The organism is Maribrevibacterium harenarium (assembly GCF_006385675.1).
Taxonomy (GTDB): domain Bacteria; phylum Pseudomonadota; class Gammaproteobacteria; order Pseudomonadales; family Marinomonadaceae; genus Marinomonas; species Marinomonas harenarium.
In genome coordinates this window covers 1-54,054 of record NZ_VFRR01000022.1, presented here as the reverse complement: position 1 = coordinate 54,054, position 54,054 = coordinate 1, and the positions used below count along the sequence as shown (strand labels likewise).

Genomic DNA, 54,054 nt, shown 5'->3' with positions numbered 1-54,054 from the left:
GCTACTCTCGAAGCGAAAGCAATCTAGGTCTGTAGCGCAATCAGAAGGCGCAGAATCTAAGATGGTGTCCCATACCTCGGGGGTAAGTGCCCGGCTGTAAGCTTGGAGCGCTCACAGCCGGGAACACTGTTCGCCCGGCGATATGGAATATTTTTCCATACAACTAGGAACGGTGAGCAAACTTTCGAAGACTACTTTAAGTATATTATTTCCCGTTCTTTGTCAGACTTGGATTTAGCCTACGAATTTAAAGGTAGCTATACTCGTATCACTTTATTTGACAAGTTCAGTTACCAACCCATCGGTGCGGGTTTGCCACTGGAGATTGCCGGCAAAATGTACAAAACCGATGTTAATGGTGCCATTTTGGTGGAGAGTCTAGCCATCAATGACGCTATTTTCGTTTCTTCCTATGAGAAAATATTCCTAGATAATTTCACTCTATTGTCTGACACTGGCAAAATCTATGTTGCGACCGAACCAGAAGGTGCGGAGGTGGAAATCTACGAAGGAGACGATCTAGTAGAAAACTTCGCGTCACCTAGCTATTTCAACGCTCGATACTTTGCCGACAGCACCAAGTACCGTATCAAAATCATTCCTGAAGGCGATTACTCTGAATACGAGACAACCGTTACCCTGAAACGAGGCTATGATGTCTTCGTTAACCAAGAGTTTGCCAAGAAAACCTACGGCTTTATGAATATCGAGCCAAAAACTGGCTTACTTGGCTCATCCACCTTAATCACCATTGAAGATGGGTACGGCAAACGCTTGGTTGACCGTTCACCAGAAGGGTTTCAAGGGGAAGCCGTTTCTGGTCGTTACACTGTGCGCGTGGAAGACGACTCTCTCGACGAAAAATACCAAGTCGTCGAAGACAGTTTTATCCTGCGCGAAGATCGCAAAATTGAACGGGAATATTTAGCTCCAATTGACCGGGAATACTCTCGAGGCGGTACAGGCTTTAACTGGGGATTCCGCTTTGGTCGAAACATCCAATCGGACACAACTGTCAACAACTTAGGTACAGATTTCACTGCCGCGGAATATAACAACTCAGTTAACAACAAGAGTCGCTATACAGATATAGATATTACTTCGACCTCTCTATCATTTTTTGGCGCCTTAGAAAAGTACACTACTAATCTCGTATTTGGTGTAGAGGCTGAATATTTAATTGGTGGAACCCAATCTACAGGATACTACTCAGGGGAATCGGAATTTACTCATTCTGGATTTGGTGGGGGAGTATACGCTGGTATTTATGATTACTGGTCAGATAATAGAGTTGCGTCCCTAATCGCGGGTTATAGCGCAATGACAGTAGAGTCTGACGACACTGTTCAATACCCGTACGAGGCTGATTTGAGCTCCGTGTTCGCAGAGGGTCGAATTTTTTTCGGTGAGACATTTGGATTATCTTTGAGATACTATCCAGAAATTGGCTCAGCAGCCCTAAGCTTCAATTTCTTAGGAGCAGATATCACTGAATCCTATAAATACCCTGCCTCTGTCGAAGCCCGTCAAGGTAAACATTACTAAGGAAAGCAAATTATGAAATTCGCACAAACATTAATCCTAGCTTCTGCTGTTACATTAGCCGCTTGTAGTAGCACCCCTGAAGTGACTGCTCCAGCAGCGCCAACTAAACCCACTTGTGGTCAGCAACTACGCATGGAATGGGCTCCTGAGTGGAAATGTGGCAATTATCCAGCGGGCTATGCCGTTGCTGCCGATGGTGAGGCTCAGCCTAACCCTGGCAATGACCGCGCTTTCCAAAAAGATATCGCCCTAGCCAACGCCCGTGATCGTATGGCGGCAGATATTGCCACCAAAGTAGAGCGCGCCATTGATACTTTTAAACGCAACACAGCAGTTGGCACGGACCAGCGCTATGGCCGAAATGAAGAAATTGTGTCCAATCAAATGTCTGTAGCTGTACTGAATAATAGCCACATGATCGATATGTTTATCGATGAACGTGATGTTTACCACGTTTTGGTTGGTATCAAGACGGAAGACTTCAAACAGCAGCTTGAACAAAACCTTTCCAAGTCAGACGCTGTAGACATGATCGCCGAGCATGATGAAGCAAAGAAGCAAATGCTACTTAAAAACATCACTGACGAACTGCTGAAAAACTAAGGGATTATTGTGCTTACAAGACGAGGCTTTCTCTATACTGGGGCAGCCTCTCTTGCCTTACCGACATGGATAAAAGCTGACGCATTGGCAGATTTTGATGCCTATCGTCAGCAAGTTGACGACCAGTTCAATACCCATGTACAGCAAGAGAGGGAACGTTTCGCGAATTACGCCAATACTGTACGGGATGCTTTCGCCAAGCGACAACAGGAAGTACGCGGTCTTTGGGGCGATGAGCAAATCGGCGATAAAACGACCCTAGTCGACTACAGCGACGATCTACAAACTCGTACTATTATTGATTATGAAAAACGTAGCATACGTGTTGAGACATTGGTTCGCGACAATTCCGATACGCCGCGCGCGCGCCTAGCTCAGGCTTTAGTGATTGCTTCCACATCGGATATTGAAGATTTCACCCAACGGGATCCTGTTGCCGCGATTCCTGGAGATAACTCAACACCACGCTCTCGCTCCAGCCGGAACTTAGCGGCGGGGGCATTGCTCGCACCAGAAACCCCTAACGATCAGGATGCAGTAATACAAACTCTGACACAAAAAGTTAGGAGCACCTCGGTTCAGACCCAGACCGCGGCGAATGGCCAGACGATTGCCGTCGTAGAGTTTGAAGTGGATAACCCACCTAAGCGCGGCAAAGAGTTTTTACCCTATGTGATGAAATACGCCCGCGAAGAACAGATCGAGCCGGCGTTGGCTCTGGCCATTATGGAAAACGAAAGCGCCTTTAACCCGATGGCGAAGTCCCATATTCCTGCCTTTGGGTTAATGCAAATCGTGCCGACCTCTGCTGGCCGAGATACCACCAAGAAACTCTATGGAGAAGAGCGCCTTCTCTCGGCAGCAAATTTGTACAATCCAGAAGAAAATATTCGTCATGGCTGTGCATATTTGAATATTTTGCAATATCGCTATTTACGCCAGATCGATGATCCGGTTTCCCAACGCTATTGCGTCATTAGTGCTTACAATACAGGCGCAGGCAATGTGGCGCGCGCTTTCACTGGTTCCACCAGCCCAGCACAAGCCGCTTCGGTGATCAACCGTATGCCATCGGATCAGGTCTACAACCGCTTACTTGCCAACCTTCCCTATGAAGAGACGCAAAACTATTTGCGTAAAGTGAATAAGTCCTATCTAAAATACAGCTAGCCTAGCTTTCACTCGTACAAGCTAGGCTAGCTGTATCAATTACACTAATTAGATACTTTCTGAGACGCTTGCTTTGCCTGCTGTTGAATATTTTCAAACTGGGCATCTAGCTCTCTTTGACGCTGCACTTCAGCCGCTTGGGCCTGTTCCGCTTTCATACGGGCAATATCTTCCTCGCTAGGGCCGCTAGCACAAGCCGCAAGAACGAGAGACAAGCCAATCAAAACCATTGCTTTCATAAGGTTTCTCCATTTACTAGAAGGTTAAACGTACACCAACTGATACACCGTTATCTAGGTTTTCCGCATCAAAGCTGTCATCCCAAATACCTTCACTGGTATATTGCCCATAAGTGGCAACATTTTGCGTAAGACGATAGCTTACCCCCAGACTGTAACCATATTCAGCAGTGGCATCGGTATCGGCTTCACTGGAAAGAAAAATGGGGCGCAAAATGATCCCAGCGTCGATATGCAGTTGCTCCCCAGAAATGGGCACCATCACACCAAACGACAACTCACCGCCAAAACGATCATAGTCAAACTTATCACTGGAAGTTAATGACAAACCAAATGAGCCAAATGTGCCGATTGCTTGCCCACCAAATCCTTGGGACACATAGTTAAATAGCTTCACACCGCCACCTACGATAGTAGTGTCATCGTAAGCCGTGTATTCGCCATAGTAACCAACAAAATCACTACCCGCTTTTTGGGTCAAATTAGCAGCTCTTACCATAACATCCACATGGTTACGGGAGCCCACATCTACTGCAGCCATAGCAGAATAATTAGGCTGTGCTAGAGTGCTCACTGCATTAGCGGCTTCATCGATGGGTGATGCGGCCCAAGCGCAGGTAACTGACGCTGCAACAGCGGGGAGGATAAAATACTTTGTCATCCTAAAACTCCTTGGTTCCATGACTAGAGCTCAGCAAAAAGCTCAGCCCCACAAAAAGAAAGGGGAATTGTACACTAATTCCCCTTTCTCAATAAAAGATCGAACTCACTTTTCCTGATCAGGCGCGCTCTTTTACGTAAGGCTTACCAATGGCTTTCGGGCCAACCGCCTTACCGATAAAACCAGCTAATAGCAGTACCGTCAGCACATAAGGTAACACCTCAATCGCCTGTACTGGAATTTCTCCGATCCCCGGCAAAGCCACCCCTTGCATACGCACAGCAACCGCATCGAGGAAACCAAACAACAGACAAGCCAGCAACACTGGAACCGGGCGCCACTTACCAAAGATTAGAGCCGCCAACGCCATGTAACCTTTACCCGCACTCATATCTTTCAAGAACCCTGCATTGTGGGCAGTCGATAAATAAGCCCCCGCAAGGCCACATAAAATGCCACAGATAATAACGGCACGATAACGCACAAAGGCTACCGAGATACCTGCCGTATCTACCGCATGGGGATTTTCCCCGACGGCACGCAAACGCAAACCAAAGCGAGTTTTGTACACGACCCAATAAGTGGCAGGAACAAATGCGAAAGCGAGATATACCAAGATGTTATGACCACTGATAAGCTCGCTGTAAATCAAACCCATCACCGGAACATCCGCTAGAGCATCGGCAAACGGCAGCGTAATCGAGGTGAAGCGACCGTCACCGGATAATGCGGGGGTCTGACCCCCAAGGTCAAACCAATCCAGACCTAATGTCACTGTCAAGCCTGCCACAATGGTATTAATCGCCACCCCAGACACAATATGATCGCCCCGGTGGGTAATACAGGCAAAGCCATGCACCAGCGCCAAAGCTACCGACGCGAGAATCGCGAACATCAGCCCAATCCAAGCGGAACCAAATACGGCCGCAGCAGCAGCAGCGGCAAAGGCCCCCGCTAGCATTTTGCCCTCTAAACCGATATCGACGATACCAGAGCGCTCGGAGAACAGTCCGGCCAATGCCGCTAAAATCAACGGCGTTGATACCCGCAAGGTGGCATCAAGAATCAAAATAATGGTTTCAAACATTGGTCTGCTCCTATGCCGTGACTGGACGAGTAAATAGTGCTTCGATCTTGCCTTTAAGCATATTTTCCAACGCCCCAGAGAACAGGATCACCAAACCTTGGATCACCACCACAATTTCAGGGGTGATAGAAGGCATCTCAAACGCCAGCTCGGCACCACCTTGGTATAAAGCCCCAAACAATATGGCAGCTAAAACGATACCAATCGGGTGATTGCGCCCCATCAGCGCCACTGCAATTCCGGCAAAACCGTAACCTGCGGTGAAATTAAGCAACAAGTGATGGTTCACTCCCATGATTTCGTTCACGCCAACAAAGCCAGCTAAACCACCAGAGATCAGCATTACCCAAATAGTTACCTTACTATTGTCGATACCTGCGTATTCTGCTGCTGTCGCATTGGTGCCCACGGTACGTAGCTGATAGCCCCAACGGGTATGCCAAATCAGCCCCCATACCAGTACACAGCAGACTAACGCTAATAGAAAGGTGAGGTTTAAAGGAGAGTCGCCAATATCAATGCCAAAAGGCTCGAAGAGCTCATAGAGATAGGGCATCCAGGCGTTTTCTTCAAAAATTCGGCTCGCTGGGGACATGCGTCCTTCCTCTTTGAGCCAATTCACCATCAAATACACCATCAAAGACGAGGCGATGAAGTTAAACATGATGGTAGTAATAACAATGTGGCTACCACGCTTCGCCTGCAAATAGGCTGGGATATAGGCCCAGGCCGCACCAAAAATAAAAGCTCCCAGAATCGCGAGGGGGGCAATCACCCAAAATGGCATAGAAGCATCGAGCCATAAACACAGCAGTCCCACACCGAGTCCACCAATATAGGCTTGCCCCTCCCCACCGATATTAAACAGGCCGGCTTTGAATGCCACAGACACCGCAAGACCAGTAAAAATCAGGTTGGTAGCGTAATACAAGGTATATCCAATACCTTCATCGTACCCGAACGCGCCGTAAACTAAGTAGCCTGCTGCTTCAATCGGGTTCTCTCCGATAGCTAGAATGACTAACGCCGAAACCACGAATGCCAATAGGATATTAATCAGCGGGATCAGCCCTACATTGACCCAAACCGGGACTTTCGCCTGACTCATACTGCCGCCCCCTCTTCATTCCAGGCATTTGCCATCATGAGACCTAAGGTTTGCTCATTGGCTTCGGCGCCACTGACTTCCCCGACGACCGCGCCATCAAACATCACCATAATCCGGTCACTCAGGGCCATGATTTCATCTAACTCCACCGATACCAATAGAATCGCTTTACCAGCATCTCTAAGTTTTACGATTTGTTCGTGAATATTTTCAATCGCGCCGATATCCACCCCTCGGGTCGGCTGACCAATCAAAAGCACGTCTGGGTTTTGCTCAACTTCTCGGGCAATAACGATTTTCTGCTGATTGCCCCCAGAGAAATTCGCCGTTTTAAGGTGAGGGTTAGGTGGGCGAACGTCCCAAGCAGCCATACGTTCTTCGCACTCAGCCAACATCGCTTTGCGATTCATCAAAATGGAACCGTTGTAATCAGGTCGGTCGTGATACCCCAGTATCGCCGCTTCATATGCCTCAAACCCCGTCACCAACCCCATTTTATGGCGATCTTCCGGCACATGGGCCATTTTCAATTCACGCATCTGAGCAGCATTACAAGGCGCACTCGCTGTTATAGTTCGCCCTGCAAACTGAATTTCGCCCGCCGACATTGGCGTAATACCGGATAGCACATTTAGCAACTCACTTTGTCCATTGCCGGACACCCCAGCAATGCCGACAATTTCACCGGCACGCAATTCTAAGCTCACGCGTTTTAAACGCTCTACACCTTGGCCGTCTACAAAGGTCAAGTCACTAGCTTTTAATACGGTTTCGCCAATTTTAGGCACATCTTTATCTACTTTTAGGCGAACTTTTTTACCAACCATCAACTCAGCAAGCTCTTCTTTACTGGTCTCTTTGGTAACCCGATGAGCCACCATTTGCCCTTGACGCATTACCGAGACATTATCGGTAGACGCCAAAATTTCACGCAGTTTGTGAGTGATCAGCATAACGGTCACACCCTGTTCTTTGAGGGCGTGTAGGATGCGGAATAAATGATCCGCCTCTTGGGGAGTCAGTACCCCGGTCGGTTCATCAAGAATCAAAATACGCGCACCACGATACAGTGCTTTGAGGATCTCCACCCGCTGTTGTAAACCAACCGGTAAATCCCCAACCACGGCATCCACATCCACTTCGAGGTTAAACTCTTGCTCTAGACGCTTCAGTTCTTTGCGGGCGCCAGCAACGCCATCTTTTAACAAGGCACCACCTTCAGCACCTAAGATGATGTTTTCTAAGACCGTGAAGGTATCCACCAACATAAAATGCTGATGCACCATGCCGATGCCGGCACGAATCGCGTCTTGGGAGTTGCGAATAGTCAGTGATTGACCATCCACTTCGATGGAACCTGTGTCGGCTTCGTAAAAGCCGTAAATAATACTCATGAGAGTGGACTTACCCGCCCCATTCTCTCCGATAATGCCATGCACGGTTCCCGCTGGAACCTGCAGATTGATATCCTTGTTCGCTTGAACGGATCCAAAGCGCTTCGAGATTCCCTTTAGCTCTATCGCGTAGGCGTGTGTGTCGTTGCTCATGTGTTCATCAGACATAAGGTTTAGATAAAAAAACAGCTGTTCGTCATGAAGACGAACAGCTGTCTACTTAGAATAGCTTAGTAGCTACAAGTGTTATCAGACATGTAGTCATGTACGCTGATTTCACCAGAGATGATTTTCGCTTTGATATCATCCATTTGTGCTTTCATAGCAGCGCTTACTAAGGATTGGTTATTGCTATCCAATGCCCAGTCGACACCACCATCGGCAAGACCAAGTACGGTAATACCTGGTTTCCAGGTACCATTTTGCGCTTGCTCGTAAACATTGTAGGCCGCTAGGTCTACTCGTTTCACCATGGATGTCAGCATGGTTCCTGGTTGGATATGGTTTTGGTTCGAGTCCACACCAATGGCTAGTTTGCCATCATCTTTGGCTGCTTGGTAAACCCCAAGACCGGTACCACCGGCAGCAGCGAAGATGACGTCAACGCCCCGTGAGAATTGACTTTTAGCAAGCTCTGTACCTTTCGTCGGGTTGCTCCAAGCGTCGGGAGTTGAACCAGTCATATTGGCAAGCACAGTGGCATCTTTCGAAACAAATTTCGCCCCTTGCTCGTAACCACATTCGAATTTACGAATCAGCGGGATATCCATGCCGCCAACAAAGCCGACTGCGTTGGTTTTAGAGGCCATTGCCGCCAAAGCACCCACTAGGAATGAACCTTCGTGCTCTTTAAAGAGTACAGATTGCACGTTTGGCAAGTCCACAACACTGTCGATGATCGCAAACTGAACGTCTGGGTATTTCTCAGCAACTTCTTGTACCGCATTGGTCATGGTGAAACCAACGGCGATGATCGGCGAGTAACCACGTTTCGCCAAACGCTCCATACCTTGCTTTACTTGCGCTTCATTTTTCGGCTCCACTTCACGCACTTGAATACCCGTGTCGTTAGTGAATTTGGTGATACCGTTAAACACGCCTTCGTTGAAGGATTTATCATTTTTACCCGCTTGGTCATACACGACAGCAGGCTGAATGTCGGCAGCATGAGCAGATGCCGCAGCGATCGCTAGTGCCGTGGCAGATACCAAAAATAAACCTTTCATGTGATCCCCTTTTATCATTGTAAAGATGTACCGCAAAGTTGGTCAGGCAATGCTGCCTAATCGGTCAAAAATAAACGGATTGTCATCATTAGGCAATCCCGATCCTTGATAATGCCCGATTATTTTAGTCTAGTTTTCGGATTTTCCCCGAAAATCTCTTCAAGCCGGTTAACAAATAACCTCGTACAGCCCCCTATTTGCTTTCTACTAGCGCTGACAGGTTCGGCAATACACAGTACTACGTTGCCCCTGTCGAATCTCGATCAACTCTTTGCCACAAACTCGACAATCTTGCCCACCGCGTCCATAGACAAATAAGGATTGCTTGAAATAGCCGGGCTTACCATCACCTCCTACGAAGTCCCTAAGAGTTGTACCACCCTGCTCAATGGAGCGCGCCAACACCGCTTTGATACACTCCACCAGCTTGTCATAGCGCTTTGCGCTAATTTGCCCGGCAGCACGAGTAGGTCGAATACCCGCTTGGAATAGGGCTTCATTTGCATAAATGTTGCCAACTCCCACCACTATTTTGCTATCCATAATAAACTGCTTCACCGCTTGCTTACGGCCTTGGGCTTTTTGGTGCAAGTAAGCGCTATCAAACGTATCTTCCAATGGCTCTGGCCCCAAATGGGAAAGCAACTCATGTTGCAGCCAATCACCCTCTGCCCACAGAAATGCACCGAAACGGCGCGGGTCGGTATAGCGCAGCACCAGCGTCTGGTCATTGAAATGAATATCTACATGATCATGGAACATGGGGGGTGTATCTTGGGCTACAAAATAGAGGCTACCACTCATCCCTAAATGAATAATCAAAGTCCCGTTGGCAATATGCAAACCAATGTACTTACCACGGCGCGAGATGGAACGAATCCGCTGTCCTGCTAGCAATTCCGGTAAAGCAGCTGGAATAGGCCAGCGCAACTTGGGCTGGCGAATCTCAACACGGGCAACAGTTTTATCAAGAATATGGGGCTCAATCCCCCGGCGGGTGGTTTCGACTTCGGGTAATTCTGGCACAGTGGTGCTCCTTTGAATTGAATTACCACTAAGTGTACGGCACAAAAAAACCGGCATAAAGCCGGTTTCTCTGTTCCATCGGAAGCAAAAATTATTTAATTTTCGCTTCTTTGTAGATCACGTGCTTACGAACAACAGGATCGTACTTTTTAAACTCCAATTTGTCTGGAGTGTTACGTTTATTCTTGTCAGTCGTGTAGAAGTGACCAGTACCAGCAGAAGATACTAGACGGATTAGGTCGCGAGCGCCTTTAGAAGCCATGATTCAGTCCCCTTATACTTGTTCGCCACGAGCACGCATTTCAGCAAGAACTGAATCGATGCCTTTTTTATCGATAATACGCATACCTTTAGAAGATACACGGATACGAACGTAACGGCTTTCACTTTCTACCCAAAAACGGTGCCAGTGAAGGTTAGGAAGAAAGCGACGTTTAGTATGACGCTTTGAGTGAGAAACGTTGTTACCTGTAATAGGACGTTTCCCGGTAACTTGACATACGCGAGACATAATTTAATACCTTATGCTATCCGAGAATTATTGGAAGTTTGCACTTCCTCAGGCGGAGCGTGGTTTCCAAAGAGCCTTATGAGCCAGTTAGTCCACAAAATCCCGTACCGAGGATATAGCGGCGCGCATTCTCCCACACTACCATCAAAACAGCAAACGCTTTGTCAAAAAATGAGCAATACGGCGCGCGGTAAGAGCGTGCACAACATATTAAATAAACACTGGTGGTACACTATACTACTAGTCATCTTCCATTTATGTACGGGGTCAATGGTATGGCAATGATTAAAAAGAGCATCACCGTCACCGATCAACAAGATCACTGGATCAAGTCTCAAATTGAGATGGGGTTCTACGGCAATGAAAGTGAAGTTTTCAGAGAATTGATTCGTGAGCGCCAATTACGTGAGCGGGCATCAACTCAAGCTCTTGAGGCTGTGCGAGAAAAGCTAGAGCAAGCAGAACAAAATGGTTTTTGTGAGCAAAGCCCCAGTGAAATTCTACAAGACATCAAAAATGGATTTGGAAAACATGCACATCAGGATCAGCAATGATGCCAAAATGGATTTGGCACGAATATATTGGCATGGTGTTGAACAATTCGGCGAACGCCAAGCAGAACAATACTACCAAACTCTAACTCAGCGTTTTTTCCATATAGCCGAGAATCCCTTCAGCTATCCAGCAGTTGATAATATTCGTGAAGGTTATCGGCGCAGCCCATGTGGCGTAGATAGTATCTATTATCGGGTCACTAACCACACCATCGAAATCATGCGTATTCTCGGGAAACAAGATACGCAACAGTTGTTGTCGACCTAGCTTCCCCGAAAACGCGTAATCACCTCACTACATCAACCCACGCTCTGCTAGGGAGAGTGGCACGCCGTCACCTACGATAAAATGGTCTAACAGACGGATATCCATCAGATCCAACGCTTTGCGGATGCGTTCGGTAATTTGAATATCTGCTTGGCTGGGCTCAGCGATACCACTAGGATGGTTGTGGGCGATAATTAGGGTGGCGGCGTTGTCTGCCAAGGCCGCTTTTACTACTTCCCTAGGATAAACCGCCGCCGCATCAATAGTGCCGTAGAACAACTCTTTATAACGGATCAGTCGGTGCTGGCTGTCGAGGAATAGCGCGGCGAATACTTCCCGTTGACTGTGGCGTAGTTGCGACGACAGGTAATGGCGCACGGCGTCGGCGCTACTAAATACTTGCTCACGCACGAGCTGTTCTTGCAAATGGCGTTTCGACATTTCCAACACCGCTTGTAGTTGGGTGTATTTGGCATCCCCTAAGCCAAAGCCTTGGCAGAACTCTTCTCGGGTAGCAGATAACAAGGCTCGCAGGCCGCCAAATTGATGCAATACGCGACGGGCTAACTCCACCGCACTCATGCCGTGGCTACCGGTACGCAGAAAAATCGCCAGCAGTTCTGCGTCACTTAGGGCAGCAGCACCTTTTTCGATTAACTTTTCGCGGGGACGCTCGGCACTAGGCCAATGTTTGATACTCATGTCTCACTCCTTGATTCATGGTAGGATTCGGGGCGTAATGTATTTTCAGCAGGCAAGTCTTATCCATGACTCGCTAATCAGATACTTTAAAAGATACGCTTTATGTCTAGCCTAAATCAAGCCCACATTGTTGTTGGTATTACCGGTGGTATTGCCGCTTATAAAACCATAGAACTGATTCGTCTACTCACCAAAGCTGGGGCTGAGGTGCAAGTTGTTCTGACTGACGGGGCCAAAGCCTTTGTTACTGAGATGACACTACAGGCCATTTCGGGCAAACCAGTACGCAGCACCTTGCTGGACCCGCAAGCGGAGTTGGGTATGGGGCATATCGAGCTAGCGAAATGGGCTGATCTGGTCGTGATTGCCCCAGCTTCGGCAGATTTTATCGCCCGTCATGCCAACGGCTTGGCTAATGACTTACTCAGCACCTTGTGCTTGGCCACAACAGCACTGCTATTGCTGGCGCCGGCCATGAATCAAGCCATGTGGCAACACCCTGCGACTCAAAGCAATATCAACCTATTGCAACAACGAGAAGTCAACTTCGTTGGCCCAGACGCTGGCGCTCAAGCCTGCGGTGACGTAGGCCCGGGGCGTATGAGCGAGCCAGACACTATATTCCAAGCGATAGAAGATTTATTAACACCAAAGACACACCATCTTGAAGGGCAACATTGGGTCATTACCGCAGGGCCAACCCAAGAAGCCATTGACCCGGTACGTTATATTAGTAATCACAGTTCGGGCAAAATGGGCTACGCCATTGCCGCAGCGGCAGCCCAGCACGGGGCGACCGTCACCTTGATCAGTGGACCCGTTGCGCTACCGGTGCCTGCCGGAGTTAAACGAGTATCGGTAAAAAGCGCGCAAGAGATGCTGTACGCCTGTCGCGTTGCCTGTGCCAATAACGCAGATGTATTCATTGGCGCTGCCGCTGTGGCTGACTTTCGTATGAAGGAAGTCGCCAATCAGAAAATGAAAAAGCAGCAAGATAGCAACGAGTTACAACTTACCTTAGTTAAAAATCCAGACATCATCGCCACCTTGGCCCAAGAAGGCGCTGCCAAATGCATGGTCGGCTTCGCCGCGGAAACCCAAGATGTGGTTGGCTATGCCAAGGACAAATTACAACGTAAAGGTTTAGATCTGATTATCGCTAATGATGTATCCCAAGCGGGTATCGGTTTTAATAGCGATCAAAATCAAGTCACTATCATTTCCGCTAGCGACCAGTGGACGTCCGAGCAGGCCAGCAAATCCACCATTGCTCAACGGATTATCGAACATATTCACCAATTCCAACTCACACAATCTACGAAAGACTAAGATCGAATAATATGAAACAGCCTATTCAATTAAAAATTTTAAACCCCAAAATCGGCCAGGAAATCCCGTTACCGGAATATGCCACTAGCGGTTCCGCTGGCTTGGATTTACGCGCTTGCATCGACACACCTATCACCTTGGAGCCAGGGCAAACTACGCTAATCCCGACTGGCATTGCCATCTACATTGCAGATCCCAATTTAGCGGCAACCATCTTGCCGCGTTCAGGGCTGGGTCACAAACACGGGATCGTACTAGGCAATTTGGTGGGGTTGATCGACTCGGATTACCAAGGGGAGCTAATGGTATCTTGTTGGAATCGAGGCCAAACTAGCTTCACTATCGAAGTAGGAGAGCGTATTGCCCAATTAGTCCTACTACCTGTGGTTCAAGCTGAGTTTGATATCGTGACTGACTTTACAGCTTCCGACCGGGGAACCGGTGGCTTCGGCTCTACCGGCACAAAATAACGTTCTGCCTTGGCTCCATTTGCGAGCACGCCAGATAATAACGCCCTAAGATGATCAAAGGGCGTTGCTATCTGCAACCTTTCAGATAAAAAACTTTACGTTTTCTAGGTTTTGTAACATGTTTTCCCTAGAGTAGAACCCCAGTTCACGCTATTATTTCACGTTGATAAGTGGTTGCTTACACTCTGGCTATTCGGCACTAGTCTTGCATCTGATTGTAAGCGTCAAATTTTTACCCTGTTTATTTTGCTGTCGCTCAAAGGAGTCTGTTTACCGTGGCCTATACCCGTCAATCTGCTTTGGATGTTGCCCAAGTATTAAGTGAATCATTGCCTTATATCCAGCGTTTTGCTGGCAAGACTTTGGTGATCAAATACGGCGGTAACGCGATGACTGATGAAGCTCTACAGGCTGGCTTCGCGCGGGATATTGTGTTGATGAAAGCAATTGGCATCAACCCCATTGTGGTACACGGCGGCGGCCCTCAAATCGGCGAAATGCTGCAAAAGCTCAGTATTGAATCTAAATTCATTAATGGCATGCGCGTTACCGACACTGCCACCATGGATGTAGTGGAAATGGTGCTAGGTGGTCAGGTTAATAAAGATATTGTGAACCTAATCAATCGGGCTGGCGGTAAAGCCATCGGCCTAACTGGTAAAGACAGCGGTTTCATTAAAGCTAAAAAGCTGTTTGTGAAACATCAAGCCGAAGGGGCTAGCGCACCCGAACAGGTCGATATTGGTCATGTAGGTGAAGTCGCAAGCGTAGATACTAGCGTGCTAAAGGTTCTAGAAAACAGCGATTTTATTCCGGTCATTGCGCCAATTGGCGTCGATGCTGAAGGTAACTCCTACAACATCAATGCAGACTTAGTAGCGGGTAAGGTAGCGGAAGCGGTTAATGCTGAGAAGCTTATGCTACTCACCAACATCTCTGGCGTGCAGGATAAGCAAGGCAATGTACTGACAGGTTTGAGTACTGCACAAGTAGATGCTTTGATTGCCGATGGTACGATTTACGGTGGCATGCTACCCAAAATCAGTTGTGCCCTGTCTGCGGTTAACGCCGGTGTAACAAGCGCCCACATTATTGATGGTCGTGTGCCACATGCTACTTTGTTGGAAATCTTTACCGACCAAGGTGTGGGTACGCTAATTACCAACCAAAACAACTAATCGGATTCGCGTCACGCAATAGCATCATTGGATAGTGATATGAGCAACAAGAAAAACGATCGTCGCACGGAAATTCTTCAGGCGTTAGCTGCCATGCTAGAAAGTAGCCCTGGTGCTCGTATCACGACAGCGGCATTGGCAAAACAAGTAGGTGTATCCGAAGCAGCGCTTTACCGCCACTTTCCTAGTAAAGCGAAGATGTTTGAGGGCCTGATCGAGTTTATTGAAGAATCTTTGTTCAGCCGCATCCATCGTATTGTTCAAGATGAAGATGATGTGACTACGCGGGTACAATTGATTATGACCTTGGCACTTGGGTTTGCGGAACAAAACCCCGGTATGTGTCGCCTGCTAACAGGAGACGCTTTAGCCGGTGAAACCGAGCGTTTGCGTTTACGCATTGCCCAGTTATTCGATCGTATCGAAACCCAATTGAAGCAAGTACTGCGAGAAGCTGATCTCAAGCAGTCGTTAAAACCCGCCATGGGCGTTGCTCCATGCGCAAATTTCTTAATGGCAATGATCGAAGGGAAAGTACGCCAGTATGTGCGTACCGAATACAAGGTCAAACCATTAGAACATTGGCAAGACCAGTGGCAAGCTATTGGTAGCCATTTGATGGTGAGTTATTAGAGAGAAAATGGTTAGTGAGCCAGCCTAGCTGCCCCACTAACATGGCAAAGTCGCTTAGTTAAACGCCAAACTCATCCCGGTAAGCTTTGACTGCTGCGAGGTGCTGAGCAAATTCCGGAGAGGATTGCTCTTCGAGGTAAGACATGATGTCGGTCAGGGAAACAATACTAATGACTGGCATTGCGAAATCGCGTTCAACCTCTTGAATCGCTGACAATTCGCCCTTACCTCGTTCTTGACGGTCTAGAGCAATAAGTACGCCGGCGGGAGCAGCGTTTGCTTGCTGAATGATCTCCATCACTTCACGGATTGCAGTACCGGCAGTGATAACGTCATCAATGATCATAACTTTGCCAGCCAGCGGTGCGCCGACTAACGAACCGCCTTCACCGTGATCTTTGGCTTCTTTACGGTTGAACACATATGGCGTGTCTAGTTGGTGTTGATCAAACAAAGCAACGGCTGTGGTAGTCGCTAAAGGAATTCCTTTGTATGCTGGGCCAAACAGCACATCGAACTCGACGTTGGCGTCAACCAAAGCTTGCGCATAAAAACGACCAAGCTTGGCTAGTGCTTGACCAGTATTGAACAAGCCAGCATTAAAGAAATATGGGCTTACACGCCCGGATTTAAGCGTGAACTCACCAAAACGCAATACGTTTTGGGAGATAGCAAATTCGATAAAGTCTCTTTGGTAAGGTTTCATGCCGACTCCAGAAAGATAGAAACAAATAATCAGACGCGTCTTTTCGATGTAGACCTAAGGTCAGGCATCTGAACAATGGCGCTAATATAACACATGGCTAGGAATTGTAGGGACCAGAAATGAAGGTCATCAGCCTTAATGTAAATGGTATTGAACAAGCTGCCGAACGCGGCTTCTTTGACTGGATGGTACGTCAAGACCCAGACGTGGTTTGTTTGCAAGACTTGCAAGTAGACGAACGCAGCTTGAATGACAGTGTGTATTTCCCTCCGGAATACAATGCGTACTTTTTTGATTCACTTAACAACCCAGATGAAGCGGGCGTGGCAATTTACTGTAAATCCATGCCAAAAGCGATTATGACCGGGATGGGCTTTGAAGAATGTGATTTTGAGGGACGCTATATCCAAGCGGACTTTGATAAGGTGAGTGTTGGTTCGTTCCTCACTCCCCACGGCTCCAATCACGAGCAGGTACTACAGGATCACAAGTACCGCTTTATGGAAGGCTTTAAAAATCATTTAATCAAAACCCGTCGCAAGCGCCGCGAGTTTATTTTTTGCGGTACGGCCAACGTAGCTCGCTCACCAATTGATGTCAGTAGCTGGTTCGTTAATCAACGCAACTCTGGTTTCTTACCAGAAGAACGCAAGTGGATTAACGAAATATTCAATGAGCTGGAATACGTTGATGCCTTCCGTCAGGTCAACAAGCAAGACAAGCAATACACTTGGTGGCCAGATTACGAGCGCGCTTGGAAACTAGATGAAGGCGGTCGTTTAGACTACCAGATCACCACCCCCGGTCTAAAACACGTGATTCAGGGTGGTAATGTCTATAAAGCGCAGCGATTCTCAGATCATGCGCCACTGATCATGGAATACGATATCTAGCTTTATTGGCTATCAATCAAAAATGCCGCTAACTTTTTGCTTAGCGGCATTTCCAATTCCCAATAGCAAAAGAACGTAAAGCTAATCCCCTATCGGCTCACACTGAATCGTTTGAGTGAGGGTGCGCAACTCTCCCGGAGCAAGGTGATAAGTGTGCTGTAAAGCGTTTGCCGCTTCGATACACACAAAGCTACGGTACTCGTCATCTTCTAAATCGGTACGCAACTTAGCGAGAGCTTCCCCAGGATTCCAAACTACGGTGGACTGACTACCTTCACTGGTAATCGTCATGGTACGTTTGAATACGGGGTCATGCAGCGTTACTTGCTGTGGCGCTTGATCGTAGACTCGATCCAAGGTGTCACAAGGCATAATCGCGCCCTGCTGCAGTTTAACTGCCCCACCATCAAACTTATCAACATAGGGGCAGCCCTCTAGTCCAGTAATGCGAGCTTTGGCGTTATCACCTATGTGCAAGTAAGTATGCAGTGCTTCCGAAATCATCATCGGCTCATCAGACAAATTCGCCGCTGCTAGTTGTACCGAACAGGTTTCACCCAAACGCATAATTTGTCTTAACTCAAATGCTTGGGGCACCATTTCTTCGATCAGCGGGTGATCTTTAGAGGCTAAACTCAGCACAATCTTCACATCACCGTTACTAAAGCGCCCCACTTCCGTCAATTGCCAACGAAAATAACGCGCCACACCATGGGCAGGCATATCTTCATCATCACTGTGGGCGCCAAACCAAGGCCAGCACACCGGCACACCGAAGTGACGGCGACCAAAACGGGACTGCCCACCGGGATTTTCTGACTGGAACAGCCAATCTTCTTGGCCGGACGGTTTAAAACTCACTAAATGACCGCCCCAAAGGGCAATGCGGGCAGTAAAACCAGGCTGATTGAGAACGATCTCGTCACAATCACGTAAATTGGCAGGCAGGATCTCTCCCCCTAAAGCATCCAACTCCTCGATTAGTTGGCTGTTCATTCATGGCTCCACTTTGCTTATCAAACCATCACATATTAATGCCCAACCGCGGGAATACAATAGTTTGCCGTGATGGTAGTCATTCATGCCAAATAATAATGCAAGTTTAGCGTTTAGGACTTACTAAGAACGCGTTTATAGGCTATAACGGCAACATCTAAGTCCCTAACGACAAAGACCTTCAACTAAGAGCACAACTCTTGGCAAATACGGATAACGTATGAAGGTATGTCGTCTATTGAGTTTGCACTATGACGAATTTCGAGCAAAAAATGATCATCGGTAACGCTGAGTGGTGTGCGTTTCCATCCTTAAATATTCCAGCTATCAAGGCCCGTGTGGACTCCGGAGCGAAGACCTCCTCCCTACATGCGGTCAATATCCAGACGTTTACACGCAAGGGGCAGCTTTGGGTAAATTTTGAGGTACACCCACTGCAAGACAACCGCAAAGTATTTGTACACTGTGAAGCGGAAGTGGTTGACCAGCGCATTATCAAGAGTTCATCCGGTGATCGGGAGAAACGCTATGTGATCTGCGTGCCAATTTTAGTCGGTGAACAGAGCTGGGACATTGAAGTTACCTTAACCGACCGAGATAGCATGGGCTTTCGTATGCTACTCGGCCGCGAGGCCATGAATGGTCGCGTTATCGTTGACCCGCAAATTCACTGCATCCTAGGTGATCGCCCCCGTGACACCCTAGCAGATTTGTATAAAGCTCCAGAAATTAAGGAAAGCGGTCTAAGAATCGGCCTGTTAGCCAGCAACCCTGAGTTGTACAGCAATCGTCGAATCATGGAGGCTGCCGAATCCAGAGGCCATGAAATCCAGTTCCTTAACGTCAAACACTGCTACATGAAACTAGATGGCACACGCCCGGAGATTCATTATCGCGGTGGTCGTGTCCTCAATGACCTTGATGCCGTCATTCCGCGTATTCGTCCAAATATGACTTTCTACGCTTGCACACTGCTACGTCAGTTCGAGTCTCTGGGCATATACTGCCTCAACAACTCTAATGCTATCGCCCAGTCTCGCGATAAGCTGCGTTCGTTGCAGTTGTTGCTAGAGCATGACCTACATGTTCCAACGACGGGCTTCGCTAATTCACCCCTAGACACGAATGACTTGATCAATATGGTGGGTGGAGCGCCATTGATTATTAAGTTGTTGGAAGGCACCCAAGGCAAAGGCGTGGTATTGGCAGAAACCAAAAAGGCGGCCGAGTCGGTAATTAATGCTTTCAAGAGCCTTAATGCCAATATTTTGGTACAAGAGTTTGTTAAAGAGGCCAGCGGTAAAGACTTACGTTGCTTTGTTATCGACGGTCGCGTGGTGGCTTCGATTCAGCGTACTGCAGCTCCTGGTGAATTCCGCGCGAATATTCACCAAGGTGGACGTGCCGAGCTGATCAAGATTACGCCAGAAGAAAAACGCATCGCCGTCAAAGCGGCCAAGGCCATGAATTTGAAGGTGGCCGGGGTGGATCTTATTCGTTCCAATAAGGGGCCGCTGGTACTTGAAGTGAACTCTTCACCGGGCTTACAAGGTATAGAAACCGCTACCAATGAAGATATCGCGTCTCGAATGATTACTGCTATAGAAAAACATATCGCAGGTCGCTGATAACAAAAGAGGGGCGCCCGTTGCGCCCCTCTTGGTTATTTGCTGTGACTTTTTAGTCCGCTACCACAGTACGATTTCGGCCTTGTTGCTTGGCGGCATAAAGGGCTTTATCCGCCGCAGCTAGCCATCCTTTCACTCCCATCGCCTTATCATTTAACTCACACACTCCGAGACTCACCGTGATGCTAATATCACCTTGGCTAGTGGCGATTTTCATACCCTCAAGTTGGGTACGAACCTTTTCGCAGTATACCTGAGCGCCATTTTTGTCTGTATTCGGAAGCAAAATACCAAACTCTTCTCCACCAAAGCGGCCAACAAAATCGCCACGTCGAGAGGCTGAACTCAAAATTTTGGCAAACTGCTGCAATACCTCATCACCGACTTGGTGACCATAGCTGTCGTTCACTTTTTTGAAATGGTCAATGTCGGCCATTACCAAACTGTGTGGGCCACCACCATGCAGCTTATAAGCATCATAGACCACATCCAATGCTCTATCCAAGGTGGCTCGGTTACTCAGCTCGGTTAGGCCATCGATTTTACTCAGCTGATCTAGTTTGCGGTTTGCTGCAGATAAAGCGGCTTTATTAGTTGCCACATCTGTCACATCGTAAACAACGACACATAAATGGGTCACGGTGCCGTTGGCATTTTTAATTGGACGAATCACCACATTCTGAAACATCTTGTCAGCGATGCCTGTGATGGAACGATAGGACTTAAATGGAAACAGATAGGGACGCTGCTCCCAGGAAATATAAATCGGCGTACGCAGCGCCAGCACATTATCAAACTTCTGTTTTAACCACTCTTCATTCAGATCCGGAAATACGCTGAATAAGGATTTATTTCGGGCAGCGGTGGAACTAACCCCTGAATGGTTTTCCATAAAACCATTCCAAAGTTCAATTTCATAGCGTTTGTTAATCACCACCAAGCCAACATCAATATGTTGTAGCATATCGAATAGCCAGTGAAGTGCTGTTAAATCATCTTGTTGCTGGCTCATTCTTAATCTTCCTCTACCAAGTAGGACAGTAGTTTTTCAAGGACTGGCAGCGAATCTTCGGTAAACAGCAACATCAGGTCACAACTGATCTTATAATTCTCCACCTCGTAGGCAATTTCTACTGCCAACGTACGCTTCCATTGAGCACGCTTCACATTGATTAAATCACTGATCTGTACATGCTGCCCTAGTAAAACTGGGTGGCTATGACTGAAATCTACATTTAGCTGTTCGCCCAAGGCTGCCATATAGGGACCAACCAAGACAGACGATACATCCATCAATAATTCGGTTTCGAGGTCACGATCTATCTTGTCGGTAACATTCAATAGCTTCGCCATGTCAGGAAAGCTAGAGTCAGAGAAAACCAGCAGCGCTTCAAAGGCAATACCCGCCCCCACATAACCTTGGGATACTGCAGAGCAGCGACTGCTACCAACACCACTATATGAAAGCGCCATTTGTAGTTCGCTGACTTCAAGGATATTTACCTTGGGCACCGGCAACTTGATAAAGACATTGAGCATATCCGCCAAGACGCTGGCAGCACGGCCCATGGAGATGTTTGACACCTCTTGCAGAACCTGTGAAAGAGTGAACTTCTCTATACCTTCAACAGGCTGAGCAACAATGAGTTTTTCTAAGGAATCGTCCTGGATACCGAGTAGATGATGTCGTTCTAGGGCTTGCTGTAGCACCCCACTGTCCACCGGCTTTTTCAGGAAATCAATGGCTCCCAATAGGCGGACGCGCTCTAGAGCCTGCGGCTGAATATCCCCAGATACCACTATCACCTGGGGAGCATTTGCCATACTCTTGAGCGCTTCAAGTGTCTGATAGCCATCTAAGACTGGCATATTGAGGTCTAGGAAAAGTAGATCCACGCCATTGGCTGCAATGAAATCTACGGCTTCCTGACCATTAGTAGCATAGTCAACGTGGGCATCCCAGCTTTTGGGCAAGGTACGCGCCAACTGTTTGCGGGCGATACCCGAATCATCACATATTAGAACTCTTTTACTCATATTCTGCCGTGCTCAGTCCGGCTCAGGCACATCAACGATTAAGACGTGACGCTACCATTCAGACAATTAAGTTAACAATAGTGCACAAATAGTAACCTTATTATGCAAAAGATAGTAGCGCTTCGGCCACTAATACCTCGTCATATTGATGTTCATTGCGTTTCAGTGGCGCTCTCACTACCGTGATACCTAATTTATCCAGCGATACTTCATTTACTTCGCCATAATCGTAATCACAGTCCAAAAGCAGCCAAGTTAATACGGGGTGAGTAACATTGAACTCGGGTTCCCGACCGGATACAAGACGAATTAGAAATACGATTCGATCCATGAGACTCCAGCCTAATTGTTCCGGGTCGGTCCCCAAATTGGGTAGATAAATTTTGGGGTTAGGATTCTGACCAATTGCCTCACTCACCCCAGCAACTAAAAGATTGGCACAGATACTGGAAAAGAAACTGCCGGGTGGGTAACAAATAATATCCGCCTCGCGTATCAGTGCCCCTCGATCTTCCGACAAGGATAGAGACACTTCTTTATGGCTCTGCTCTCCGTCATTCAACCAAATGCTGGTGATAGGAGAAGCAAGCGGCGCAACTTCTTTCCCAGTTAATAAATGCTGCCCTAGCACCATAGTGCCGTCCTGCAAACGCACCCCTAGGTGGGCATCAGCATCCACAATAGTGACTACCTGCCCCAAGGTTTTTACCAATCGAGAAAATAAAAAGACGATGGGATCAAGCTGCCACTCATTGTTCAGGTAGCCACCTGCAATAATCAGGTTGCCGACACTTGCTCCACGCAAATCAAACTCCTCTGGGAGTCTCTGCTGCACAACTCGTAATTGCGTTTGAATGAGTGATTTCAGCGGATTCGAGACCGGCTTGATCAAGGTATGTTCGCCATTTACTAGGCGTTCTAATTCAGCCTTCAAAGCAGTTTGTGATTGGTGTTTAGCTAAACGGTGGCTGAACAGGTGATAAACATCGGGCTGCCCGAGCACAGTTTCATCAGCCAGAGCCATGATTCGACTACGCAAATCTCCCACCGCTGGCATGGCAAATGCCCTACGCAAGTGGGCCGAACTGCCACCGGAATCAAACGGAGTAACCAGATGAATAGAGTTGTGAGTATAACGTTTGAGTTCTCGGCTCAACTTATTCAGTGCTGAGCCACCACTAAAAAATAGAATGGACGGGCCAAGCTCCGGCAAATGGCGATAACGCTGCAAGCGTACTGGATCTGGAATGCATAAAGCGCGTGAAACTTGCATGGTCACTCCCCTGTGGCGTGGTCAAGAGATCTATTTTACGCGACCACCACACAATTGCGACCGTTGTTTTTGGCTTGATATAAACACTGATCCGCTCGATCAAAACAAGCCAGCAAACTCTCGACTCCAGGCTCGCTGATAGCGATACCACAGCTCAAACTGAGATATCCATAGGCAGAAGTAGGATGCTGCTGCTCTAGGGCAAAGACTTCGTCCAATACTAAATTGGCTAACTCAGTCAGGGTGGCTCGATCTCGGCTGTTGATTAACAATACGAACTCTTCCCCACCATAGCGAATCGCATCAGCGTGCTCTGGGCAATTTCGACGCAAGACCTCGGCCACCATTTTTAGTGCCTCATCGCCACGCAAGTGACCATAGTGGTCATTATAGTCTTTAAAAAAGTCCACATCGAACAAGAGTACAGCGAAGCCATTTTGAGCGATTTTTTTGCTGTTTACCTGACGCTCACGCTTATCCAGCATTTTTCGGTTATATAACCCTGTTAATGGATCCAGAAATGCTTCGTTCTCCACTGCTGATAAGGTGCGTTTGAATTCGGTCGTAACCCGGACTCGCTCCGTCACATCAGCAAAAGAAATTAAGGAGGCGGCTTGATCAGACCACATCACCTGAGAACAACTCACGTCATACCAACGCTGATGGTGAGCATCATAGAAGGCCGACAAAATCAGTTCTGGCTCAGTTGAAGTCGGTGGATCTTGTAGCGCCGCGACAACTTTCTCGGGGAAATCATAGATAGTGTTGAGCGGATGTTCAGGGAATACTGCCGCGAGAGATTCACTGCAAAACAACACGTTATCTTCAGCTAAAACAGCAACTCGCATTTGTGATTGGCGAATAATATTTTCCAGCTGCACACTCACATTGGCAATTTGTTGCTGTTGACTGCGTATGGTTTTCAGATAGCTGTCGAGCTGATGAACGAGTTGTCCAATTTCATTGCGTTTGTCAAAATATCCCAATTCATCAGCATCAATCATGCCGTCCTCGGAAACTAAATGCCTCAATGCGGAGAGGCGAGCGAATACTCGATAGCGGAAATACACAAAGAGCAAGATTCCTAGTAACACTTGAATGCTTGCAACCCAAAAGAACGACTGACTCACCGACTCAGAATTTTCCCGTAAAGAGGTCGCTTGGGCCATAACAGACTGCTCCATTGAGCTATACACTCGCTTACCGTAATCCACCACGTTGCCTAGCAAGATCCGGTTCTGTGTATCCAAGCGCATGATATCCGCCTGAAGTTGGTCGAAGTTATGGCGATTTTCAAATAAACCGCCGTCCGCCAATATCGCTGCGTGGGTAGCGTCATACAAGTCAGATTGCTGAAGTTTCAATTCCTGAATACTGGCCTGAATTTCGCGGCGCACCTGAGCCACTTCGAATTGGCGCTCAGCCTCGTTCAAAGCCGCCAATTGGCGCACAAGATTCACCGCCACAAGCTTATTATCGGCGTCGGCGCTCATTAAATATTGTATTACGGCGTCAACGACACTGAGATACTGCTTGTCATAGTCATGCTGTAGCTGGGCCAATGTTGCTTTGTATACGCCGATTTGCTCAATATTTGGCTCCAACAGATCCACAACCTTATTTAAAGCTTCTATCTCCGGATTTTTTTCTAACGTATTTAAATAGCGACGAATATTGATAATTTCACTACGAACTTCGGCCAGTAATACCCTAACTTCTGCCGGGGCACTACTATTGGCTATATTGCCAGATAGATTGGCAAGACGGGTGATACTGAGCTGTGTAGCGTTGAGCAATTCGAGGCTAGGGAGATGTTCGCTTGCATGCTTCTCAGTGGCTTGGGTCAATGCGTTAATTTGCGCATAGGAATACCAACCGGAACCAATTAGCAAGGCGACCATCAACGATAGAGCCAATGAAGCGCGCCAACCAAGACTATAAAAACACGCCGCTATCTTTTTTGTGTGTGACATCCTGCTACCTAACTCATTCCTTTGAAAGATCCACTAATCGACCTTTTAACGTCGGAGTCAGCTGTGCACTCTGCATCAAAAATTCCGACACGATATTCCACAAATAGCGGTTCTCTGCGGTCAGATCTGGGATGACTTGACGCTGATTAAATTTATATTCATCGCCGCCCCGGAGCATATAGTCAGTGATTGCGACTTTATACTGAAACCCTGTTAGTGGCGCTCCTTGTTCATCGGTCACGTTCACTAAACGTTGTCCTACCGGCAACCTAGTATCATAAGTAACACGTAAGCCCGCAACCTGCAGGTAACGACCATCACTTTCTTCAATACGCGAAAGCGAGTTTTCCAACATGTTATTGATTTCTGAGGGCGTCATTTTGACAGTATACACAGCGCCGCCAAATGGTAACTCCGCCTGTACATCCCGGCGGGTCATTTGATAGCCACCCGGATAAGTACGATAGCCTCTAATGCTGCCACTGTTTACTGCGGCAATATCGGCTTTGGTAAAGTGGCGTAGCGCATCTACTACCACATTCCCCCAGGCAGATTCCCCAGTGCGAATGTTAGAGCGTAAAGAATCCATACCCACTGCTAATGTAGCTAACGGTTGATCAAGCACGATACTCAGTTGTCCCGTATAACGAGCAATCATTGCGCTTACTTCAGGATCTGGCGCTGCATCCAAATAGTGATGCACAACCGCAGAAACGCCTTGGCGAGTGAATTCGATCTCAATCAATTCGTCATCCATACCGCCACTGACAATCCGTAACGGGCGGCCTTCGGTAACCGAGTCACTAGTCTCTTTAGTGGTAATTAGTACATCTAGGCCGGCAAAAATCGAGTCCGGCACCATTTTGATAAAGTCCGGCTCGGTCACGAGCACGACATAATCGGCACCTCTTTGACGCAATGCCGCGATACGAGGCGAGAGCCCCTCAATGGACATATCCACTTCTGCTTCGCCCATAAGGTAGGTGCTATTTACCGTATCGGCAATATAACTGAGTATACCGATGCGCATTTGTCCAACTGGAGCAATATAATCTGTCATCACCCCATCAATTGGACGACCGGTACGTATATCTTTCAGATTAGATAACACCATTGGGAACAAACTCTCGCTAGTGCGTAGTGAGATTTGGTCCATACCGCGGGTAAATTCACGACGGTTGACGGTCATGGCGTCGACGCCCATCCCATTCATGATAGAGACCATGTGCGAGCCATTATCATAAACAGATAGAGGGTTAGGAAATAAACTGTCCCCGCCGTGAAGAAAGAAAGCTTGTTTGTGCTGTTTTTGAGCTTTTACATACCCCGCCAGACGCTCTAATGAATAGGAGTCTGAGGCAAAAATATCAGGTGTGTTAGAAGTAAAAAACAAGGATCCAGCAAGACTGGCGGTTGAAGACAAAACTAAACCGGCAACAAATACCGACCGCAGCAAATATTTCACTTCCTTATCTCCTTGCAAGTTACCCGACGTAGACGAATGATCTTGGTCACTTTATCGCCATTCTATGTCAAACAAGTAACAACGCCTAGTTATTCGGTAGCACTTGATCTAGTTCCTGTCGGTACGCTTCTATCGCCATTACGAGATCTTGGTGAAGAATAGCAACGCGGTCGGTTTCTTCCGCTTTCGCGGCCAACTCTAGAGATTTACAAATAGTTGGGATATTCATCGCAGAGACTTCTGAGCTTGCCCCCTTAATACGGTGGGACAGGGCAGCAACTTTGGGCAGATCACCAGACTGAACAGCCTGTTCTAACTGCCCCATAAAATCTTGTATTTCCCGCCGAAACTCATTAACCACCAGGAGCATGAGCTCTTCATTCGCTCCCAAGCGCTCTCGATAATCGACCAGATCGAAATGCTTATTCATTTATCCCTCCCATATCCCTGCTTTTTGCTTAAGTTATTTTTTGGTATTGCTACTGTTGAACAACCACTTTCTGAGCACTTGCTCTAGACGTGGTTTAGAAATAGGTTTTGCCACATGATCATTCATGCCGACTGCGATACAGGCTGTATCATCCCCCTTCATGGCATTGGCGCTTAACGCCACGATAGGAACATTTGCCGGCGTGAGACTTTCTGCCGATAGTTGGCGGATGCGTTTAGTGGCTTCATAACCATCCATGATGGGCATCTGACAGTCCATAAAGATTAGATCATAGGCACTGTGTTGCACCTTATCCAATGCCTCTTGGCCATTAGCAGCAACATCCACTTCCACACCCAACAGGCTAAGTACGCCTTTTGCCACTAATTGATTCGTCGCATTGTCTTCCACCAACAACACTCGCCCCATAAATTTCAACTCCTGCTCGACTACTTCGTCCGCTGCTTCAATTACACCAAAACGTCTCATGGAGGCATCGTTTAGAGCCTCGAGCAAAGCACGTCGATGTACAGGCCGGTACACAACAGAGAAGGCAAAACCACTGAATCTTTTCAGATCTATTGCTCGCTCAACCACCAACACAATGCCGCCACGGTAAGTCGATAATGCTTGCAGCTGGCTATCAGTTAAATAACCAGCTTCAAGAATAAGCACCGGAGTGTGATGCTCATTATTGGCATCAATTGCATCCCCGAGCGTATTCATGATTCGATTGGGAATAGATAACCCTCTCAGAATCGCACAAACATAGGGTTCATCCATCCCTAACCCTGATAACAAAATCGCACCATGCTTATTCACCTCTTCCGAGATCAGTAATTTTGGTGCAGGCTGACAGTCCAACGTAATGGCAAACCAGAATCGTGAGCCGACATTTTGCTCACTTTCAAAACCGATTGAACCACCCATGGCCTCCGCTAGCTCTTTGCTGATTGCCAGCCCCAAACCAGTTCCACCATATTGTCGAGTAGTCGATCCGTCGGCTTGCTTAAAACGCTGGAACAAACGCTTCTGGGCTTCTTCACTAATACCGATACCGGTGTCTTGTATCACAACTCGTAGCTGTATGGCGTCATTTGTGACCATTTCATATTCGGTTGAAACATTTACCTGTCCTTCCGAGGTGAATTTGATGGCATTGCCAATCAAATTCACCAGAATTTGGCGGATGCGCAGCCGGTCACCCCACACCTGCACTTCCGGCAACATGGTGCTAGGTGCCACCAAGCCGATACGTTTATCTAGGGCTCTAGGACGCATTAAGGTGGCCACATCTTCCAATAAATCTTGTATAAGGAAGTGATGCGGCTCCAGTTGCAGCTCACCCGCTTCGATTTTGGAAAGGTCTAAAATATCGTTAATCAGATCCAGCAAACTATCACCGCTTTGTTGCGCCATCGCGACTAAACTTTGTTGTTCGCTGGATAATGATTTTTCTTGCAACAATAGCAAGCTGCCTAACAAGCCATTTAGGGGGGTACGAATTTCATGACTCATATTGGCTAAGAAGCGACTCTTCGCCATATTCGCCTCTTCTGCCTCAGCGATAGCAGTTTTTAGCCGTCCTTCTGATTCCCTTAGCGAGCGATTGGCAAATGACAATGCTCTGGTCCGCGCCACCACTTGCTGCTCGATTTGTGCCGTATGACTAAATACTAGAATGAATACCCAACCTAGCAGACCGGATAAGAACATCCCGCCAGCCACTGTGAATTGAGTCGACCATGGTTGATCCACAAAGTAATTCGGCGCTATGTGTACCAGCTCCCAGGACGATGCGCCAACTGGGATTAATTTCCGATATAAGGACACTTTAGATACATCGTTCTCAATCACTTCAAGCAATTGAGCGATGCTCATGTGGGCATTATGACTAGCGGCGAGAATATAGGGGGCATTGTCAGTACGTCGATCCACTAGATAAATCTGGGTATTTTCACTCACCCCTTGGGACAAGGTACTCGCGGTCATGACATCGATATCAAACATGCCGGTGGCCATTGCCAGTAGTTTTCCATCACGATATACCGGCAAAAATAACAGGATCCCCTTATTTCCTTGTACTAGATCTATCACCGGTGTTGGCGTCGCTGCATTTAAGCGAATGGCTTCATTTAACGTGTGGCGGCGATCCCGCTGTGAATATACATCGTAACCAATAGCTCGCTCATTGTTAGCGTAAGGATAAATCATCCCAACTAGGATATGACGCTCGCGTGGCGTGACGGGACTTAATTGGCCATCAAGATTACGCTCTACCGCGACAAACTCCCGACCACCGTATAACTCCGTCATATCTTTTTGGAACTTTTCCAGCTCGTTACCACTCACCACATAGTTTAGTGACAATGCTTGTATGGCTCGGTCACGGACCATGACACTTTCGGCATAGGCGTAAAAATCCTCCACGGTCACCTGACTGCTACCGCGAATTAGTCCTTTGACACCATACAAAATATCAACCGAATTTTTGATCCGCTCACTCATAGAGTTAAACATCAGCTGAGCGTTATCTTGAAATGCTTGCTGCTGTTTATTGTGCTCAAACTTGGCGACTAGAGCAGATAAAATCACGGTAGCAAAAGCAACAAAGAACAGTGCGCTAACGACACGCTTGGGATGGTCGAAGTACACATCGAACTGTTTTGGAAATAACACCGCCAACCACGGCACTACTACCAGCACGCCAACCGTATCGCCGATCCACCAGCTCATCCAGTTTAATAGCCAATCATGGGATTGCAGCAAACCGAATTGGTGTAACACTAAGGTACCAAAGCTGGCACTAATCAAGCACCCAACAGGGCCGCCAAGAACAACAAACCACACCACATGACGTAATTGAAAAAACTGCACGGCAGGGCCAATTACGCGTTTGATTAGCCAATAACTCACTAAAGTTTGCAGCGCGCTACCACAGGCGATCAACAAGGGGACCGTGACGACCCATTGTGCATAATTCAAATAGCTGATTAGCACATTGGTAAGAAACGAACCGATCAACACCCCATAGATAGCGACTGGACCAAATGCGATGGCAGCCCCGAGCGCAATACCCGATGCAGGCCAAATAATAGTGGCGTAGCCAGGTGGCATAGCGAATAACTGACCAAGTAAGCCAGCAATTAGATAAGATAACGCCGTAAGTGAAACAACTCTAAGCGCGCCTGTCATGTGTTTATATCCTGTAGGCAAACCAGACTGTGGTGAATGCCTCAAAAGCGAAAACGGTATCAACTGCTAGAAAAGCTAGTATAGACATCTACTTGGGATACTTTCCGCTATTTCAATTAAAAAGTCTAAGAAAGCACGCGCCTTGTTTGACATAAAGCGACGACTTGGATAAACCACAGACAAAGTTGCTGCATTAGCAGCGCACTCAATCTGATCATACACCTGCACTAACTCCCCACTATTAAGTAGCCTTTGGCAGTAGTGGTGCGGTAGTGGAGCCACTCCCGCGCCATTCAACACGGCTTCGCGTACCGCGATCGGATCATTGATACGAACCACTCCGGTGATCAAGTCGATGCTTTGTTTCTTTTCTTCAATACGCAAAGGAAACTGACGGGCACTGTAGCGACTTTCGATTACCTGAATATGACTTTTTAGCGATTCTGTGGTGGGTTTAAACTCATGAGTAGCAACATAACTTGGGGAGCTAACCCAAATGAGCTGACTCTGGATAAGGGTACGAGCAATAAGCTCAGAGTTCACGAGCCCGCCAACCACGACCGCTAGATCGATTTGATCGCGAATAATATCGACCGATTGACTCGTCATGATGATCTCTAGGTCCACTTTAGGGTAGCGTTGATGAAATTGAGGCAATCGAGGCGCCACATATTCCCGCGCGAAAGCGATCGGTAACGCAACGGTTAGCGGCCCTACAGGTGAAGAGGATAAGCCCCCCATCAAGTGATTGGCTGCCTGCACCTGCTCCATAATGGCAAGCCCTTGGCGATAGAAAACTTCTCCTTCTGTAGTTAAACGAATATTGCGCGAATTGCGCTCCATCAGTCGCAATGACATAGCATCTTCAAGGCGCTGCAATGCTTTACTGACCGTTGATTTTGATAACCCTAACGCCACCGCAGCAGCCGTGACGCCGTTATGTTCAACCACCGCAAGAAAAATCGGCAAATCATCTAGATTCCACATCACATCCCCTAAAGTCAAAAATTGGAAACGAATCATTCAAATTTAGACAATTGTTTCCATATTTAAAAGGCTCTAGGCTTAAAATCACAACAAAAACTGGAGAATATCATGGCCAAAATCATCGGCGGCATCGGCGCCTCTCACTCACCGACGATTGCTTTTGCAAAAGACACAAACAAGCACAATGACCCTGCTTGGGCACCTATTTTTGAGGGATTCAGTCATATCCAGAATTGGGTGAAGACGAATAAGATCGATACACTTTTTATGATTTTCAATGATCACATCACCTCGTTCTTTTTTGATCATTACTCCCCGTTCACGTTAGGGTTCGACGATGCATATGTCACCGCTGATGAAGGGGGCGGCGCTAGGGACTACCCCGCCGCCAAAGGCCATGTGGCGTTATCCCAACATATCGGCCACGCTCTGGTCGCTGATGAGTTTGATATTTCTTTTTTCCAGAAGAAGCCATTGGATCATGGCTTTTTCTCACCACTGTCTATGATTGCCGATGATGCCAACCTAGGATGGTCAGGCACAGTTGTGCCATTACAAGTCGGAGTACTGCAACTTCCTATCCCCAATGCCAAACGCTGTTACAAGTTAGGTAAATCACTACGCAAAGCGATAGAAAGCTTCCCTGAAGATTTAAATGTTGCCATTGTGGCAACCGGTGGTTTGTCACATCAGGTGCATGGTGAACGTTGCGGCTTTTTGAATGAAGCGTGGGATGAGGAGTTTTTAGATTTGCTGGAATCAAACCCCGAAAAGCTCACCCAAATGCGCCTCGCAGAATACGCCGAGCTTGGGGGTATGGAAGGTGCCGAAGTCATTATGTGGCTAATAATGAGGGGCGCTTTGTCAGACCAGGTAAACTGTGTGCATCGCTCTACCTACGCGCCTTCCATGACGAACATAGCAACCGTTATCTACGAAGATACTGGAGCCCCTGCCACGCCCGAAGATATCGACCGCTACCGCCAACATATTCACTATGAACTTGATGGGGCACAAAATCTGGAAGGCACTCATCCATTTACCTTAGAAAAGAGCCAAAAAGCTTACCGTCTAAATCACTTTTTACATCAAGTCATCGTACCTGAGCACCGAGCGCGCTTCATCGATGACCTCGACAACCTGATGCAGGAATATCAGCTAACGCAGACCGAGCAAGATATGGTACGGCAACGCAAATGGATCGAGATGATTCATTACGGTGTGACCTTCTTTGTATTAGAGAAAATGGCGCCTGTGGTCGGCTGGACGAACCCCGAAGTCTACGCCAGCATGCGAGGCCAGAGCCTAGAGGAGTTCCAAAAAACCCGCAAAGTTTCGATGCAATACTCAGTTGCTGGCGGCGCCACGGCAAAGGCGTTAGATCGTTAACCGAAGATTAATAAAACCCATAATAGGGTGCGCCTCTGGATAGTTTTATTTCAGGGGCGTTGCTATCTCTAATAACGAAGTGAACTGTCTGGAATATCTAGAAATGGTGCCCGGAGGCGGAATCGAACCACCGACACGAGGATTTTCAATCCTCTGCTCTACCGACTGAGCTATCCGGGCAAATAAGAAATAAACTGGGGTACAAAAAAACCAGCGTTTGTGCTGGCTTAATGGTGCCCGGAGGCGGAATCGAACCACCGACACGAGGATTTTCAATCCTCTGCTCTACCGACTGAGCTATCCGGGCAAGTGCGGCGTATTATAAACAACCCCTTTTAAGCGTCAACTGTTTTTTAATTTTTTTAACAATAACTTAGTTATCCGCTGTGCTCTGGTATCATAACGGCATATTTGGAGATCACAGAACCATGCTGCATATCGTTTTATATCAACCGGAAATTCCACCCAATACCGGCAATGTCATTCGCTTGTGTGCCAATACAGGTTATCAGCTACACCTTATCGAACCGCTTGGCTTCGATCTCGAAGATAAAAAGCTACGTCGGGCGGGATTGGACTATCATGAATTTGCCAAGGTAAAACGCCACGCTAGTTGGGAAGCCTTCGTCGCCAGCACAGACATTGGCACTGTCTACGCTCTTACTACGAAAGGTAGCCGTACTCACAGCGAAGCCGAATTTAATGCCAACGATGTATTGGTATTCGGTCCCGAGACCCGCGGCTTACCTAATGCGTTTATCGAAGCGCTACCCCTTCCACAGCGTTTGCGTTTACCGATGCAGCCAGGCTCCCGTAGTCTCAATTTATCAAATACTGTCGCCGTTATGGTGTACGAATCTTGGCGCCAGCTTGGCTACGCCATCAGGGAAGTTGAAGAGTGAATCCACCATGGTTTTAGGAGCCCTATTTCGCAAGAAACGTACCCGTCATACTTTTCGTAAACGAGTACACTTGCATGCGGTGAAGGACTTACAACGCCGCTTTTTGATGCTAGCTGCCGTGGTGCTAGCCCACAGTAGCGCCATGATTTGGTTCGAAGACTTGGATTGGTGGTCCGCTTTTTGGCTCACCATGACGTCCGCATCGACTACAGGGTACGGTGATCTTTCTGCAGGGACGTTTTGGGGACAATTTGCCACCATTGTATTGATTTACGGACTAGGTATCACCTTATTGGCGCAAATTGCCAGTGACTATGTGGAATTACGTTTGGTGCGTCGTGATATGCGCATCAAAGGCCGAACGGAGTGGAGTGACATGCAAGATCATCTTCTCATTATTAATACCCCAGCAAACAATACTGGGCGTTATCTAGAGCTGTTAATTAGCCAGGTCTGTAATACCCCAGAGCTAAAAGACGTTCCGATTCAAATTCTCACGCCAAGCTTTCCCGATGGTCTGCCGGAAAACATCCGCGCCCAAGGAGTCGTCCACCACACTGGCGACGCCACCACACCCGGTATGCTTGAAACCGCCGGAGTAGATAAAGCGAAATACATCATATTATTAGCGCCCGATAGCCAAGACGCACACAGCGACAGCTTGGTGTTTGATGCTCTTTATCGCATCAAACAAATCGGCACCGATGCTATGATACTGACGGAAGCTGTCGACGATCGCAACCGAGAGCGTCTGCGCCAAATGGGAGCCAAGGCAGTAATTCGACCTGTGCGCGTTTACCCAGAAATGCTGGTTCGATCACTCACCGCCCCAGGAACAGAGCAGATCTTGGAAGATCTATTTCGCTACCAAGGTGACCACACAATACGCCTAAATATCAGCCTATCTGGGATAAAATGGGCAGATATTGTTACCACCCTGATACAGAAGGGTATTGGTACAGCGCTAGGTTATGAAAATCCCGAAGGACGCATTGTTACCCATCCCGACACCTTCGAACTGGTAGAAGTGAGAGCTTTGATTATATTGATCGGCGCAGGGCAACAACTGCCTCCCCCAGAGGAGATTCGCGCGCTATTCTGATGGGGCAAAAGATAGACAAGATATTAATAGAGTGAGTCGCGCCAGCCAGAGAGGATGGCGCGATATAACGAACTTATAACTGGCCGGTTAGCACCAAGTATTTTTCCATAAGCTGCTCTTCACTTTCCTTATGGTTTGGATCGTGAGGAATACAGTCTACTGGACAAACCTGCTGACATTGAGGCTCATCATAATGGCCTACGCACTCAGTACACTTTTTGGGATCAATCACGTAAATTTCTTCGCCTTGACTGATCGCTTCGTTAGGACACTCTGGTTCACATACATCACAGTTGATGCACTCGTCAGTAATCATTAGAGACATACTGCTCTCCTAAATAAACATGATGGCAATGCCATCTTCCGACAGTTTATGAATGCTTAGCTGCTTTAGCTTCGCGATAATGGTCTTTTAACACACGCTCCACAGCAGGATGAACGAACAAACCAAAGTCGCCATCTAAGGAAGCAATCTCTCGAACGAGCGTTGACGAAATATAAGAGTATTTTTCCGACGGAGTGAGGAACAGACTTTCAACATCTGGCGCGATCACCCGATTCATGTTCGCCAACTGAAATTCATATTCAAAATCTGACACGGCACGCAAACCACGTACAACCACTTGCCCGTTTACCGAACGGGTAAATTCAGTCAATAGGTTATCAAAACCCATCACTTCCACATTTGGCAAATGACCCAAGACTTCGTTAGCTAATTGAATACGAACCGCATGGGATAATACTGGACGTTTTTTGGGGCTTGCAGCAACCGCCACAATCACCTTTGGAAACAGCTTCGCTGCACGCTCAACGAGGTCAGTATGACCGTTCGTGATCGGGTCGAAGGTACCCGGATAGACGGCAATTGTCTTCATAGCTCGGTGTCCAATATTAAGTTTATTCTGGAGCGCCTAGATTGGCATTAGGCAGCGCATAATATAGGAATATAGATCACGCCTCAAATGAGCGAAACCAATACCCTGTATAATCTCACCTAAATAGTAAATGGCGCTAAAAACTGTTTTAACACCGATATTGCTAAAAACAGAAAGATCGGTGATAGATCTAAGCCGCCCAAGGACGGTATAAACCGGCGACAAAGGCGATATAGGGGTTCACAAATTTGCGCCACCAACATGGCTCCTGGGTGATTCGTGGTCGGCGCAACCCAGCTCAGAATGACGGTAATTAATAGCGCCCAAAAGTACAAATCCAACAGGTGGTACAAGACGCCAGCGACAGCATAAATCACATAATGCAGCGGCGATACCATCACACCAGCGATGGTGAAAATCAGCAGCATAATGACCGCCTGAACGAGCAGCGCCAGCACCACTGACGCGGTATCTACGCGTCCAATTGACGGAATCACCTTGCGGATTGGCATCAGTAGTGGGCTGGTTGCCTTTACTACCGCTTGGCTGATTGGGTTATAAAAATCTGCCCGTGTAAGTTGCAGCACCAGCCGCAATAACACGATAAACAAGTACAGATTGCCCAAAGTTTTAACAATCAATAGTAATGGATCACCCATCATACCCATTGGATTCGTCCTTTGTGATTAGTTAGCGGCGAACTCTTGCGCCAGTTCTTGGGAGCGACGGGCACAAGCATCTACGGCGCTACGCACCATAGCGTCAATCCCCTTCTCTTCTAAGGCAATCAAGGCTTGCTCCGTCGTTCCTTTTGGCGAGGTAATATTAATACGCAGCTGCGCAATATCTTCCTCTAGCTCGGTAGCCATTTTAGCAGCGCCTAACATAGAGTAGGTGGCGAGTTTGCGACAGGATTCTGCGTCTAACCCTTGCGCCTTACCGGCTTCTATCATCGCTTCTATAAACCGAAAAAAGTAAGCTGGCGCACTGCCGGACAACGCCGTAACCGTATGCATCTGTTGTTCCTCAGAGACCCAAACATGGGCACCAAAAGAGTCAAATACGTTCGACACCCACTGTCGTTGTTCAGCAGTAGTGTTGTCATTGGCAATCAAGCCCGTCATGCCGCAGCCAACCAATGCGGGCGTATTAGGCATGCAACGCACCACAGAAACTGGCTTCTGCAACCATTTCTCCAATGAACCGACTTCAATACCTGCCGCTACGGAGATAAAGAGCTGATCTTCTCGCACGTTTTCGACAAAGTCTGCAATAACAGCACCCATTTGCTGTGGTTTTACACTTAAGAACACCACATCGGCATTGGCAACAGCAGAACTGTTGTCCGCATACATCCGCATACCGAACTTGTCTTCCAATGCTTTGTGGGTAGTGACATCCAAAGACGTACCACAAATCTTGCCCGCATCGTAACCACTAGCAATTAAACCGCCAATGATTGCAGAAGCCATGTTACCGACGCCAATAAAGGCAATGCGTAAACTCATTAGATATCCTGTTTATATTAAAGTGAATCGTATGATTAACCGTAGTTGCGGGCACCGAATATAGCTGTCCCCACCCGCACCATAGTACTACCAGAGGCAATTGCAGCTGACAAATCGTCAGACATACCAATTGATAACGTATCAATATGGTCATAACGCTGGGACAATTCAAGGAAGGCTTGCGTTAACGGACGATATACTTCGCGCTGGGACGCTTCATCCACTTGAGGAGCAGGTATGGCCATCAACCCCCGCAGAGTCAAACTAGGAAGACTATTTACGAGTTCTGCCATAGAGGCAATTTCATCCAGAGACACGCCGGACTTAGATGCTTCTCCACTCAAATTCACTTGAATTAGCACATTCAATGGGGCCATGTCTTGGGGGCGATTTTCACTTAAACGCAGCGCAATTTTTTCTCGATCCACACTGTGTATCCAGTCCATTGTTTGCGCCACCGCTTTAGCTTTGTTGGACTGTAGTGGCCCGATAAAATGCCACTCGATATCGGTTAAATGGGCCAGTGCTGCGTGTTTTTCCACCGCTTCCTGGACGTAGTTTTCGCCAAAACAGCGCTGACCCGCTTCATATGCAGCTTCTAAATCCGCTACCGGTTTCGTTTTGCTCACCGCCAATAGGCGCACCGCCCCTGAAGGACGCTGATTGGCATGCTCCAACTGCGCTATTTGGGCACGGATATCCGTTAAATTCTCGGCAATAGACATACAACAAACCGTTTATTTAATGTTACAAACTGTAAGCTTCATCCAAGCTTTGGACAAAATTACCATAGTATTCAAGGCGATAACCTACGGGTTCCGCCACCGCTTTGGCCGCATTATGAGCGGAGTGGTACAAAGAGGCGTTGTTAGATTGCTCAGGATAGAGTGCCAACCCCACTTTCACTTCACAGCCAGGACGTTGCGGTAGTCCTGCTTCATCAAGGGAGCGCATAAGCTTCTTGGCAACAACTTCCACGTCATCAAGTTGGCCAATACGCATTGCCATCAAGAATTCGTTGTCGCTGTAACGGGCAATAAGATCGTTATCTCTCAAGGTCTTCGCCAAAACCTGAGAAAACTGTTTTATATCGTCGTTCTGCTGTAATCCCGTGACCTGAACACTGACCATCGCGAGGCGTTGAAAATAGCGGCGGGCATCTTTTAACATCACCGCAAATAGGTCATCGAAAGCGTGACGCAGCAACAATCCTGTGACCTTATCCGACTTCTGACTTTCAATAAGCACACGGTCAGCTTCGTTGTGACAAAAATAGGCCTGAGTTAGCGTTTTCAGCCCCTTCAGCGCCTGCGCCACATGCCAGTTGAAGGACTGGCGCTCTACCGCAGAAAGGCTCTGAGAGAAGAGGGCAACCAAAAACCAACCACCTAACTCATCTTGAACACTGAGCATATCGCATTGAGCTAAACCTTGGTCATCCAGCAGACCATACCAAGCAATCCAATCACTATGAGTGGACAATTCTCGGTATTGGCAGGTATCCCGGGAAGGGCTCGCAGCAAAAGTAATCATGGCTTGGGGTACACGCTCTAGGGTCCCGACTTTATCGACCCCCACTCTCTCCCAGCCTTGCTGATTAAGGATGCGCCAATCGGTCAACTCACTGTCACAAGAGACTAAGCAACAGCGTACTTCGGGCATAACGGTGGCCACATGGGCCACCAGCCGATCGTAGAACGATTCCCGCGTCATACCACTAGCAATGGCCGTGAACATGGCATGCTCACTATCGCGCATGCGCAATAAAGCATCCAGCTGAGCGGTTAACTCCTGCTCACTAATAGCCTTTCCCGTGGCGACCTTGTTAGTAGAACTTGTCATGTTTATTTGCGTATCCAAATCATCTGTCACAGGCATAATCCCTTACATACTGATAAAACACAATGCAGAACGCCCAGCCTCGCGCGTAATTCTCGTTTAAAAATGTTACTGGTTTACTACCGGATTGGCGTACACCAACTGCCCCGAAATATACGTTGCCGACACTCGACCTTTTAGCTCTTCGCCCAAGAATGGCGAGTTAGAGCCTTTTGTGCGCACGTTGTCCTTGCTCCAGGTCCACGCCGCCGTACTATCGAATAATACAAAATCAGCGAAGCTTCCTACGGCTAATGAGCCGGCTTCAAGACCAAAGCAACTGGCTGGCCCAACGGTCAGGCAACGTAGCAAGGTATCCAAATCCAAATCCCCCTCGTCCATCAAACGCAGCGCGAGAGGTAATAGAATTTCCACATTCGCCATGCCCGGTTCGGTGGCGGCAAAGGGCGCAATTTTCGCCATTTTTTCATGGGGTTGGTGATCCGAACAAATGGCACTGATCACGCCCTGTTTAATACCTTCAATCAGTGTTAAGCGGTCATTTTCACTACGCAAAGGCGGCAGCACATGGTAATGGCCATCAAACTGATTTAACACCGCATCGGTCAACAACAAATTATGCAATGCCACATCACAGGTCACATCCAAACCAGACGCACGGGCATCGGCAATCATTTCTACCGACTTAGCACAAGATAAACGAGCAAAATGCGCTCGCACTCCGGTTTTCTCAATCAGTAATAAATCCCGCATCAAGGCGATGGTTTCCGCCGTCTCTGGAATACCTTGCAAACCATGCAGTGTGGCAGTGAGGCCCTCATGGGCACAGCCGCCAGCGGACAGGCTGGCCTCATCTGGATGGAATATCACCAGCAAATCGTGGGTAGCGGCGTATTCGAGAGCTCGGGACAATACTTTAGTATTTGCCATGGGCTGACGATGGTTAGACAACGCCACGCAACCGGCGTCGGTCAAAGACACCATGTTACTTAGTTGCTCACCAGCCAACCCTTGGGTCAAGGCACCGATCGGAAACACATTCGCCATACCCGCTTCATCTGCCTTATCTTGAATCAACCCCGCCACGGCAGGTGTATCAACAATAGGCTTAGTATTCGGTGGGCATACTAAGGTGGTGACGCCACCGGAAACCGCCGCACGCCCTTCCGACGCAATACTGCCCTTTTGCGAGAAACCAGGCTCACGTAGGGAGACCGCTAAATCCACTAGACCCGGCAAGACCCACTGGCCGCTAGCATCGACGACTTCGTCCGCCACAAAGTCTGCTGGCGCGGTACCAATAGCGATAATACGATGGTCTTCAATAAACAGATCGGTTACCGCATCTAAATTTTGGCTGGGGTCAATAACGCGGCCATTCGTGACTTGTAGTTTCATTGGACTTACTCCCCGCCTTCTTGCTGCTGTGCTTGCATTTGACCGCTCATTGCCATGGATAGCACTGCCATACGCACCGCAATCCCATTAGTTACTTGGTTAAGAATCACCGACTGCTCTCCATCCGCCACTTCTGACGCAATTTCTACGCCACGGTTAATTGGCCCTGGGTGCATAACGATCGCATCGGGTTTCGCCCAAGCAAGGCTTTCTTTGGTAAGACCATATAAACGGTAGAATTCACTTTCACTCGGCAACAGTGCTCCAGCCATACGTTCTTTTTGGAGCCGCAGCATAACAATGACATCCACATCATCTAAGCCTGCGCGAAGATCATGGCAAATCGTCGCTCCTAGCTCGGCAAAATATTCTGGCACTAGCGTTTTCGGACCAACGAAACGTACTTCTTCTACTCCAAGTGTCGTCAAGGCATGCAATTGTGAGCGAGCTACGCGAGAGTGAAGAATATCCCCTACCACCGCCACTTTTAGCCCCTCGAACTGACCTTTGTGGCGGCGAATTGTCAGCATATCTAACATGGCTTGGGTCGGGTGAGCGTGGCGTCCATCGCCAGCATTAATGATGGCCACATTTGGCGTGCAGTGTTCAGCGATGAAATGGGGGGCACCAGAGTCTGAGTGGCGCACGATAAACATATCACTTTGCATCGCTTCTAGGTTTTTTAGGGTATCGAGCAAGGATTCCCCTTTGGAAGTCGCTGAAGTTTCGATGTTGAGGTTGATAACGTCCGCGGAAAGGCGTTTGGCGGCAAGCTCAAAGGTGGTGCGTGTACGGGTAGAGTTTTCAAAAAACAGGTTTACTACCGTTTTCCCGCGTAAAAGCGGCACTTTTTTAACCGACTGTTCACCCATGGATAAGAACGATTCTGCTCGGTCAAGAATCTCTGTGAGTATATTTTTGCTTAAACCATCTAGTGTCAAAAAATGTTTAAGCTGACCTTGATCGTTGAGTTGTAACGCCCGCGGGTCGGATCGCATCATGGTTTGCTTACCTCAGTCACTGAAAAAGATAGGAAAATGCCCGGTGTGAATAGCTTCACAACCGGGCATTCGTGGTCTACAAAGGCAGCAGTACACCGAAAAAACTGAGCACAAACAACGGGCTAGGACGGCAAACTGACCTCGGTAAGCCACTGTATCCAAGCTGTTATTGTCGTACGACTGGCCGCAAAAATAAAGCGCGAAACGCTAATTTAGGCCGTTTCCATCAAAGAAACTGTCAATGGAGCAGGACCAGCCAACTTGATACGCTGATTTTGGTTCAAGCTGAGTTTCTCACCGACGATATCCGCTTGGATCGGCAACTCTCGTCCATCCAATTCATAGAGAATCGCAAGGGTAATGCTGGCAGGGCGCCCAAAGTCAAAAATTTCATTCATGGCAGCGCGTATGGTACGCCCTGACATCAGTACATCATCCACCAAAATAACGTGACGATCTTCTAATGCTGGTAAATGGGTATGACCGACTTGGGGATGCAACCCAGCATAGGTGAAGTCATCACGATAGAAGGTAATATCTAGCGTCGCCAAGGGTTCTTGTGTCGGCACTGAAGACAGCACCTCATTGGCCACCCAAACGCCACCTGAGTGTATGCCTACCACAATCGGGTCAACAATTTGTTTGTTGACACAGTAATCGCGCAACTGACTCTTCATGCTATTGAGTGCGCGGGATAAATCCAATGTCATGCCTACCTGCCCGTGAATCTGAGAATTAAACAAAAAGCCAGCTTAGCGCTGGGCGAACCAGCTTTCAATAATCATTTGTGCCGCTAACCCGTCAACCGAGTTTTCTTTGAAGTTGCGGTTCCCGCCTTGGGCGATGACTTGCCCTTTTGCTTCGTAGGAGGACAAACGTTCATCCATCATATGGTAAGGACGATTAAAACGTCCATGGAGGCGCTTGGCAAACTTACGCGCCCGTTGACACATCTCATTTTCGCTACCATCCATGTTTAACGGCAACCCCACCACAAACGCATCCGGCTGCCACTCGGCAACGATTTTCTCAATGACATCCCAATTTGGAATGCCATCATTGGCTTTTAAAGGGGACAGCGGACGGGCTTGACCAAGCAGCGCTTGACCCACTGCAACGCCAATGCGCGTGGTTCCAAAATCAAAGCCCAGCACGGTGCTGGGCTTTGCCTGAGACGAAGTAACCTGTGTTTCATTTTCTGTCATTAAGCATGACCTATATCCGGTGAGAGAAAGCTCATATCCAAGCCAAGAGTTTTGGTTGCAGCATTAAACTGCAAGTCACTAGGAGTATTAAACAATACGTCTAAATCCGCCTCCACCACTAGCCAGTCATTGTTGGCAATCTCCCCCTCAAGTTGACCTGCCTCCCAACCAGCACACCCAAGAGCAATGCGAAACGACTCAGGACCATTACCAGACGCAATATTTTCTAGCGTTTCTAGGGATGCAGACAAACTCACCTGATCGGTCACATGGAGCGTATTCCCCCAAGACTTATCGGAGCTATGCAAGATGAACCCTCGCTCGGCTTCCACTGGCCCACCAAGATAAATTGGCTCCGCTATCAGCTGTGGCGAGGACAGCGTCATGCCTAGATGTTCTGCCAGTTCACTAAAGTCGATCGGCGAGGGGCGATTCACCACAATCCCCATAGCACCGTCTTCGTTATGTTCACATAAGTACACCACAGTATGCTCGAAATTCGGATCATTCAAATGTGGCATCGAAATTAAAAAGTGATTCTTTAACGACTGAAATGCAAGATTCATAAAACGCCCTCTTATTTGTGTACGACGCAGAGCTTCGCGTCCAAGTGAATGCCTTGCTATGTGGGGCAAGATTACCTTGATTCAACAGCCAGATGTCACATTGCTGTTATATGCAGTATAGGCAAAGATGGCGTTTTGCCAGTAAAAATGCGTAATTTTGTACTGACTTCAACTTTACTTGACCATTTGGGCAGCTATAATTTTGTTCCATTAGTCACTTATTTGATTGGATATTGATGCACTTCATAGCCCCTCTCCTACGCGCCAGATTACTCTCTGACCTAAGTATCGGTCAGTGGCGCGCTCATGTTGGAGAAACCGTGGATGAACGGTATTTTTTTCACAGCGGTTGGTCGTCCTAGCCTAGGGGCATTTGCTTATTAGAAGCTACTCATCGACCCTCTATCCGTAATACCAATTTGAGACTAAGCCCATGACAACATTGACTGCGGTTGATTATTTAAGCCCAAATGCGGCACAAGAATTTACCACTTCCCTACGGGAAACCGGTTTCGGTGTACTAAAAAATCATCCGATACAACAGGCACTAGTGAATTCGATTTATCAAAACTGGCAAGCTTTTTATAACTCGGAAGAGAAGCATAACTACCACTACAATGTGGGCACCCAGGATGGCTACTTCCCGCCAGAAGTTTCCGAAGTCGCAAAGGGCCACACTAAAAAAGACATCAAGGAATACTTCCATTATTACCCTTGGGGACAATGTCCAGCTCAGTTAAAAGCAGAGCTTGCCCGCTATTACCAAGAGGCGAATCAACTAGCCGCGCAACTATTGGGTTGGATCGAAGCTCATACGCCGGCAGACGTGGCACAGCACTACTCCGAGCCGCTGTCGCAAATGATCGCCAACAGTGACCAAACGCTACTGCGCGTGCTTCACTACCCACCGCTAAAAGGCGACGAAGAATTGGGAGCGATTCGCGCCGGTGCCCACGAAGACATTAACTTGATCACTATCTTGCCAGCGGCCAACGAACCAGGCTTGCAGGTGAAATTAAAAGACGGTTCTTGGATGGATGTACCCTGCGATTTCGGCAATCTGATTGTCAATATCGGTGACATGTTGCAAGAAGCGTCCGGCGGCTACTTCCCGTCCACGTCTCACCGAGTGATTAACCCAGAGGGAGCCGACAAGACCAAGTCTCGGATTTCTTTACCGCTATTCCTGCACCCACGCCCTGAAGTGGTATTGTCGGAACGCTACACCGCGAAAAGCTACCTCCATGAACGCTTGGTGGAGCTCGGCGTTATTTAAGCTTCCCGTAGCTGGTCTAATTCATTCAAGAAAGTCTCCAACACCAAGTTGGGGACGCCAGTGACCCGGGTGATAGCAGAGAATTGAGTGTGGTAACTTAGCTGCTCTGGCAGCAAAGGCCACATTTCTTCGCTACGCACCCAGCGCTCGGCGTAGTGGTCTGGCAAGTAGCCAATGTACTTTCCAGTTAAAATCAAAAACGCCACGCCCTCCCGGTCCGTGGCCGTTGCGGTGCCATGCAGTTGTTGCTGGCGCAGCTTAATCTCAGGGGCTTGGGCATAAGCAGGCACCACCGCATCGATATCGGACAAAACCTGCGCCCAGTCCTTTCCTAGCTCAATACCAAACAAGGGATGCTGGCGACTGCAGTAAAGCATCGAACGCTCATCATAAAGCTGCCGATAATGGAGTCCATCGATGACCTTCAGGTCTGGCACTATCCCCACATGCAGCTTACCGTCTAACACTCCCCGTTCTACTTCATTGGGAGGGATCATGCGAATATTGATCCGCACATCTGAGCCCTTTTCTTTCAGGCGCGCCAAGGCTTTTGTGACCAACATATGTGGCATAGAGACCAAATTATCAGTAATACCAATGGTCAGCTCGCCTTTTAAATTGGCATGTAACGCATTGACTTGAGTACGAAAATTTTCGATGGAAGATAACAGCTGCAAGGCGTAGTCATAAACTTGCTGCCCTTCACTAGTAAGCGAAAAACCGGCGCGGCCACGCTGCGCTAGCTTAAACCCAAGTCGAGTCTCTAAGTCTGACATGGCAATGCTAATTGCCGCTCGGGAAATATTTAGCTCTACCTCAGAGGCAGCAAAACCACCGCATTCCACTACGGTTTTGAAGATACGTAACGTACGGATATCCGTATCGCTGACTTGACCGATATGCTTAACCGCCATGAATCCAACCTATTAATCGCAATCGGAACAACATAGCCGAGGATAACGGTGAATACAACGATGCTGGAGCAATCCACACACCCAACACCAGCAAGCGGGAGAAGTAGGATTGAGATAAAAGACTCGACCTACCAAACGATAGGTCGACTCTTTTTATGTTCTAAATGGAGAACTTAAGACGGGAAAGAGAAGCTCTTACCTTCACGTACACCAGCCGATGGCCAACGTTGGGTGATGGTTTTACGTTTCGTGTAGAAACGCACTGCATCAGGACCGTAAGCATGTAGGTCACCAAAGAGTGAGCGCTTCCAGCCACCGAAGCTGTGGTAAGACACAGGCACTGGCAGCGGTACGTTGATGCCAACCATGCCGACTTCAATGTTGTCAGAGAAGTAACGGGCAGCTTCACCATCGCGGGTAAAGATACAGGTACCGTTGCCGTATTCGTGGTCATTGATCAGCTGCATGGCTTGTTCCATAGTATCAACGCGAACCACTTGCAGTACCGGACCAAAGATTTCCTGTTGGTAGGAATCCATTTCTTTGGTCACACCATCGATGAGGGTCGCACCGACGAAGTAACCATTTTCATAACCCGCCACAACCGGATTACGACCATCAACAACCACCTTGGCGCCTTGTGCTTCAGCGCTATCAATAAAGCCTACCACTTTGTCGCGGTGTTCTTTGGTAATCAGCGGGCCGAAGTCATTGGACTTATCAGAACACTCACCCACTTTTAGCGGCTTCATAGCTTCAGCCATTTTAGCAACCAACGCATCGCCGGCTTCTTTACCCACAGCAACAGCCACAGATAGCGCCATACAACGTTCGCCAGAAGAACCAAACGCCGCGCCTAATAGCTGGCTCACAACGTTATCCATATCCGCATCCGGCATCACGATCGCATGGTTTTTCGCGCCACCCAAAGCTTGGCAGCGCTTACCATTAGCACTGGCGGTGCTGTAGATGTATTCCGCAATAGGTGTAGAACCCACGAAGCTGACGGCTTTTACACGCTGATCAGTTAATAGGGTATCAACGGCCTCTTTGTCACCGTTTACGACGTTCATCACGCCATCTGGTAATCCTGCTTCTTTTAGCAGCTCAGCTATGTATAGTGCGGTGCTCGGATCACGCTCGGATGGTTTTAACACGAAGGTATTGCCGCACACGATGGCCATTGGGAACATCCACAAGGGCACCATGGCTGGGAAGTTGAAAGGGGTAATACCGGCAACCACACCGAGTGGCTGAAATTCGCTCCAAGAGTCGATGTTTGGGCCCACGTTTTTGCTGTATTCGCCTTTCAATAACTCTGGCGCACCGCAGGCATATTCCACGTTTTCGATACCACGCTGTAGTTCACCTGCGGCATCGTGACAAATCTTGCCGTGCTCGGCGCCGATCATGGCACAAATTTTATCGGCATTTTGTTCAAGCAGAGCTTTGTAATTAAACATGATACGAGCACGCTTCATCGGCGGTGTATTGCGCCATGCAGGGTAAGCGGCTTGGGCAGCAGCAATGGCTTCTTCAACCGTCGCTTTACTGGCAATAGCAACTTGCTTTGCTACTTGGCCGGTTGCTGGGTTATATACATCTTGCAGGCGGGCAGCGTCGGTGGACAATTGACCGTTAATAAGGTGACCGATGACAGACATAGTGGCTCCTAATGTTGAAAACTAGCAAATCATTAGGAGCCACTATGAAGGCTTTAAAAGATAACTAAAACCTTATTTTGCTTATACTTAGTTAAGCATTTACTTACACAAATACCATCTAAACCACTTACCCTATTCACTCCTGAATTGGGCAAGCTGGTAATGACCAAATCTCATCGGCATACTCTTGGATAGTACGATCAGAAGAGAATTTTGCCATCCGTGCAGTATTCAATATGGCCATCTGTGCCCAACGTGATGGATTGCGATATACCGCATCCACCTGACGCTGACAATCTACGTAAGCGCGGTAATCCGCCATCACCTTAAAGTGATCCCCCCCGGCTAGCAGGCTGTGACGAATCGGTTCAAACGCGTGGGGGTCCTCTGGACAGAAGTAGCCCGAACACAACCAATCCAATACGTTTTTTAGCTCCGCATCATTGTCGTAGTAGTGGTACGGGTTATACCCCTCACGATCGAGGCGTTGCACTTCTTCTACCGTCAAACCAAAGATAAAAATGTTGTCGTCGCCCACTTCTTCTTTGATCTCCACATTGGCGCCATCCAAAGTGCCAATGGTCAAAGCACCATTGAGAGACAGCTTCATATTACCGGTGCCTGAGGCTTCTTTACCGGCAGTAGAAATTTGCTCCGATAAGTCCGCAGCAGGAATGATCTTGCTGGCAAGAGATACGCGGTAATTGGGCAGAAACACCACCTTTAGCTTACCGTCAATGCGCGCATCGTTATTGATAACATTCGCTACCGAATTAATGGCATGGATGATGGTTTTCGCTAGGGCGTAACCCGGCGCGGCTTTCGCACCAAAAATAAATACCCGTGGCACAATATCCGCTTGCGGATCATTTAACAGACGGTGGTACAGAGTCAAAATATGCAATAAGGTCAGATGTTGACGCTTATATTCATGCAAACGCTTAATCTGAACATCAAACAAGGCATCTGGGCTAACTTCGACACCACATTCTTGCTTGATTACTTCTGCTAACACGGCCTTATTTGCGCGCTTTACGGCCATAAACTGCTGCTGGAAAGAGGCTTCTTCCGCTTTGGCTTCCAGTGCCCGCAAGCGCTCCAAATTCTTCGGCCAGTCTGATTCAATACCGACGCTATCAATTAACTTACTTAACTCTGGGTTACAGCTGTATAGCCAGCGGCGTGGTGTAATGCCATTGGTTTTGTTGGTTAGCTTGCCAGGGTAAAGGGCATCAAATTCTGGGAATAAATCGGACTTCAGCAATCGCGAATGCAGCTCCGCCACACCGTTTACGGTATGACTACCAACCACTGCCAAATGGGCCATACGCACCATTTTATCGCCACCCTCTTCAATCAATGACAGCACCACTTTGATGTCATCTCGACCGGGCCATTTGGCTTCAACTTCATCCAGGAATCGGCGGTTGATTTCAAAAATGATCTGCAAATGACGCGGTAGCACTTTGGCAAATAGAGCCACACTCCACTTCTCAAGGGCTTCTGGCAGCAAGGTATGATTGGTATAGGCAAACACTCGGGTCACAATTGACCAAGCGTCATCCCACCCCATGTGTTTTTCGTCCACCAAAATTCGCATCAACTCAACCACGGCGATGGCAGGGTGGGTATCATTCAATTGAATAGCGGCCAACTTAGGTAAATCATGCCAGTCGCTATTGTTGCGCTCGAAACGACGTAAAATATCCGCTAACGAGCAAGCCACAAAGAAGTACTGTTGCACTAAGCGCAGTTCTTTCCCGTTTTCGGTTTTATCGTTCGGATACAGCACTTTCGAGATAGTTTCGCCGATGGCTTTTTCTCGTACGGCTTCCACATAGTCGCCTCGGTTAAACTCATCCAAGTCAAAATCTTCCGTCGAGCGGGAAGACCACAAACGTAGGAAGTTCACCGTTTTCGTGGCGTAACCTGCGATTGGAATATCAAATGGCACACCAAGCACACTTTTCGTGTCTACCCAGCGCGGGCGATAGTTACCACAATCATCGTAGCCAGCTTCAACATGACCATAGAACTGCACCGTTTGGGTATATTCTGGGCGAACGACTTCCCAAGGCGTACCAAACGTGGTCCAAGTATCTGGGTGTTCTACCTGCTTGCCATTCTCGAAGTCTTGTTTAAAGAGCCCGAACTCATAGTAAATACCATAGCCAACAGCGGGCAGATCTAAGGTAGCTAAGGAATCCAAAAAGCAAGCAGCAAGACGCCCAAGACCACCATTCCCGAGCCCCATATCCACTTCTTGTTCACATAACTCATCCCAATTCAGCCCGAGTGCTTGCGTCGCTTCACATACGGCAGCTTCCAAACCCAAGTTATGCACGTTGTTGCGCAGCATCCTGCCCATCAGATACTCCATCGACAAGTAATAAAGCCGGCGTACGTTGTTCTCGTTGTGGGCATCCTGGGTGGCGACCAAACTATCCATAATGCGGTCACGAATCGCTAAGGAAGTACTGAGCCACCAGTCGCGTAGGGTGGCCTGCTTAGGTGCATGGGCTAAGGTGTAACGCAAATGCTGTTGAATACTTTGCTGTAGATCTTGGCTGGAAGCCAAGCTACTCAGGTTGATAGTGGAGCCTTTAGTAGTCGACATGTTGTTGTCCTTGAAGGTGAAGCACTGACTGAATCCGGATATAGATTCAGTATTTGATGGTCAGACTAGCAAAGATTTATTGCAAGTAGTTTGCCAAAGGGAGCCAAAACCACCAACACAGTGAAATAAACTAAATATAGAGCCAAACACCATCATAAAACACCTAAAACAAACCAAAAGCCAGAATGATAATTTGACAAAATAGCAACAAGTAGCACCAGTTAGCAACCAGTAGATAAATGTTATTCCCTGTCTGCCTGTGCTAAATTCCCCGCCGTCTTGATACAAGACCGAACAAACAACCAACATAACATTGCGCGAAGGATGAAGTTGGTTACAAAAAATGCTAATTCGCCACTCTGGGTGATCGAACAAGAACTATAAAAAAGCTCTTCCGAGCTACCATCATTGGAGACAAACCATGCAAGCATTCATTGATTTCCTTAACGGAATCATTTGGAGCCCCGCTCTGATCTACCTCTGCCTAGGTGCAGGCCTGTTCTACTCTATTCTTACCCGCTTTGCTCAAGTCCGTCATTTCAAAGAAATGTGGAATTTATTGTTCTCAGGCAACACCTCTGACAAAGGTATTTCCTCTTTTCAAGCGTTAGCGGTTTCTCTATCTGGTCGTGTTGGTACTGGCAATATCGCCGGTGTTGCTGCGGCAATCGGTTTCGGTGGCCCTGGTGCCGTATTCTGGATGTGGGTTGTGGCCTTCCTTGGCGCAAGTACCGCTTATGCAGAGTCTACGCTTGGTCAAATTTACAAAGTGAGCGAAGACGGCCAATACCGTGGTGGTCCAGCTTATTACTTCGAACGTTGCCTAGGCTGGCGCTGGTTGGGCGTATTGTTCGCCATCGCGTCGATCATTGCTTGTGGCGTGTTCCTACCTGGCATTCAGGCTAACTCCGTTGGTAACGCTGTGGCTCAGGTATTTGGTGAAGGCACCATGATCTCCACTTCCTTCGGTGAAGTAGGTAGCACTAAGTTGGTGGCATTAGCCTTCATCCTAGCGATTCTTGCGTTCATCATCTTCGGTGGTATCAAGCGTATCGCGAACTTCACTCAGATCATCGTTCCGTTCATGGCGATGGGTTACATCATCATGGCCTTGATCGTCGTGTTCTTGAACCTAGACATGGTACCAGATGTATTCGCGTTGATTATTTCTGATGCCTTTACTGCTCAAGCAGGTTTCGGTGCAGCGATCGGTTGGGGTGTAAAACGTGGGGTTTACTCTAACGAAGCCGGTCAAGGTACTGGTCCTCACGCTGCTGCTGCGGCAGAAGTTGAGCACCCAGCGCAACAAGGTCTGGTGCAAGCCTTCTCTGTTTACGTTGACACTCTATTCGTTTGTACTGCAACGGCGTTGATGATCTTGATCACGCAACAATACAACGTACAAGGCACATTGCCAGACGGTCAGTTCATCGTACAAAACATTGCTGCAGATGTTCAGATTGCTTCTCCAGCCTTTACGCAAATGGCGCTTGCAAGCATCTTCGGTGGTTTCGGTCCAGTATTCGTTGGTATCGCGATTTTCTTCTTCGCGTTCACCACTATCCTAGCCTACTACTACATTGCAGAAACAAACGTCGCTTACCTACGCCGTTCACTAAAGCTAAACGTGCCACTCACTTTGGTTAAACTAGTGATCATGTTCATGGTGGCGTACGGTACAGTGAATACCGCTGGTTACATCTGGAACCTAGGTGATGTGGGTGTAGGTATCATGGCTTGGTTGAACATCGTCGGTATCCTAGTGATCTTCTTCATGGCGAAACCGACTATGAAAGCGCTACGTGACTACGAAGAGCAAAAAGCCGCTGGCGTAACCGAATACACGTTCGATCCTAAGAAATTGGGCATCAATGGTGCTGAGTTCTGGGAAAAACGCCTAGCAGAAAAGAACAAAAAATAAGTTCTTTTCGCTGTCCTCTCCATAAAAAATCCGGCAGTGACGCGTCACTGCCGGATTTTTTGTATCTGGAGTCTTAACTCACTCTAGCCCCATAGATAATGACGTGCTGGCACGCCCATCACCTGGGAAAGATAGGTTTTCGCTCCCCCTTGGGCCGCACCATGGCACACAACCAATGGCAACAGGTGCTCTTCCCGTGGATGACAGTAACGCCCACCCTCTACCTGACTCCAGCCCTGCCAAGCTGTCGCTTTTTCCTGTGGAGAAAGGTCAGTATTTTCCACAAGCTGATCCATCCAGGTTTGGAATTGATTCACTTGGGCTAACATACCGTCTGTCTTCGGAGTAAAGAAAGCACGCATATTATGAAAGTTAAAGCCGGAGCCCAGTAGCAAAGCATCTTCAGGCAGGCTTTTGGTCAATGCTTCCCCCAATTGCCAATGCAAGGCTGGATCAAGATTACGCTCCAACGATACCTGCACCACGGGAATATTCGCTTCTGGATACAGCAACATCAAAGGAATAAACATACCGTGGTCAAACCCGCGTTTCCCATTTAGGGTGACGGGCAAACCCTGTTTCGCAAGCTGTTGCACCAAACCTTCCGCCAATTCGGGCTGCCCCGGTGCAGGATACTGTAGCTGATAAGACGCAGCCGGAAAGCCGTAGTAGTCGTATATAAGCTCAGGGTTCGCTGCGCCTGTCACCTCAATGCCACGGGTTTCCCAATGGGCACTGACTACGACAATCACCGAAGGTGCCTTAGGTAGATCTTTCGCTAGATCAGCAAAACTTACCACTAGATCCGCATGCCCTGGGTCGCCAAGAACCGGCATAGGGCCACCGCCATGGGAAACAAATGCTACTGTCGCCATAATTTTTTCCTCAAACATTAGTTATTGGCGATTATGTTAAACATAATACTTCAAGCAACAAATACCCCAAATGCAAATAGTTTATTTCATAATAGGCAACAAAATTTTGGGCAAAAAAACAGCGCACTGGGCGCTGCTTTCAAAACATATCGGGGCACTTAAAATTTGAAGCTATTCAAACGCGCCTTCAAACGACCAATGTTACTTTCTACCTGAGTCACAGATGATAGGGTCTCATCCGCATCATGGGTTACGGTTTCAGAAGTATGGCGCATGGACTCTACGCTATCGGCCAACTGCTGCACCACATAACTCTGCTCTTCTGTGGCGGTGGCAATCTGCAACGAGAACTCAGCAACACTTTGCACCCGTTGAGTGATATGAGACATGGCTTCCACGGTACTTTCTGCTGCACTTGAGGTAGCGTTAGCAACTTTCTGCCCCTCATTGGCCGAGTTCACCGCCCGAGTTACCTCAGCACTCAATTGATTGAGGGAGTCTTGGATGGTCTGGGTCGATTCTTGGGTTTTCTGTGCCAATGCGCGAACTTCATCGGCCACTACCGCAAAACCACGACCAGTTTCACCGGCGCGGGCCGCCTCAATGGCAGCGTTCAATGCCAGCAAGTTGGTTTGTTCAGCGATACCACCGATGACTTCAAGTACTGAGTTAATATCGGCACTGCGCTTTTCTAGATTTGCAACCACATCAGAAATGCTGGCCATAGAGCCCGCTAAATCATTGATTAAAGCAATGGTTTGATTAATCTGCTGACCCGAAGTGTGCACGTCTTTTTTAGCATTATCGGTCGCTTCAGAAGACAGCTGTAACTGGCGCGCCACTTCCGCGATTGCGTCATTTAATTCTGATACAGAAGTAGAGAACTGCTGTACTGCCGCCGCTTGGGTTGTAATACGATCCGTTGTCTTACCTGCAAGTTGAGTAATTTGATGGCCACTGCGAGCAATATCCTCTACCGATTGATCGATTTCAGACAATAGCCCCGTTAGATACTCAACAAATTGATTCGTCGCTTTCGCTAATTGAGCCAACTCGTTATCCCCTTCCACCGGAAGGCGAACCGTCAGATCTCCACCAGACTGGCCAAGCGCTTGCATTCTACCTGTTAGCGCATTAATACGTGACGAGATTAGACGTGGCACGGTCGTGACAAGTACCAGAATAATAATCAGGGTAATGGTCGAAATCACAACAGTAGAATTTAGCTGTTCTTCTTCAATCGCTTCGGCGATAGCACCAGCCTCTTCTTGAGCTGCCACGAGACGCTCACCAAGATCGTTGTAAAAGTCCCGCAGCTTATCAAATTCTGCATTAGCACCAGCGACCGTCTGATAGGCTTGTTGAAGTTGGTTCTGCTGTGCCTGCTTGAGGGTTTGCAACTGTTGCTGATTTTATATTACTGTATATATATACATAGTAATATATTGGTGTAAATGAAGCTTTCAGATTGGGCAAGAAAACAAGGAATAAGCTATCGTACCGCATGGAACCAGTTTCGTAGCGGCAAGCTTCCTGTGCCTGCAAGGCAGCTGCCTACTGGCACGATCATTGTTGATGAGGTTGTTAGAGAGTCTAAAGCTGTTATTTATAGTCGCGTCTCCAGCTCCGATCAGAAAAAGGATTTAGATGGTCAAATCGCCCGCTGCCTGAGCTTCGCAAATGCTCAAGGAATTGCTGTATCCGCTACTGTCTCT

Annotated in this window: 53 protein-coding genes, 2 tRNA genes and 1 pseudogene; 18 read left to right on the top strand and 38 right to left on the bottom strand. The window is 48.0% G+C overall.

Annotated elements, in window-relative coordinates; all coding sequences use genetic code 11:
- The first annotated feature begins 102 nt into the window (after positions 1-102).
- Genes FJM67_RS11475 through FJM67_RS11465 form a run of 3 tightly spaced genes read left to right on the top strand, consistent with a single transcriptional unit; the run spans position 103 to position 3,318 of the window.
- Complete coding sequence (locus FJM67_RS11475) at positions 103-1,545, top strand: hypothetical protein (RefSeq protein ID WP_140589424.1); 1,443 nt, start codon at positions 103-105, stop codon at positions 1,543-1,545.
- A gap of 12 nt (positions 1,546-1,557) precedes the next feature.
- Positions 1,558-2,148, top strand: coding sequence for an LPP20 family lipoprotein (locus FJM67_RS11470; RefSeq protein ID WP_140589422.1), 591 nt, complete (start codon positions 1,558-1,560; stop codon positions 2,146-2,148).
- Positions 2,149-2,157: 9 nt separating this feature from the next.
- Positions 2,158-3,318: a murein transglycosylase domain-containing protein gene (locus FJM67_RS11465; protein ID WP_140589421.1), complete on the top strand. Its 1,161-nt coding sequence runs from the start codon at positions 2,158-2,160 to the stop codon at positions 3,316-3,318.
- Positions 3,319-3,362: 44 nt separating this feature from the next.
- Here the strand turns inward: FJM67_RS11465 and FJM67_RS11460 are convergent, their stop codons facing one another.
- The 9 genes from FJM67_RS11460 to rpmB form a co-directional block, all read right to left on the bottom strand.
- Positions 3,363-3,557, bottom strand: coding sequence for a hypothetical protein (locus FJM67_RS11460; protein WP_140589419.1), 195 nt, complete (start codon positions 3,555-3,557; stop codon positions 3,363-3,365).
- Between the two features lie 16 nt (positions 3,558-3,573).
- Positions 3,574-4,218, bottom strand: coding sequence for a hypothetical protein (locus tag FJM67_RS11455; RefSeq protein ID WP_140589417.1), 645 nt, complete (start codon positions 4,216-4,218; stop codon positions 3,574-3,576).
- Between the two features lie 118 nt (positions 4,219-4,336).
- Positions 4,337-5,305: an ABC transporter permease gene (locus FJM67_RS11450; protein ID WP_140589415.1), complete on the bottom strand. Its 969-nt coding sequence runs from the start codon at positions 5,303-5,305 to the stop codon at positions 4,337-4,339.
- 10 nt (positions 5,306-5,315) lie between these two features.
- Positions 5,316-6,413 carry an ABC transporter permease gene (locus FJM67_RS11445; RefSeq protein ID WP_140589413.1) on the bottom strand — a complete coding sequence of 366 codons (1,098 nt, stop codon included), beginning with the start codon at positions 6,411-6,413 and terminating at the stop codon, positions 5,316-5,318.
- The gene (locus tag FJM67_RS11440; RefSeq protein ID WP_140589411.1) at positions 6,410-7,960 is read right to left on the bottom strand and encodes an ABC transporter ATP-binding protein; all 1,551 of its coding nucleotides are present in this window, start codon (positions 7,958-7,960) and stop codon (positions 6,410-6,412) included. Before FJM67_RS11440 ends, FJM67_RS11445 begins: the two co-directional genes overlap by 4 nt.
- Before the next feature lie 77 nt (positions 7,961-8,037).
- Positions 8,038-9,033, bottom strand: coding sequence for a BMP family lipoprotein (locus tag FJM67_RS11435; protein WP_140589409.1), 996 nt, complete (start codon positions 9,031-9,033; stop codon positions 8,038-8,040).
- Between the two features lie 207 nt (positions 9,034-9,240).
- Entirely contained in the window at positions 9,241-10,059 is an 819-nt protein-coding gene (gene mutM / locus FJM67_RS11430) for a bifunctional DNA-formamidopyrimidine glycosylase/DNA-(apurinic or apyrimidinic site) lyase (RefSeq protein WP_140589407.1), read from the bottom strand.
- A gap of 91 nt (positions 10,060-10,150) precedes the next feature.
- Positions 10,151-10,321, bottom strand: coding sequence for a 50S ribosomal protein L33 (gene rpmG / locus FJM67_RS11425; protein WP_140589405.1), 171 nt, complete (start codon positions 10,319-10,321; stop codon positions 10,151-10,153).
- Between the two features lie 12 nt (positions 10,322-10,333).
- Positions 10,334-10,570, bottom strand: a complete 237-nt coding sequence (gene rpmB / locus FJM67_RS11420; protein ID WP_140589403.1) for a 50S ribosomal protein L28 — start codon at positions 10,568-10,570, stop codon at positions 10,334-10,336.
- 275 nt (positions 10,571-10,845) lie between these two features.
- Here rpmB and FJM67_RS11415 point away from each other — a divergent pair, with 275 nt between their 5' ends.
- Positions 10,846-11,124: a type II toxin-antitoxin system ParD family antitoxin gene (locus FJM67_RS11415; RefSeq protein ID WP_140589401.1), complete on the top strand. Its 279-nt coding sequence runs from the start codon at positions 10,846-10,848 to the stop codon at positions 11,122-11,124.
- Complete coding sequence (locus FJM67_RS11410; RefSeq protein WP_140589399.1) at positions 11,102-11,392, top strand: type II toxin-antitoxin system RelE/ParE family toxin; 291 nt, start codon at positions 11,102-11,104, stop codon at positions 11,390-11,392. The genes FJM67_RS11415 and FJM67_RS11410 overlap by 23 nt, the downstream gene beginning before the upstream one ends.
- Positions 11,393-11,419: 27 nt before the next feature.
- Here the strand turns inward: FJM67_RS11410 and radC are convergent, their stop codons facing one another.
- Entirely contained in the window at positions 11,420-12,094 is a 675-nt protein-coding gene (radC, locus tag FJM67_RS11405) for a RadC family protein (protein ID WP_140589397.1), read from the bottom strand.
- A gap of 102 nt (positions 12,095-12,196) precedes the next feature.
- Here radC and coaBC point away from each other — a divergent pair, with 102 nt between their 5' ends.
- The 4 genes from coaBC to slmA all read left to right on the top strand — a co-directional run bounded on the left by coaBC (position 12,197) and on the right by slmA (position 15,704).
- The gene (gene coaBC / locus FJM67_RS11400) at positions 12,197-13,423 is read left to right on the top strand and encodes a bifunctional phosphopantothenoylcysteine decarboxylase/phosphopantothenate--cysteine ligase CoaBC (RefSeq protein ID WP_140589395.1); all 1,227 of its coding nucleotides are present in this window, start codon (positions 12,197-12,199) and stop codon (positions 13,421-13,423) included.
- A gap of 11 nt (positions 13,424-13,434) precedes the next feature.
- Positions 13,435-13,893: a dUTP diphosphatase gene (gene dut, locus FJM67_RS11395; RefSeq protein ID WP_140589393.1), complete on the top strand. Its 459-nt coding sequence runs from the start codon at positions 13,435-13,437 to the stop codon at positions 13,891-13,893.
- A 275-nt stretch (positions 13,894-14,168) separates the two neighbouring features.
- Complete coding sequence (gene argB, locus FJM67_RS11390; protein WP_140589391.1) at positions 14,169-15,071, top strand: acetylglutamate kinase; 903 nt, start codon at positions 14,169-14,171, stop codon at positions 15,069-15,071.
- A gap of 39 nt (positions 15,072-15,110) precedes the next feature.
- The gene (slmA, locus tag FJM67_RS11385; protein WP_140589389.1) at positions 15,111-15,704 is read left to right on the top strand and encodes a nucleoid occlusion factor SlmA; all 594 of its coding nucleotides are present in this window, start codon (positions 15,111-15,113) and stop codon (positions 15,702-15,704) included.
- 58 nt (positions 15,705-15,762) lie between these two features.
- Here slmA and pyrE read toward each other — a convergent pair whose 3' ends face one another.
- The gene (gene pyrE, locus FJM67_RS11380) at positions 15,763-16,410 is read right to left on the bottom strand and encodes an orotate phosphoribosyltransferase (protein ID WP_140589387.1); all 648 of its coding nucleotides are present in this window, start codon (positions 16,408-16,410) and stop codon (positions 15,763-15,765) included.
- Between the two features lie 119 nt (positions 16,411-16,529).
- Between pyrE and FJM67_RS11375 the strand changes: the two genes are divergently transcribed.
- On the top strand, positions 16,530-17,303 hold the full coding sequence (locus FJM67_RS11375) for an exodeoxyribonuclease III (protein WP_140589385.1): 774 nt from the start codon (positions 16,530-16,532) through the stop codon (positions 17,301-17,303).
- Positions 17,304-17,384: 81 nt separating this feature from the next.
- Here the strand turns inward: FJM67_RS11375 and FJM67_RS11370 are convergent, their stop codons facing one another.
- Positions 17,385-18,299: a D-hexose-6-phosphate mutarotase gene (locus tag FJM67_RS11370; protein WP_140589384.1), complete on the bottom strand. Its 915-nt coding sequence runs from the start codon at positions 18,297-18,299 to the stop codon at positions 17,385-17,387.
- A 251-nt stretch (positions 18,300-18,550) separates the two neighbouring features.
- Here FJM67_RS11370 and FJM67_RS17755 point away from each other — a divergent pair.
- Together FJM67_RS17755 and rimK are read left to right on the top strand one after the other, a co-directional pair.
- Positions 18,551-18,961: pseudogene (locus tag FJM67_RS17755) on the top strand (ATP-dependent zinc protease family protein); the annotation flags it as partial.
- Positions 18,962-19,027: 66 nt separating this feature from the next.
- Positions 19,028-19,927, top strand: coding sequence for a 30S ribosomal protein S6--L-glutamate ligase (gene rimK, locus FJM67_RS11365; RefSeq protein WP_268888267.1), 900 nt, complete (start codon positions 19,028-19,030; stop codon positions 19,925-19,927).
- Between the two features lie 52 nt (positions 19,928-19,979).
- On the opposite strand, the gene FJM67_RS11360 is transcribed toward rimK, so the two are convergent.
- The 8 genes from FJM67_RS11360 to FJM67_RS11325 all read right to left on the bottom strand — a co-directional run bounded on the left by FJM67_RS11360 (position 19,980) and on the right by FJM67_RS11325 (position 31,287).
- A complete protein-coding gene (locus FJM67_RS11360) occupies positions 19,980-20,939 on the bottom strand; it encodes a sensor domain-containing diguanylate cyclase (RefSeq protein WP_140589380.1) in 960 nt (319 codons plus the stop codon).
- A gap of 2 nt (positions 20,940-20,941) precedes the next feature.
- Complete coding sequence (locus FJM67_RS11355) at positions 20,942-21,964, bottom strand: response regulator (RefSeq protein ID WP_140589378.1); 1,023 nt, start codon at positions 21,962-21,964, stop codon at positions 20,942-20,944.
- A 100-nt stretch (positions 21,965-22,064) separates the two neighbouring features.
- Entirely contained in the window at positions 22,065-23,237 is a 1,173-nt protein-coding gene (locus FJM67_RS11350) for a GAK system CofD-like protein (RefSeq protein WP_140589376.1), read from the bottom strand.
- A gap of 35 nt (positions 23,238-23,272) precedes the next feature.
- Positions 23,273-25,210 (bottom strand): sensor domain-containing diguanylate cyclase, encoded by a 1,938-nt coding sequence (locus FJM67_RS11345; protein WP_140589374.1) that lies wholly within the window; start codon positions 25,208-25,210, stop codon positions 23,273-23,275.
- Positions 25,211-25,223: 13 nt separating this feature from the next.
- On the bottom strand, positions 25,224-26,675 hold the full coding sequence (locus FJM67_RS11340; protein ID WP_140589372.1) for a bifunctional metallophosphatase/5'-nucleotidase: 1,452 nt from the start codon (positions 26,673-26,675) through the stop codon (positions 25,224-25,226).
- Between the two features lie 85 nt (positions 26,676-26,760).
- A complete protein-coding gene (locus FJM67_RS11335) occupies positions 26,761-27,105 on the bottom strand; it encodes an Hpt domain-containing protein (protein WP_140589370.1) in 345 nt (114 codons plus the stop codon).
- Between the two features lie 33 nt (positions 27,106-27,138).
- The gene (locus tag FJM67_RS11330) at positions 27,139-30,300 is read right to left on the bottom strand and encodes an ATP-binding protein (protein ID WP_140589368.1); all 3,162 of its coding nucleotides are present in this window, start codon (positions 30,298-30,300) and stop codon (positions 27,139-27,141) included.
- Positions 30,301-30,375: 75 nt separating this feature from the next.
- Positions 30,376-31,287 (bottom strand): LysR family transcriptional regulator, encoded by a 912-nt coding sequence (locus tag FJM67_RS11325; protein WP_181161483.1) that lies wholly within the window; start codon positions 31,285-31,287, stop codon positions 30,376-30,378.
- A gap of 108 nt (positions 31,288-31,395) precedes the next feature.
- Here FJM67_RS11325 and FJM67_RS11320 point away from each other — a divergent pair, with 108 nt between their 5' ends.
- On the top strand, positions 31,396-32,676 hold the full coding sequence (locus FJM67_RS11320; protein ID WP_140589364.1) for a gallate dioxygenase: 1,281 nt from the start codon (positions 31,396-31,398) through the stop codon (positions 32,674-32,676).
- Between the two features lie 104 nt (positions 32,677-32,780).
- Here FJM67_RS11320 and FJM67_RS11315 read toward each other — a convergent pair.
- Together FJM67_RS11315 and FJM67_RS11310 are read right to left on the bottom strand one after the other, a co-directional pair.
- Positions 32,781-32,856, bottom strand: a tRNA-Phe gene (locus FJM67_RS11315).
- Positions 32,857-32,907: 51 nt separating this feature from the next.
- Positions 32,908-32,983 (bottom strand) — tRNA-Phe (locus tag FJM67_RS11310).
- A 121-nt stretch (positions 32,984-33,104) separates the two neighbouring features.
- Here FJM67_RS11310 and trmL point away from each other — a divergent pair.
- Both trmL and FJM67_RS11300 read left to right on the top strand, forming a co-directional pair.
- On the top strand, positions 33,105-33,578 hold the full coding sequence (trmL, locus tag FJM67_RS11305; protein ID WP_140589363.1) for a tRNA (uridine(34)/cytosine(34)/5-carboxymethylaminomethyluridine(34)-2'-O)-methyltransferase TrmL: 474 nt from the start codon (positions 33,105-33,107) through the stop codon (positions 33,576-33,578).
- The gene (locus tag FJM67_RS11300; RefSeq protein ID WP_235890041.1) at positions 33,547-34,680 is read left to right on the top strand and encodes a potassium channel family protein; all 1,134 of its coding nucleotides are present in this window, start codon (positions 33,547-33,549) and stop codon (positions 34,678-34,680) included. The genes trmL and FJM67_RS11300 overlap by 32 nt, the downstream gene beginning before the upstream one ends.
- A gap of 73 nt (positions 34,681-34,753) precedes the next feature.
- Here FJM67_RS11300 and FJM67_RS11295 read toward each other — a convergent pair whose 3' ends face one another.
- From FJM67_RS11295 to FJM67_RS11245, 11 genes are all read right to left on the bottom strand, one after another.
- Positions 34,754-35,005, bottom strand: a complete 252-nt coding sequence (locus FJM67_RS11295; RefSeq protein WP_140589361.1) for a YfhL family 4Fe-4S dicluster ferredoxin — start codon at positions 35,003-35,005, stop codon at positions 34,754-34,756.
- A gap of 46 nt (positions 35,006-35,051) precedes the next feature.
- A complete protein-coding gene (gene coaD, locus FJM67_RS11290; protein ID WP_140589359.1) occupies positions 35,052-35,555 on the bottom strand; it encodes a pantetheine-phosphate adenylyltransferase in 504 nt (167 codons plus the stop codon).
- A 119-nt stretch (positions 35,556-35,674) separates the two neighbouring features.
- Positions 35,675-36,223 carry a YggT family protein gene (locus FJM67_RS11285; protein WP_235890040.1) on the bottom strand — a complete coding sequence of 183 codons (549 nt, stop codon included), beginning with the start codon at positions 36,221-36,223 and terminating at the stop codon, positions 35,675-35,677.
- An 18-nt stretch (positions 36,224-36,241) separates the two neighbouring features.
- On the bottom strand, positions 36,242-37,063 hold the full coding sequence (gene proC / locus FJM67_RS11280; RefSeq protein ID WP_140589357.1) for a pyrroline-5-carboxylate reductase: 822 nt from the start codon (positions 37,061-37,063) through the stop codon (positions 36,242-36,244).
- Positions 37,064-37,098: 35 nt separating this feature from the next.
- A complete protein-coding gene (locus tag FJM67_RS11275; protein WP_140589355.1) occupies positions 37,099-37,788 on the bottom strand; it encodes a YggS family pyridoxal phosphate-dependent enzyme in 690 nt (229 codons plus the stop codon).
- Positions 37,789-37,810: 22 nt separating this feature from the next.
- A complete protein-coding gene (locus FJM67_RS11270) occupies positions 37,811-38,905 on the bottom strand; it encodes a GGDEF domain-containing protein (protein WP_181161482.1) in 1,095 nt (364 codons plus the stop codon).
- A gap of 105 nt (positions 38,906-39,010) precedes the next feature.
- Positions 39,011-40,300 (bottom strand): dihydroorotase, encoded by a 1,290-nt coding sequence (locus tag FJM67_RS11265; RefSeq protein WP_140589351.1) that lies wholly within the window; start codon positions 40,298-40,300, stop codon positions 39,011-39,013.
- A gap of 5 nt (positions 40,301-40,305) precedes the next feature.
- The gene (locus FJM67_RS11260) at positions 40,306-41,301 is read right to left on the bottom strand and encodes an aspartate carbamoyltransferase catalytic subunit (protein ID WP_140589349.1); all 996 of its coding nucleotides are present in this window, start codon (positions 41,299-41,301) and stop codon (positions 40,306-40,308) included.
- A gap of 212 nt (positions 41,302-41,513) precedes the next feature.
- Complete coding sequence (gene pyrR, locus FJM67_RS11255) at positions 41,514-42,011, bottom strand: bifunctional pyr operon transcriptional regulator/uracil phosphoribosyltransferase PyrR (protein WP_140589347.1); 498 nt, start codon at positions 42,009-42,011, stop codon at positions 41,514-41,516.
- Positions 42,012-42,053: 42 nt separating this feature from the next.
- Complete coding sequence (gene ruvX / locus FJM67_RS11250) at positions 42,054-42,506, bottom strand: Holliday junction resolvase RuvX (protein ID WP_140589346.1); 453 nt, start codon at positions 42,504-42,506, stop codon at positions 42,054-42,056.
- Positions 42,506-43,072, bottom strand: a complete 567-nt coding sequence (locus tag FJM67_RS11245; RefSeq protein WP_140589344.1) for a YqgE/AlgH family protein — start codon at positions 43,070-43,072, stop codon at positions 42,506-42,508. The genes ruvX and FJM67_RS11245 overlap by 1 nt, the downstream gene beginning before the upstream one ends.
- Before the next feature lie 433 nt (positions 43,073-43,505).
- Here FJM67_RS11245 and FJM67_RS11240 point away from each other — a divergent pair, with 433 nt between their 5' ends.
- The gene (locus tag FJM67_RS11240) at positions 43,506-44,348 is read left to right on the top strand and encodes an isopenicillin N synthase family dioxygenase (protein WP_140589342.1); all 843 of its coding nucleotides are present in this window, start codon (positions 43,506-43,508) and stop codon (positions 44,346-44,348) included.
- Here the strand turns inward: FJM67_RS11240 and FJM67_RS11235 are convergent.
- The 3 genes from FJM67_RS11235 to FJM67_RS11225 form a co-directional block, all read right to left on the bottom strand.
- Positions 44,345-45,262, bottom strand: coding sequence for a LysR family transcriptional regulator (locus FJM67_RS11235; protein ID WP_140589340.1), 918 nt, complete (start codon positions 45,260-45,262; stop codon positions 44,345-44,347). The two genes, FJM67_RS11240 and FJM67_RS11235, sit on opposite strands and share 4 nt — an antisense overlap.
- A gap of 173 nt (positions 45,263-45,435) precedes the next feature.
- Positions 45,436-46,926, bottom strand: a complete 1,491-nt coding sequence (locus tag FJM67_RS11230) for a CoA-acylating methylmalonate-semialdehyde dehydrogenase (protein ID WP_140589339.1) — start codon at positions 46,924-46,926, stop codon at positions 45,436-45,438.
- A 136-nt stretch (positions 46,927-47,062) separates the two neighbouring features.
- Positions 47,063-49,543 (bottom strand): glycogen/starch/alpha-glucan phosphorylase, encoded by a 2,481-nt coding sequence (locus FJM67_RS11225; RefSeq protein WP_140589337.1) that lies wholly within the window; start codon positions 49,541-49,543, stop codon positions 47,063-47,065.
- Between the two features lie 421 nt (positions 49,544-49,964).
- Here FJM67_RS11225 and FJM67_RS11220 point away from each other — a divergent pair, with 421 nt between their 5' ends.
- Complete coding sequence (locus FJM67_RS11220) at positions 49,965-51,464, top strand: alanine/glycine:cation symporter family protein (RefSeq protein ID WP_140589335.1); 1,500 nt, start codon at positions 49,965-49,967, stop codon at positions 51,462-51,464.
- Positions 51,465-51,547: 83 nt separating this feature from the next.
- On the opposite strand, the gene FJM67_RS11215 is transcribed toward FJM67_RS11220, so the two are convergent.
- Positions 51,548-52,339: a DODA-type extradiol aromatic ring-opening family dioxygenase gene (locus FJM67_RS11215; RefSeq protein ID WP_140589333.1), complete on the bottom strand. Its 792-nt coding sequence runs from the start codon at positions 52,337-52,339 to the stop codon at positions 51,548-51,550.
- 158 nt (positions 52,340-52,497) lie between these two features.
- Positions 52,498-53,739, bottom strand: a complete 1,242-nt coding sequence (locus FJM67_RS11210) for a methyl-accepting chemotaxis protein (protein ID WP_140589332.1) — start codon at positions 53,737-53,739, stop codon at positions 52,498-52,500.
- A gap of 54 nt (positions 53,740-53,793) precedes the next feature.
- Here FJM67_RS11210 and FJM67_RS11205 point away from each other — a divergent pair.
- Positions 53,794-54,054 (top strand): recombinase family protein (locus tag FJM67_RS11205; RefSeq protein ID WP_181161441.1); only part of this gene is annotated, 261 nt, incomplete at its 3' end.

Bases quoted from the DNA above. Each gene is read 5' to 3' on its own strand.
- FJM67_RS11470 (WP_140589422.1), top strand. From the start codon at position 1,558: ATGAAATTCGCACAAACATTAATCCTAGCTTCTGCTGTTACATTAGCC.
- FJM67_RS11460 (WP_140589419.1), bottom strand. From the start codon at position 3,557: ATGAAAGCAATGGTTTTGATTGGCTTGTCTCTCGTTCTTGCGGCTTGT.
- FJM67_RS11455 (WP_140589417.1), bottom strand. From the start codon at position 4,218: ATGACAAAGTATTTTATCCTCCCCGCTGTTGCAGCGTCAGTTACCTGC.
- FJM67_RS11450 (WP_140589415.1), bottom strand. From the start codon at position 5,305: ATGTTTGAAACCATTATTTTGATTCTTGATGCCACCTTGCGGGTATCA.
- FJM67_RS11445 (WP_140589413.1), bottom strand. From the start codon at position 6,413: ATGAGTCAGGCGAAAGTCCCGGTTTGGGTCAATGTAGGGCTGATCCCG.
- FJM67_RS11440 (WP_140589411.1), bottom strand. From the start codon at position 7,960: ATGAGCAACGACACACACGCCTACGCGATAGAGCTAAAGGGAATCTCG.
- FJM67_RS11435 (WP_140589409.1), bottom strand. From the start codon at position 9,033: ATGAAAGGTTTATTTTTGGTATCTGCCACGGCACTAGCGATCGCTGCG.
- rpmG (WP_140589405.1), bottom strand. From the start codon at position 10,321: ATGGCTTCTAAAGGCGCTCGCGACCTAATCCGTCTAGTATCTTCTGCT.
- rpmB (WP_140589403.1), bottom strand. From the start codon at position 10,570: ATGTCTCGCGTATGTCAAGTTACCGGGAAACGTCCTATTACAGGTAAC.
- FJM67_RS11415 (WP_140589401.1), top strand. From the start codon at position 10,846: ATGGCAATGATTAAAAAGAGCATCACCGTCACCGATCAACAAGATCAC.
- FJM67_RS11410 (WP_140589399.1), top strand. From the start codon at position 11,102: ATGCACATCAGGATCAGCAATGATGCCAAAATGGATTTGGCACGAATA.
- radC (WP_140589397.1), bottom strand. From the start codon at position 12,094: ATGAGTATCAAACATTGGCCTAGTGCCGAGCGTCCCCGCGAAAAGTTA.
- coaBC (WP_140589395.1), top strand. From the start codon at position 12,197: ATGTCTAGCCTAAATCAAGCCCACATTGTTGTTGGTATTACCGGTGGT.
- dut (WP_140589393.1), top strand. From the start codon at position 13,435: ATGAAACAGCCTATTCAATTAAAAATTTTAAACCCCAAAATCGGCCAG.
- slmA (WP_140589389.1), top strand. From the start codon at position 15,111: ATGAGCAACAAGAAAAACGATCGTCGCACGGAAATTCTTCAGGCGTTA.
- pyrE (WP_140589387.1), bottom strand. From the start codon at position 16,410: ATGAAACCTTACCAAAGAGACTTTATCGAATTTGCTATCTCCCAAAAC.
- FJM67_RS11375 (WP_140589385.1), top strand. From the start codon at position 16,530: ATGAAGGTCATCAGCCTTAATGTAAATGGTATTGAACAAGCTGCCGAA.
- FJM67_RS11370 (WP_140589384.1), bottom strand. From the start codon at position 18,299: ATGAACAGCCAACTAATCGAGGAGTTGGATGCTTTAGGGGGAGAGATC.
- FJM67_RS11360 (WP_140589380.1), bottom strand. From the start codon at position 20,939: ATGAGCCAGCAACAAGATGATTTAACAGCACTTCACTGGCTATTCGAT.
- FJM67_RS11355 (WP_140589378.1), bottom strand. From the start codon at position 21,964: ATGAGTAAAAGAGTTCTAATATGTGATGATTCGGGTATCGCCCGCAAA.
- FJM67_RS11350 (WP_140589376.1), bottom strand. From the start codon at position 23,237: ATGCAAGTTTCACGCGCTTTATGCATTCCAGATCCAGTACGCTTGCAG.
- FJM67_RS11345 (WP_140589374.1), bottom strand. From the start codon at position 25,210: ATGTCACACACAAAAAAGATAGCGGCGTGTTTTTATAGTCTTGGTTGG.
- FJM67_RS11335 (WP_140589370.1), bottom strand. From the start codon at position 27,105: ATGAATAAGCATTTCGATCTGGTCGATTATCGAGAGCGCTTGGGAGCG.
- FJM67_RS11330 (WP_140589368.1), bottom strand. From the start codon at position 30,300: ATGACAGGCGCGCTTAGAGTTGTTTCACTTACGGCGTTATCTTATCTA.
- FJM67_RS11325 (WP_181161483.1), bottom strand. From the start codon at position 31,287: ATGTGGAATCTAGATGATTTGCCGATTTTTCTTGCGGTGGTTGAACAT.
- FJM67_RS11320 (WP_140589364.1), top strand. From the start codon at position 31,396: ATGGCCAAAATCATCGGCGGCATCGGCGCCTCTCACTCACCGACGATT.
- trmL (WP_140589363.1), top strand. From the start codon at position 33,105: ATGCTGCATATCGTTTTATATCAACCGGAAATTCCACCCAATACCGGC.
- FJM67_RS11295 (WP_140589361.1), bottom strand. From the start codon at position 35,005: ATGTCTCTAATGATTACTGACGAGTGCATCAACTGTGATGTATGTGAA.
- coaD (WP_140589359.1), bottom strand. From the start codon at position 35,555: ATGAAGACAATTGCCGTCTATCCGGGTACCTTCGACCCGATCACGAAC.
- FJM67_RS11285 (WP_235890040.1), bottom strand. From the start codon at position 36,223: ATGGGTATGATGGGTGATCCATTACTATTGATTGTTAAAACTTTGGGC.
- proC (WP_140589357.1), bottom strand. From the start codon at position 37,063: ATGAGTTTACGCATTGCCTTTATTGGCGTCGGTAACATGGCTTCTGCA.
- FJM67_RS11275 (WP_140589355.1), bottom strand. From the start codon at position 37,788: ATGTCTATTGCCGAGAATTTAACGGATATCCGTGCCCAAATAGCGCAG.
- FJM67_RS11270 (WP_181161482.1), bottom strand. From the start codon at position 38,905: ATGACAAGTTCTACTAACAAGGTCGCCACGGGAAAGGCTATTAGTGAG.
- FJM67_RS11265 (WP_140589351.1), bottom strand. From the start codon at position 40,300: ATGAAACTACAAGTCACGAATGGCCGCGTTATTGACCCCAGCCAAAAT.
- FJM67_RS11260 (WP_140589349.1), bottom strand. From the start codon at position 41,301: ATGATGCGATCCGACCCGCGGGCGTTACAACTCAACGATCAAGGTCAG.
- pyrR (WP_140589347.1), bottom strand. From the start codon at position 42,011: ATGACATTGGATTTATCCCGCGCACTCAATAGCATGAAGAGTCAGTTG.
- ruvX (WP_140589346.1), bottom strand. From the start codon at position 42,506: ATGACAGAAAATGAAACACAGGTTACTTCGTCTCAGGCAAAGCCCAGC.
- FJM67_RS11245 (WP_140589344.1), bottom strand. From the start codon at position 43,072: ATGAATCTTGCATTTCAGTCGTTAAAGAATCACTTTTTAATTTCGATG.
- FJM67_RS11240 (WP_140589342.1), top strand. From the start codon at position 43,506: ATGACAACATTGACTGCGGTTGATTATTTAAGCCCAAATGCGGCACAA.
- FJM67_RS11235 (WP_140589340.1), bottom strand. From the start codon at position 45,262: ATGGCGGTTAAGCATATCGGTCAAGTCAGCGATACGGATATCCGTACG.
- FJM67_RS11230 (WP_140589339.1), bottom strand. From the start codon at position 46,926: ATGTCTGTCATCGGTCACCTTATTAACGGTCAATTGTCCACCGACGCT.
- FJM67_RS11225 (WP_140589337.1), bottom strand. From the start codon at position 49,543: ATGTCGACTACTAAAGGCTCCACTATCAACCTGAGTAGCTTGGCTTCC.
- FJM67_RS11220 (WP_140589335.1), top strand. From the start codon at position 49,965: ATGCAAGCATTCATTGATTTCCTTAACGGAATCATTTGGAGCCCCGCT.
- FJM67_RS11215 (WP_140589333.1), bottom strand. From the start codon at position 52,339: ATGGCGACAGTAGCATTTGTTTCCCATGGCGGTGGCCCTATGCCGGTT.